At 58.9% G+C, this 42,097-nt stretch carries 65 protein-coding genes; 25 read left to right on the top strand and 40 right to left on the bottom strand.

The genetic code is table 11. The annotated features are described in order from the left end of the window. Positions 1-13 precede the first annotated feature (13 nt). The 40 genes from GX466_09030 to GX466_08835 all read right to left on the bottom strand — a co-directional run bounded on the left by GX466_09030 (position 14) and on the right by GX466_08835 (position 21,769). Positions 14-436 (bottom strand): DUF3310 domain-containing protein, encoded by a 423-nt coding sequence (locus GX466_09030; protein NLH94338.1) that lies wholly within the window; start codon positions 434-436, stop codon positions 14-16. Then, positions 433-657 (bottom strand): hypothetical protein, encoded by a 225-nt coding sequence (locus tag GX466_09025; GenBank protein NLH94337.1) that lies wholly within the window; start codon positions 655-657, stop codon positions 433-435. Before GX466_09025 ends, GX466_09030 begins: the two co-directional genes overlap by 4 nt. A 124-nt stretch (positions 658-781) precedes the next feature. Then, positions 782-1,297 carry a DUF2815 family protein gene (locus tag GX466_09020; protein ID NLH94336.1) on the bottom strand — a complete coding sequence of 172 codons (516 nt, stop codon included), beginning with the start codon at positions 1,295-1,297 and terminating at the stop codon, positions 782-784. Between the two features lie 74 nt (positions 1,298-1,371). Further along, the gene (locus GX466_09015; protein ID NLH94335.1) at positions 1,372-2,511 is read right to left on the bottom strand and encodes a DUF2800 domain-containing protein; all 1,140 of its coding nucleotides are present in this window, start codon (positions 2,509-2,511) and stop codon (positions 1,372-1,374) included. After that, positions 2,511-3,077 (bottom strand): hypothetical protein, encoded by a 567-nt coding sequence (locus tag GX466_09010; GenBank protein NLH94334.1) that lies wholly within the window; start codon positions 3,075-3,077, stop codon positions 2,511-2,513. The genes GX466_09015 and GX466_09010 overlap by 1 nt, the downstream gene beginning before the upstream one ends. Then, entirely contained in the window at positions 3,074-3,751 is a 678-nt protein-coding gene (locus GX466_09005; GenBank protein ID NLH94333.1) for a hypothetical protein, read from the bottom strand. The genes GX466_09010 and GX466_09005 overlap by 4 nt, the downstream gene beginning before the upstream one ends. Before the next feature lie 63 nt (positions 3,752-3,814). Next, positions 3,815-4,060 (bottom strand): hypothetical protein, encoded by a 246-nt coding sequence (locus GX466_09000; protein NLH94332.1) that lies wholly within the window; start codon positions 4,058-4,060, stop codon positions 3,815-3,817. Next, positions 4,057-4,389: a hypothetical protein gene (locus GX466_08995; protein ID NLH94331.1), complete on the bottom strand. Its 333-nt coding sequence runs from the start codon at positions 4,387-4,389 to the stop codon at positions 4,057-4,059. Before GX466_08995 ends, GX466_09000 begins: the two co-directional genes overlap by 4 nt. After that, positions 4,386-4,811 (bottom strand): hypothetical protein, encoded by a 426-nt coding sequence (locus GX466_08990; protein ID NLH94330.1) that lies wholly within the window; start codon positions 4,809-4,811, stop codon positions 4,386-4,388. The genes GX466_08995 and GX466_08990 overlap by 4 nt, the downstream gene beginning before the upstream one ends. 74 nt (positions 4,812-4,885) lie before the next feature. After that, positions 4,886-4,996 carry an HTH domain-containing protein gene (locus GX466_08985; protein ID NLH94329.1) on the bottom strand — a complete coding sequence of 37 codons (111 nt, stop codon included), beginning with the start codon at positions 4,994-4,996 and terminating at the stop codon, positions 4,886-4,888. A gap of 658 nt (positions 4,997-5,654) precedes the next feature. After that, a complete protein-coding gene (locus GX466_08980; protein ID NLH94328.1) occupies positions 5,655-7,238 on the bottom strand; it encodes a DEAD/DEAH box helicase in 1,584 nt (527 codons plus the stop codon). Then, positions 7,225-7,728: an HNH endonuclease gene (locus GX466_08975; GenBank protein ID NLH94327.1), complete on the bottom strand. Its 504-nt coding sequence runs from the start codon at positions 7,726-7,728 to the stop codon at positions 7,225-7,227. The genes GX466_08980 and GX466_08975 overlap by 14 nt, the downstream gene beginning before the upstream one ends. Beyond that, positions 7,725-8,060 (bottom strand): hypothetical protein, encoded by a 336-nt coding sequence (locus tag GX466_08970; protein NLH94326.1) that lies wholly within the window; start codon positions 8,058-8,060, stop codon positions 7,725-7,727. The genes GX466_08975 and GX466_08970 overlap by 4 nt, the downstream gene beginning before the upstream one ends. Further along, positions 8,057-8,242: a hypothetical protein gene (locus tag GX466_08965; GenBank protein NLH94325.1), complete on the bottom strand. Its 186-nt coding sequence runs from the start codon at positions 8,240-8,242 to the stop codon at positions 8,057-8,059. Before GX466_08965 ends, GX466_08970 begins: the two co-directional genes overlap by 4 nt. After that, a complete protein-coding gene (locus tag GX466_08960; protein ID NLH94324.1) occupies positions 8,239-8,586 on the bottom strand; it encodes a hypothetical protein in 348 nt (115 codons plus the stop codon). Before GX466_08960 ends, GX466_08965 begins: the two co-directional genes overlap by 4 nt. Further along, positions 8,583-8,762 carry a hypothetical protein gene (locus GX466_08955; GenBank protein ID NLH94323.1) on the bottom strand — a complete coding sequence of 60 codons (180 nt, stop codon included), beginning with the start codon at positions 8,760-8,762 and terminating at the stop codon, positions 8,583-8,585. Before GX466_08955 ends, GX466_08960 begins: the two co-directional genes overlap by 4 nt. Beyond that, a complete protein-coding gene (locus GX466_08950) occupies positions 8,759-8,947 on the bottom strand; it encodes a hypothetical protein (GenBank protein NLH94322.1) in 189 nt (62 codons plus the stop codon). The genes GX466_08955 and GX466_08950 overlap by 4 nt, the downstream gene beginning before the upstream one ends. A gap of 1 nt (position 8,948) precedes the next feature. Continuing rightward, positions 8,949-9,269, bottom strand: a complete 321-nt coding sequence (locus GX466_08945; GenBank protein ID NLH94321.1) for a hypothetical protein — start codon at positions 9,267-9,269, stop codon at positions 8,949-8,951. Next, on the bottom strand, positions 9,266-9,475 hold the full coding sequence (locus GX466_08940; protein NLH94320.1) for a hypothetical protein: 210 nt from the start codon (positions 9,473-9,475) through the stop codon (positions 9,266-9,268). Before GX466_08940 ends, GX466_08945 begins: the two co-directional genes overlap by 4 nt. Then, positions 9,472-9,702, bottom strand: a complete 231-nt coding sequence (locus tag GX466_08935) for a hypothetical protein (GenBank protein ID NLH94319.1) — start codon at positions 9,700-9,702, stop codon at positions 9,472-9,474. Before GX466_08935 ends, GX466_08940 begins: the two co-directional genes overlap by 4 nt. Next, on the bottom strand, positions 9,699-9,872 hold the full coding sequence (locus GX466_08930) for a hypothetical protein (GenBank protein NLH94318.1): 174 nt from the start codon (positions 9,870-9,872) through the stop codon (positions 9,699-9,701). Before GX466_08930 ends, GX466_08935 begins: the two co-directional genes overlap by 4 nt. Next, positions 9,872-10,084, bottom strand: coding sequence for a hypothetical protein (locus GX466_08925; GenBank protein ID NLH94317.1), 213 nt, complete (start codon positions 10,082-10,084; stop codon positions 9,872-9,874). Before GX466_08925 ends, GX466_08930 begins: the two co-directional genes overlap by 1 nt. Before the next feature lie 47 nt (positions 10,085-10,131). After that, complete coding sequence (locus tag GX466_08920; GenBank protein NLH94316.1) at positions 10,132-10,665, bottom strand: hypothetical protein; 534 nt, start codon at positions 10,663-10,665, stop codon at positions 10,132-10,134. Further along, complete coding sequence (locus GX466_08915) at positions 10,658-13,339, bottom strand: hypothetical protein (protein ID NLH94315.1); 2,682 nt, start codon at positions 13,337-13,339, stop codon at positions 10,658-10,660. The genes GX466_08920 and GX466_08915 overlap by 8 nt, the downstream gene beginning before the upstream one ends. A gap of 133 nt (positions 13,340-13,472) precedes the next feature. Beyond that, positions 13,473-13,904, bottom strand: a complete 432-nt coding sequence (locus GX466_08910) for a hypothetical protein (protein ID NLH94314.1) — start codon at positions 13,902-13,904, stop codon at positions 13,473-13,475. Further along, complete coding sequence (locus tag GX466_08905) at positions 13,897-14,493, bottom strand: hypothetical protein (GenBank protein ID NLH94313.1); 597 nt, start codon at positions 14,491-14,493, stop codon at positions 13,897-13,899. The genes GX466_08910 and GX466_08905 overlap by 8 nt, the downstream gene beginning before the upstream one ends. A 666-nt stretch (positions 14,494-15,159) precedes the next feature. Then, a complete protein-coding gene (locus GX466_08900) occupies positions 15,160-15,714 on the bottom strand; it encodes a hypothetical protein (protein ID NLH94312.1) in 555 nt (184 codons plus the stop codon). An 88-nt stretch (positions 15,715-15,802) separates the two neighbouring features. Next, a complete protein-coding gene (locus tag GX466_08895) occupies positions 15,803-16,594 on the bottom strand; it encodes a hypothetical protein (protein NLH94311.1) in 792 nt (263 codons plus the stop codon). Between the two features lie 56 nt (positions 16,595-16,650). After that, positions 16,651-17,022 carry a hypothetical protein gene (locus GX466_08890; GenBank protein NLH94310.1) on the bottom strand — a complete coding sequence of 124 codons (372 nt, stop codon included), beginning with the start codon at positions 17,020-17,022 and terminating at the stop codon, positions 16,651-16,653. Positions 17,023-17,091: 69 nt separating this feature from the next. Then, positions 17,092-17,490 carry a hypothetical protein gene (locus GX466_08885; protein ID NLH94309.1) on the bottom strand — a complete coding sequence of 133 codons (399 nt, stop codon included), beginning with the start codon at positions 17,488-17,490 and terminating at the stop codon, positions 17,092-17,094. Positions 17,491-17,496: 6 nt separating this feature from the next. After that, entirely contained in the window at positions 17,497-18,003 is a 507-nt protein-coding gene (locus tag GX466_08880; GenBank protein NLH94308.1) for a hypothetical protein, read from the bottom strand. A 13-nt stretch (positions 18,004-18,016) separates the two neighbouring features. Then, complete coding sequence (locus GX466_08875; GenBank protein ID NLH94307.1) at positions 18,017-18,931, bottom strand: hypothetical protein; 915 nt, start codon at positions 18,929-18,931, stop codon at positions 18,017-18,019. Then, a complete protein-coding gene (locus tag GX466_08870; GenBank protein ID NLH94306.1) occupies positions 18,924-19,088 on the bottom strand; it encodes a hypothetical protein in 165 nt (54 codons plus the stop codon). Before GX466_08870 ends, GX466_08875 begins: the two co-directional genes overlap by 8 nt. 2 nt (positions 19,089-19,090) lie before the next feature. Beyond that, a complete protein-coding gene (locus GX466_08865) occupies positions 19,091-19,504 on the bottom strand; it encodes a hypothetical protein (protein ID NLH94305.1) in 414 nt (137 codons plus the stop codon). 2 nt (positions 19,505-19,506) lie between these two features. Further along, the gene (locus tag GX466_08860) at positions 19,507-19,818 is read right to left on the bottom strand and encodes a hypothetical protein (GenBank protein ID NLH94304.1); all 312 of its coding nucleotides are present in this window, start codon (positions 19,816-19,818) and stop codon (positions 19,507-19,509) included. Positions 19,819-20,026: 208 nt separating this feature from the next. Then, positions 20,027-20,245, bottom strand: a complete 219-nt coding sequence (locus GX466_08855) for a hypothetical protein (protein NLH94303.1) — start codon at positions 20,243-20,245, stop codon at positions 20,027-20,029. Positions 20,246-20,257: 12 nt separating this feature from the next. After that, positions 20,258-20,551 carry a hypothetical protein gene (locus GX466_08850; protein NLH94302.1) on the bottom strand — a complete coding sequence of 98 codons (294 nt, stop codon included), beginning with the start codon at positions 20,549-20,551 and terminating at the stop codon, positions 20,258-20,260. A 75-nt stretch (positions 20,552-20,626) separates the two neighbouring features. Continuing rightward, positions 20,627-21,256, bottom strand: coding sequence for a hypothetical protein (locus tag GX466_08845; protein ID NLH94301.1), 630 nt, complete (start codon positions 21,254-21,256; stop codon positions 20,627-20,629). 10 nt (positions 21,257-21,266) lie between these two features. After that, complete coding sequence (locus GX466_08840; GenBank protein NLH94300.1) at positions 21,267-21,440, bottom strand: hypothetical protein; 174 nt, start codon at positions 21,438-21,440, stop codon at positions 21,267-21,269. 68 nt (positions 21,441-21,508) lie between these two features. Then, the gene (locus tag GX466_08835) at positions 21,509-21,769 is read right to left on the bottom strand and encodes a hypothetical protein (GenBank protein ID NLH94299.1); all 261 of its coding nucleotides are present in this window, start codon (positions 21,767-21,769) and stop codon (positions 21,509-21,511) included. Positions 21,770-22,618: 849 nt separating this feature from the next. On the opposite strand from GX466_08835, the gene GX466_08830 reads away from it, so the two are divergent. The 25 genes from GX466_08830 to GX466_08710 all read left to right on the top strand — a co-directional run. Further along, entirely contained in the window at positions 22,619-23,311 is a 693-nt protein-coding gene (locus tag GX466_08830) for a hypothetical protein (GenBank protein ID NLH94298.1), read from the top strand. A gap of 53 nt (positions 23,312-23,364) precedes the next feature. Further along, positions 23,365-24,213 (top strand): hypothetical protein, encoded by an 849-nt coding sequence (locus tag GX466_08825; GenBank protein ID NLH94297.1) that lies wholly within the window; start codon positions 23,365-23,367, stop codon positions 24,211-24,213. A gap of 9 nt (positions 24,214-24,222) precedes the next feature. Beyond that, entirely contained in the window at positions 24,223-24,561 is a 339-nt protein-coding gene (locus GX466_08820) for a hypothetical protein (protein ID NLH94296.1), read from the top strand. Further along, the gene (locus GX466_08815; protein NLH94295.1) at positions 24,554-25,459 is read left to right on the top strand and encodes a GIY-YIG nuclease family protein; all 906 of its coding nucleotides are present in this window, start codon (positions 24,554-24,556) and stop codon (positions 25,457-25,459) included. The genes GX466_08820 and GX466_08815 overlap by 8 nt, the downstream gene beginning before the upstream one ends. Next, entirely contained in the window at positions 25,456-27,006 is a 1,551-nt protein-coding gene (locus GX466_08810) for a hypothetical protein (GenBank protein ID NLH94294.1), read from the top strand. The genes GX466_08815 and GX466_08810 overlap by 4 nt, the downstream gene beginning before the upstream one ends. A 545-nt stretch (positions 27,007-27,551) precedes the next feature. After that, the gene (locus tag GX466_08805; protein ID NLH94293.1) at positions 27,552-27,932 is read left to right on the top strand and encodes a hypothetical protein; all 381 of its coding nucleotides are present in this window, start codon (positions 27,552-27,554) and stop codon (positions 27,930-27,932) included. Between the two features lie 39 nt (positions 27,933-27,971). Continuing rightward, positions 27,972-29,081, top strand: coding sequence for a hypothetical protein (locus GX466_08800; protein ID NLH94292.1), 1,110 nt, complete (start codon positions 27,972-27,974; stop codon positions 29,079-29,081). After that, the gene (locus GX466_08795; protein NLH94291.1) at positions 29,078-31,507 is read left to right on the top strand and encodes a hypothetical protein; all 2,430 of its coding nucleotides are present in this window, start codon (positions 29,078-29,080) and stop codon (positions 31,505-31,507) included. The genes GX466_08800 and GX466_08795 overlap by 4 nt, the downstream gene beginning before the upstream one ends. Before the next feature lie 32 nt (positions 31,508-31,539). Then, the gene (locus GX466_08790) at positions 31,540-31,950 is read left to right on the top strand and encodes a VRR-NUC domain-containing protein (GenBank protein NLH94290.1); all 411 of its coding nucleotides are present in this window, start codon (positions 31,540-31,542) and stop codon (positions 31,948-31,950) included. After that, positions 31,938-32,270: a hypothetical protein gene (locus tag GX466_08785; protein ID NLH94289.1), complete on the top strand. Its 333-nt coding sequence runs from the start codon at positions 31,938-31,940 to the stop codon at positions 32,268-32,270. The genes GX466_08790 and GX466_08785 overlap by 13 nt, the downstream gene beginning before the upstream one ends. After that, entirely contained in the window at positions 32,267-32,470 is a 204-nt protein-coding gene (locus GX466_08780) for a hypothetical protein (GenBank protein NLH94288.1), read from the top strand. Before GX466_08785 ends, GX466_08780 begins: the two co-directional genes overlap by 4 nt. Beyond that, positions 32,463-33,395, top strand: a complete 933-nt coding sequence (locus GX466_08775; protein ID NLH94287.1) for a hypothetical protein — start codon at positions 32,463-32,465, stop codon at positions 33,393-33,395. The genes GX466_08780 and GX466_08775 overlap by 8 nt, the downstream gene beginning before the upstream one ends. 80 nt (positions 33,396-33,475) lie before the next feature. Next, entirely contained in the window at positions 33,476-34,231 is a 756-nt protein-coding gene (locus GX466_08770; protein NLH94286.1) for a hypothetical protein, read from the top strand. Positions 34,232-34,424: 193 nt separating this feature from the next. After that, positions 34,425-35,519 carry a N4-gp56 family major capsid protein gene (locus GX466_08765; protein NLH94285.1) on the top strand — a complete coding sequence of 365 codons (1,095 nt, stop codon included), beginning with the start codon at positions 34,425-34,427 and terminating at the stop codon, positions 35,517-35,519. A gap of 68 nt (positions 35,520-35,587) precedes the next feature. Further along, complete coding sequence (locus GX466_08760) at positions 35,588-35,890, top strand: hypothetical protein (GenBank protein ID NLH94284.1); 303 nt, start codon at positions 35,588-35,590, stop codon at positions 35,888-35,890. Positions 35,891-36,031: 141 nt separating this feature from the next. Continuing rightward, positions 36,032-36,763 carry a hypothetical protein gene (locus GX466_08755; GenBank protein ID NLH94283.1) on the top strand — a complete coding sequence of 244 codons (732 nt, stop codon included), beginning with the start codon at positions 36,032-36,034 and terminating at the stop codon, positions 36,761-36,763. A gap of 82 nt (positions 36,764-36,845) precedes the next feature. Beyond that, complete coding sequence (locus GX466_08750) at positions 36,846-37,628, top strand: hypothetical protein (GenBank protein ID NLH94282.1); 783 nt, start codon at positions 36,846-36,848, stop codon at positions 37,626-37,628. Positions 37,629-37,648: 20 nt separating this feature from the next. Next, a complete protein-coding gene (locus GX466_08745; protein NLH94281.1) occupies positions 37,649-38,092 on the top strand; it encodes a M15 family metallopeptidase in 444 nt (147 codons plus the stop codon). 120 nt (positions 38,093-38,212) lie between these two features. Next, positions 38,213-38,629 (top strand): hypothetical protein, encoded by a 417-nt coding sequence (locus GX466_08740; protein ID NLH94280.1) that lies wholly within the window; start codon positions 38,213-38,215, stop codon positions 38,627-38,629. Positions 38,630-38,652: 23 nt separating this feature from the next. Continuing rightward, complete coding sequence (locus GX466_08735; GenBank protein ID NLH94279.1) at positions 38,653-38,910, top strand: hypothetical protein; 258 nt, start codon at positions 38,653-38,655, stop codon at positions 38,908-38,910. Next, complete coding sequence (locus GX466_08730) at positions 38,910-39,227, top strand: hypothetical protein (protein ID NLH94278.1); 318 nt, start codon at positions 38,910-38,912, stop codon at positions 39,225-39,227. Before GX466_08735 ends, GX466_08730 begins: the two co-directional genes overlap by 1 nt. Positions 39,228-39,279: 52 nt before the next feature. After that, complete coding sequence (locus GX466_08725) at positions 39,280-39,765, top strand: hypothetical protein (GenBank protein NLH94277.1); 486 nt, start codon at positions 39,280-39,282, stop codon at positions 39,763-39,765. An 81-nt stretch (positions 39,766-39,846) separates the two neighbouring features. Continuing rightward, entirely contained in the window at positions 39,847-40,569 is a 723-nt protein-coding gene (locus GX466_08720; protein ID NLH94276.1) for an HNH endonuclease, read from the top strand. Next, the gene (locus tag GX466_08715) at positions 40,566-41,240 is read left to right on the top strand and encodes a hypothetical protein (protein NLH94275.1); all 675 of its coding nucleotides are present in this window, start codon (positions 40,566-40,568) and stop codon (positions 41,238-41,240) included. The genes GX466_08720 and GX466_08715 overlap by 4 nt, the downstream gene beginning before the upstream one ends. Next, a partial coding sequence (locus tag GX466_08710; protein ID NLH94274.1) for a hypothetical protein occupies positions 41,234-42,097 on the top strand: 864 nt, incomplete at its 3' end. The genes GX466_08715 and GX466_08710, both read left to right, overlap by 7 nt.

Below are 42,097 nucleotides of genomic sequence, written 5' to 3'. Positions count from 1 at the left end.
TCCTTGGTGGTGATCAAGGCTTCTCCCCGTATCGCAGTTCAAGCAGCAGGGTGATCTCGTGGATCGCCTTGCGCAAGTCTTCGGCTTTGGCCTTGTTGCCGTGGCGGCACATGCGCTTGATGACCGACCCCTCCAAGAAGGGGATGCCGTTCTTCTCGATGAACTCGACTGGCTGGATGGCGAAGTTGCGGTAATGATTGCCTGCCACCTGAGTGTCGAGGGCGCTTCTGGCGCGGCGGTTGATTTCGTCTTGGGCGTCCTCATACAACCGCGCCCGCACGCCATCCTGAAGGATCGTGCGGCCGTACTCGGTCAGCGAGTAGTTGCCGAGCGCCGTGTCGTTGAACAGCACGTTGCAAGCGACGGCCGCGCTGATGTCTTCCGCGCTCAGGCTCTTGCCTTGGGCGAAAGCGGTAGCCAGTTCGATGTGTCTCATTTGTTCCTCATGGCGACAAGACGCACGATGGCATCTGCCTGTGTGGTGATGGTGGCGCGCAACATAACAATCTGCTTGGTTACGCATTGGTAATCGACAAGCGGGACAGTTTGACCAGTCTCGTATTGCTTGAGCTTGGCTTCGAGATCGGCAATGCGCCATGCCTTAGACGCGGCACCAGCTTTGAAGCCAGCGTCCCAATGGTCATTGTTGGGGTCCATCACTTTCTCCTGTTGATGAATTGGTGCTGATTTCTTTCCCACCAGCAAAGTCACCGCAGAGGCTTCGGTTCTCGCCAATCCATCACAGGATGCCGGCGTGTTTCCCGGCATCACGGGTCAGGATTCAAAACCCGCCGAATGCCGTGGCAGCATCCCGGCGCCCGCCGAGGCTTTCGCCACGTTCGAGCAACTGGACGTTGTTCAGGCCGGCGGCCACACCGCGATTGCCCGCGGTGTCAAAGCCGTAGAAATTCACATCGACGCGGCCGTAGTCACCCGACTTGATGGGTTCCAGCAGCGGCTGAAGGTTCTCATCCACCACGCCCGGACGGTCTCCCGTGCTGGCGGTGAAGACCCAGCAGCCCTTGCATTCCGGGCCGAAGGCTTCGCCGGCGGGACGCAGGCCGTCACCGTCGTGGATCACGCTCTTGATGGCGCTGTAGAAGGTGGCAGGCTTGCCCGGGAACTTCTTGTGGGCAGCTTCCTTTTCCGCTTCACGGATGGCCTTGATGGTGGCCGTGTCCGACTTGGGCAGCAGGACGGTGACCGAGAACTTGTCCTCGTCGCGATCGTTCTTGCGGGGCTTGGCGAGGAAGGCGAAAGAAAACCTCACTTTACCGGTGACAATCTGAGTGCTCATACTGATTTCTCCTTAGAGAGTTGGACTGATTTACTGATTAAGAGATCGCACTATACCACAATGCGACAGGATTGTCAAGAGGCGAATGCCTCTTTTGCACCAGCGACAGGATCGTAAGCCTGCCGCTTGTCTTCTTCGGCAACGAGTATCGGCGGTGACACCCGCATTTTGACGAACGGTTTCAGAAAGTCATCGAACTTCCAACCGACGAGCCTGAGTTGCTTCGTGATCTCGCCCACGCCGAGCAGCTTCGCGGGGGCGTAGGCGTCGATGCCGAGTTCGGCAAGCGCCTTGGCAGCGCCGGCCTCATCCACGATGGTGCGGGTTGCCCGTCCTTCTACAAATTTCAGGCCCGGAAGAGCGTGACCGCGCTCGTGCGACTGGTCGGCAACCCAAGTCTCGATGTCCTTGAGGTATTGCTCGATCAGCGGGATGTGCTTGAACACCTGTACGATGACCGCCTCGTTCATGGTATCCACTTCAGGCTTGCATCCGTCGGCGAAGACCATTGCGGCGCTCGACTGAATGAACTCGCGGCGCTCGGCGCAGGTGGCGCGCACCCGACACCAGCGGCAGTGCTCGCCCGGGACCGCCGGGGCGCCGCCGGCATAGGCCGCCTCGACCTTCGGCCGGACTTCGGCAACCCACGCCTTCAGTTCATCGACGGTGAAGGTCTTGCTGACGATGCTGTCGCGCCGGGGCTGGACGATGATGACCTCGACGAACTCGACCGGACAACTCGCCAGCCATTCCAAGGTGTCATAGCCACCCCACCCGTAGAGGTTAAGCTGCGAGTTGCCATCGGCATCCACGAGAATGCCGAGACCGAACTTGAGGTCGATGATCCGCATCGTGTGGCCTTCAACGATGACCGCATCGGCCGTGCCCCATACCCCGTGCAACGGGAAAATCTGCAACGTCTGCTCCACGAACAGGTGCGAGTTCCCGTTCATCTTCGAGCGGACGAACTTGAGGTATGTCTCGACATGCGCGCGGAAGTCGGCGGTGTCCCAGCGCATCCAGTCAGGGTGCGAAGGAGCATCGACCGCGCTGATCTCGTGGGTCAGGCAGTGCGCTGCCAAGGCGTGCGCGGCAGTGCCCTCGGCAGCCGCATCGCTGGCGCGGTCAGGGACGGTAGCCTCACGTTCGGGGGCGGCGCCGCAGACCAGCCAGCGATCGCTGGCGGACGGGGAAAGGCGGGCGTGCTCGCTCATCACCGTGCTCCCTGCGGACCAACGTCGCCGCTGTACTTGCCGGACTTAGCATCGTAGCCGTGCTCTTCGGCCAACGGTTTGATGCGGTGGAAGCGAAGCTGGACGATGCAGTCGCCGGCACGCAGGTTGATGGCGTGATAGCGCAGGACGTTGCGCAGTTCGAGCGTCAAGTGGCCGCTATATTTTGGATCACCCCACCCTGCCAGCAGGTGTTGGATGCCCATGCGGGCCGCCGACGAGCGCAGCATCACGTCGCAGCAGATGTCGTTCGGCAGGTTCAGCTTTTCCTTGATGCTGGCGAGGCAGAAGGCGCCGGGATCGAGGACGATCCCACCACGGAACTCGTTGAACTGCGGCGTCATGCCGTGCTCGTTGCGCCGGCTGAAGTCGCAGATGTGATGGAAGCCCGCGTGATTGTGCGGGTGACGCATCTCCGCGAGGAAGGTGTCGGACAGCGTGACGTTGAGGCTGGCGGGGTTGATGTTGATGTATTCCCCGCCCTCCACAACACCAGCATCCAACAGCCCCGCGATCTCCGCGTGGCCAAGGATGCCGGTATCGCTCATTGCTGGTCCAGCCAGTCGTTGAACGCAACCAGCGCGTCCGGACTCAGGGTGGAAATCAGCGTGCCGCCTAACTCGCGGATGTGATCGCGGATTTTCTCCGGCCCGATCTTCTTGGCGACGGCGGCGGCCTTGGTGTTCAACTCGGCCGGCGTCGGCACGCTAGAAGGGGATTCCGATGCAGGCTCGGTGGATGCAGTCTCCGACGGGGGCGTATCCTGCGGCTCGACAGGCGGGGTAGGTGCAGGCTGGTCTTTTCCCACTTCCGGCTCGGGATCGGGTTGGTTGCGAGCATGATCGTAGGCGTGTTGGCCGCGCTCTTCCGCTTCAGCAGCAGCAGCAGCGGCAGCAGCAGCAGCAGCATGGGCTTCAGCCTCAGCAGCATGGGCGGCAGCGTCAGCGGCAGCGTCGATCTCGGCCTTGGTCCGCCGGCGGCGCTTGGGTTCCGGCTTGCCGGTGAGGATGTTGATTTCCCCGGTGGCGGCCGACTTGGTGAAGTCGATATGTGCGGTCTCAGTGTCGATCACGGTGACTTCCGGCTCATCCAGTTCGGCCGGGTCGGCAGGCGCAGAGACAACGTAGGCGCCACGGTTCAGACCGAGGGCGGTGAAGAAGTTTCCGAGATGGATCAGTTCGGAATTGGTGGTGCTCTCATTGACAACGAGCTTGAGTTTCATGGGGTATTTCTCCTGTTGAATGAATTGGTCCGGGTGATTGAGTACGCTCACCCGGGAAGCGTCTTAGGCGCGGGCGGCTTCCTTCAGTTCGCCGGCCTTGATGCTGGCGGCACTGTAGTCCTTGAAGCGTGTCGCATCCTTACGATCACTCACCAGTTGCAGGCCGCCGGGGATGATGCTGACGAACTTGCGGGCCGCGGCATGGACGATGATGGCCTCGCCGGTACGAGTGAGTGGATCAGCACCGTAGCCCTCAGCAGGCTCGGTGGAAAGCGGGTACAGCGTGTCTTGCTGGAAATGGCCGTTCATTGCAGTTGCTCCTTGGGGATTGTGAATTCAGGTTCGACAACCGCTTCGCCGCTTGATTCCTTCTGCGCAGCGACCGCGGCCGCCGCACGCTCGGAAATATCCGCGAGGTCACGGAAGAACTCCGGGAGGGTCGGCGGCTTGCCGGTCAGGGCGTCACGCAGATTGCCGCGGATGAAGTTGGCGATGCCGACGACAACCTGCACGGTGAATTCCACGTCGTTGCTGTGACGAATCTCGACAATGCCGGACTCATCAGCATAGGCGTAGAACTCCTTCTTCGGCTTCGCCTGCTCGACGCCGTGCTCGTTGGTTTCGATGACTTCGCTCATTCTTGTTTCGCCTGTGCGGCCACAGTCTGAGCAAGCTCTTCGGCTTTCTTGGCATCGAACGCCTGAATCGCCAGCTTGACCGCGCTAAAGTGGCGCGGCTCGATGTGGTTGTCGCAGGCTTCGATAACGACGCCGACATTCAAATTGCCCGGGACAGGCTTCGTGTTGTAGATGCGGATCACGGCGACCGGGTTGCCGAACTCGTTCTCCGGATCATCCGGAACCAGATGCGGGATTTCATCATCCGACTCTTCGGTCGATGCCATCATTGCGGCCATCAGCTTCTCGAAATCGCTGGGCTCCGGCTTGATGCTCGGATTTTCGGCGAGGATCGCTGCGATGGCATCGAGGGTCAGACGCGGATCGCGCACGTCTTGGGTGCGGACGATCTCTTCGATGCGCTTGGCTTGGCTACGGGTCATACGATTTCTCCTGTTGAGAGTGGGGACTGATCACTGATTTAGAAAGCACACTATACCACAGTTAATGAGCTTTGTCAAGAACTTTTTACTTTGGTCTGAATACAACTCCTGCTCACGTTGAATTTATCGGCAAGTTGTTGTTGTGTCCAACCTTCGATTTTATACAAACGAACGATCTCAGCCACTTGAACTTCACTGAGTTTAGTGAGGCGGTCTTTAAGAGCTTGGCGCCTAGCATTTGCTAACGGGTTATTTTTCCAATATCCGCTTGTGTTTTCACGATGCTTCTCAACAACCTCCGGACGATTGTGTGCCAGTTTGGAAACAGCCGATCGCGCTGCCCTAAATTCACTATCACTCGTTGCGTTCTTCAGAATAACGCTATGGTTTTTTCTGTTATCCGGGTTGGACCAATGGTCGCGCATACGTTTTCCATTCGCCACCCTTCTTTCTTGGCTTTCCCAAGACTTGTAGATTGAATCCATACGAAGACGCCGCGTGTCAGGGTTTGACCACACTCGTCTTAGTTGCTCCGAAACCTTAGCTCGCAACCAATTTGGTGATACGCCGCTTCGTCCGACGTACATCATGTTTGCTGCAAAAATAAGGCCAAGGTGGCCCGGATGCAGTTTGGTTAAAAGTTTGTGCGCAAGGCGATGCTCTTTTGGCGTTAGCTTGACGATATTTGAGGTACTGTCGTCGCCGCCCAAACACCTTGGCACTACATGATGACGCTCATAAAAGACAGACGTGTGGGTGTGTCGAACCCTAGCTCTTTTGATGAGGTTGTTGTGGATGTTTTCATAGTTCATGTTTTCATAATACCACATCAACAAGGCTTTGTCAAGTCGGTTTTGCTGGACCAAATCTCACGGGATACGCCGATCCGGGTTGAACAGTGACTGTGCTCGGCACCTTCAGCGCGCCGAAGTTGGCCCGCATCAACGCCTCATTGACGTTCGTTGGCACGCCGCCGGGAAGGGTGAGCCGGCGTAACCATGTGGCGGCGTCTTTACTAACCACGCTCTGCTTGCGATGCCATAAGTTAAAATAAGAAGACGCCACCGGGTTCGGGCGGTTCGGCGCATAGTAGTCGGCAACCAGCGCATTGTCGCCGGCCCGGGTGACTGCCGTGCGGTACTCGACACGCTCGACCGGATAGGTCCGCGAGCCGTCATCGCCGATGATCACTCCGGAGATAACGATCTGCCCGGTGCGCGGGTCATATACCCGTTCGCCCGGAACGGGTGGCGGGAACTCCTGTCCGCAGTTGGGGCATTTGCGCACGCCAACCAAGCAGATGTGGAAACAAGCCTCGCAAAACTTGGTCGGTGCGTCGCCGCCACCAACGCGAGGCGGATGACCAACCACTTCATCGACAGGGCCATGCTCTTCAACCGCCCCCACAAAGTCACACAACAAGGCATCAGCTTTGGTCGGGTGAGTGCGCATAACGCGGCCGATCGCCTGCACGTAGATGAGCGGGGATTTCGTCGGACGGCATAACGCAAGCCCGTCGGCACGGGGCGCGTTAAATCCCACCAGCAAAGTATCGACCGCCACCAACCAGCGAATCTTTCCGGCACGGAACTGTTCAACGATTGTGTCGCGCTCGACCTTTGGTGTTGTGCCGACGATAACCTTGCTGCTGGGCAGCAAGGCCGCCAGATGTTGCGCGTGCTCAACCCCGGACGCGAACACAAGCACGCTCTTGCGCTCGGCGAAGATGCGCAGGATGTCGGCGGCAACCTTCTGGTTTTGGTCTTCGGTATCGACCGCCGCTTGCAACTCGTTTTGCTTGTAGTCTCCGGTCTTCGAGTCAATCCCGACACCGCTTACATCCAAACGAGTTGGCGCTTGGTAGCTGACCACGTTGCACAGAAATCCGTCACGCAACAACTCACCCATCGACACTTCAGCGCAAACACCAGTAGTGATCGGTTCCCTGAGCATGTGCAAATGCACCCCGCGACCATCGAAAGGACTTGCTGTCATCCCCATCACCCGCATTGCAGGGGAGTGTTTGCGCACATTGTCGATGAACTCCTTGTAGGCAGCATTGCCCCAATGGATTTCGTCAATGATGAGGGTGTGGATGCGCGGCAGCTTGTGCCAGTGCTTGCGTACCGATTGTATGCCAGCCACGATGATCGGACCTTTGGTTTCCTTGCGCCCGATGCCGGCGCTGAACACCGACACGTTCAAATGGTGGGGCATTTCCTCGGCGGTCTGAGCGACCAACTCCTTGCGAAACGTGACAATCAGCACGTTGCCGACTTTGGCGTAATGAGTAGCCAGCGCCGCTGAGATCAGAGACTTGCCACCACCCGTCGGCACCACAATGGTTGGTGCCGAGTCCGGGTAGTTGTCGATATGAGAGAGCGCCAAGTCGATGACGCGCTGCTGGTATGACCTAAGTTTGAGCATCGCGTAGCCTCCTATGTGTCGGGTGAAGTTCGTCCTTGGCTTTTAGGTAAGCGGTGTTGGCCGCGGAAGGAGAACTAAACAAACCAAGGTACTTTGTTCTATGTCCATGACCTATTGTTGAATACCAACGACCGATGGAAGCATTCCAATATGCACCCAGCAAGCCGGATTTGTTGTTGCTATTTGGACCCCCGATGTTCTGTATATTTTCCTGACAGGTGGCGTCGCGCAGATTTGAAATTCGGTTGTCGCTACGATCACCGTTGATGTGGTCGATGGTGTTGTCCGGCCAATCACCGTGGGTCAAAGCCCAAGCAATGCGGTGCGCGTATCTCGGAACGCCCAAAATGTTAATGACCCGATAACCGTCCTTGCGAACGTAACCTACGGTGTTTTTTCTCCTGCCCTTGCCCGGAACAAGCCAAGTAAAACCGCCGGTGTCAGGGTTGTAGTCCAACAAGGTTTTCAATTTTTCAATCGTCAGCGTCATAGTCCCTCGAACTCACAGTATTGAACAGGCCGATCAATATCCACGTCGGACTCGACCGGCAGCAGATCAGCCTTGGCAACCGGGATGATCTTCTTCAGGCGGTTGCCGTAGATCGGATGGATGTCGATCTCAAGCCGCACCTGTCCGCCCTTCATGTTCTTGGGCAGCCACGTGTGGTGCATCATGGCGATCGTCAGGGCCGCGATCTGGCTGTTGAACATGCGTAGCCTCACGCGCTCGCCGCTGGGCAGCACAGTGGCGTGCAGGTAGCACCGCTCGCCCTCGATCTTGAGGCCGTGCAGCAGGGTGTGGTATTGGCCGGCGGCGATCATTCTTCTGGCCGCGTATGGTTGTGGGTGATGCCTGCCCAAACACTCCCAAGGAACAAGAAAGCGAGGCGCTGCATCGCATTCCAAGCAAACGGGTTTGTCTCATTGAGGACGAAGGCGAAGATCACCCACGTCCAGACGAAGGAGAACCAGACCGCCACCCAGCGCAGAAAGGTTTTGCTCATTTGCCCACCCACTTCCACAAAGCCTGCGGCCGACCGCCTCGGGGGCCAAGGACCGAGCCGTCACGTTCGATGAGTTGGTAATGGACCAGCTTGTTCATCATGCTACGGACCGACACCTTGCTGCGCTTGGTGTAGCGTGCGATCTGCGGCGTGGTGGCGGCGCCGCCAAGCTCGGCAAAGATCACCGACCAGTATTCGTCGGCCTTCCTCTTCCACGTGCCGGCCGCGGTTTCCTCTGCTTCTTCGGCAGGAGCCATCGACAGCACGGTCGAGATGCAGGTCGCGAGCACGCCGCGGGAGCGGTGCGCCTCGTTCCAGATTCTTTCTTCAAAGGCTTCCATCATGCCGACACCCCGAGCGCGACGAAGATACAGATCACCAGCACGGCTAGGCCGGCCAGCGCCACGGCACATCCGGGCCGGACGATCTCTTCCGCGAACGGCAGTTGCCGGTGCGGGTCGCGGCGAGCGTATTGCTGCGGGCGATAGTAAGGGCTGGTGCAGCCGATGCGGGTTTTCATTTCCCTTGCTCCGGAGGTAGGGTGGCAATCAACGTCGGGGTTCTGAGGCTTCTGATCATTGCCAGCCGGTCGATGTACGGCTGTGCGGCTTTGGCGTACTCGGCTTGCAGTTGCGCGATCATCTCGTGCAGGAGGCGTTCGTGCTCAGAGATGTCGTTGAAGTCGTAGCGCAGGTCGAGCGGCATTTCAGTTCTCCTTCGCCGGCCGCTGGTGTGCTGCCCAAGTGTCAAGCTGCTCCTGCGACATTTCCGACGGGCAGTATTCCAGCATCAGCGCATCGACCTCGGCTTGCTTGGCGGCGAGTTGCTGGCGCAGTTCATTTTCAGTATCACGCAGTGCCTTTGCATACGCACTACGAACGTCATCTGCCACTACTTGAAGGCGAAGATTTTCATCCAGTGCTTCAGTGAGTTGCTGGCGCAGTGCAGCAATCTCTGCTTCGCGGCTGGCGCGACCAGCGGAAAACGCGGCTTCGCACATTTCAGCGTGTTTTCTAGGGTCGATCACAGCATCGGGTTCCTGTAGATGGGGTAAGGGTTGGAAGCCGACCACGCCTCGGCATGGAGCGTGCCGTCGCTGTCGATGTAACCGGCCGGTTCCAACACGTCGAACAACCGAGCGATGAACGCCTTCGCCCGACCCATGTTTATTGGATCGAGAATCTGACCGGTCGCCCACTTGTGGATCGCGGTGATCTGTTCGTCAGTGATCATTTGGCCACCCACTTCCACATGACAGCCGGCCGACCGCGGCCACGATTGTCGATGTCCGAGTCGATGCCAGCCCGCTCGACAATGCCCCGTGCAAGGAACTGCCCGAGTTGGGCATGGACCGAGCGCGGCGTGCGGCCAGTGGCTTCAGCGATGGCCGTCGTGGTCATCACCCTGCCCTTCAGCACATCCCTGATCTTGGGGTAGGTCCAGTGCGCACCTTGGCTCATGGCAGCACCCTCGAAAGCCAAATCACCAGCGAAGCGGCGCAGAGAGCGGCGCCGATGAAGACGCCGGCTTGGGCCACACGGTCGGCCCAATTGAAGGCCCGGCCGGGGTTGCCCCACATGATCCCGAAGATCAGGGACAACAGTATCGAAGCAAATCCGATTGCGAACATCACGCTTCCTCCTTTTCCCAAGGCAGGGGCTTGACTTCGACGGGTATCTTGGCGACGACCGCGTCCCGAAACATGACGAACTCGGGGTGCCCTGTGACCCGCCAGCAACGGCCGTCGATGTAGAGCACGGAACCCTTGGGCGGGATCATCGACGTTGAGATGGTCTTGATGTGGGAGATACCTTCATTCCACAGTTCAATTGTGTCGCGCATTTCACTTCCTCCTGTTGAATTGAGAACACACTATACCACAAGTCTGTTCAATTGTCAAGCACTATTCCTTCAACCAGCTTCATCGGCGGCGCGGTCAGCAACTGGTTGGGGGCGAACGGCAACTGAATGACCAGTGTCCCGCCGGCGGCGACCTCGGCCTCCTTACTGAAACCCTCCATTCTGGTGAGTTGGGCGGCAGCAGCGATGCGGTCGGAGGTCTTGGTTTCGGGGTCAAGAGCGATGCTCTTCAAGGTCTGGATCAGTTCGACCCGCTCGATCGTGCCGAACTTGACGACCTCTTGCCGCAGCGCCTTGATCTTCTCGACCACATCGGCGACACGCAGAAGCCTGCCGGCTTGGTAGAGGGCGTGGTCGGGCTTCACCCACTCGTTTGTGTCTGCATCCTGCACGGCGAAGGCGATCTCGTAGGCGACGCTGGGCAGCTTCCCTAGCTGGACGATCTGGCGGCAGAACTCTTCGGCCTGCGGCGACAACAGCAGCATCTGCTCTTCACGCAACTCGCGGGCCTCCTTGGCGTCGAGGTCGGGTTGCAGGTATATGGCATCAAAAGATTCACTCATTGCCGTCATCCTCAGCAGTTGATTGCGGTGCGTGGTCGGGGTGGAACACGAACATGCCCTTCGTCTTGGGCTTGCTCATGACAGCGATACCGAGCAGATCGAGCGTGCGCTGGGCATCCTTGCGGACACCATCGGAGTTTGCCTTCAGGCCGCGCAGCACGGTGCGCAGGGGGCGGAACTCGGATTGCTCCATGATCTCGGTCATGGTCACCCCGCCCGGGGTGAGGTACAGCTTGCCGGTCTTGTCGAGCAGCTTCTTGATCGCCGGCACAATGTTTGTGTAGGAGCCGACGAAGACCACGCTGTCCTCGTGCGCAGCGATGCGGTTGAACCACGGTTCCTCGATCAGTTCAAGCAACTCGGCGGCATAGATCGTGTGCTCGTGGTTGAAATGCGTGGCGGTCGGGTTGTCGAACAGGGTCAGGTTCAGGGCGATGCGATAGGTGATCTCGCGCAGGCGCAGCATGAAGGATTCCAACTTGTCGGCGCTCTTCACGTAGCGATGCACCATGCGCCGGACGATGTTCGACACCGCCGTGTCGGTCTCGATGGTGGCAGTGATGATGCGCACATCCTCTTCGGCCATGTCAGCCCGGGCACGAGCGAAAGTCCTGAAGGAGAACGGCACAACCGCTTCGCCTTCGTTCATAAAGCCGTTGCCCGCAGTCGCTGTTGCCAGTGCAGGTCCGAGACCTTGGCGTTCCAGTTCCTTATCGTAGGCAAGCAGCATCCCTGCCGCCTCGTTGGTTTCGAGGTTGTTCAGGGTGGCGTCGGTGTTGCGGTACAGCCGGTCCTGTGCATCCACCCACGCATCCACGCGATTGTTCTTGCGCTCTTCAGGCAGGAAGCAGAGGGTGCGGGCCAGCGCGCCGTCGGAGTACATCTCTTCGGCGAGCAGGTTGATGTCGCTGGGCACGCCGACGAAGAAGCAACTGAAGTTCGGCTGGTTGATACGCATGGCTTCGGGGGGTTCCTGATTCGGCCGAGGGCGGTCGGCGGCCAGCGTCGGCGGCTCGAACCACTTGCCGTGACAGCTTGCCAGCCACAGTCCGAGATAACTGCTGTCGAGCGACACCTGATTGGCTTCCTTCTTGCCGATCCCCCCGGACAGCCACGTCTTGATCTCGTCGCCGGTGTAGAACATGACCGGGCCGACACTCACGAGCAGGTTGGCCATGCTCGATATGGAGAACACCTTGCTGCTAGATGTGGCGCGGGCGTAGCCAGCGCGTGTCAGGATGTTCTTCACGTAATCGACTGCCGCGCTCTTGCCGGCGCCAGAGGTCTCAAAGTACATGCCGTAGAGGTTGCCTGCCAGCGGCGGGAGTCCCCCATGCTTCGAGAAGGCGCGATGCGCCGTCACAATGTTGATGGTCTGGCAGGCGAGGATCACGGATGCCGCGGGGTTCATGCGCCACTCGCCGGCGCGGCTGTCACCCAAGGTGGCAATGATGTTGGCGAGGCGTTTGGCACGGCCATCGGGCATCCGCAGGATGGCGGTGTTGATGCGCTCACGGTAGCTGTCCTGCTCGGCCACGGTCTCGCGCACACGGACCTCGCCGGCGGCAGCAGCGACCGCTATCTCTTCTTCGCTGGGCAGCACCGGCTCTTCGGTATCCGGCAGGCCGTACCGTTGGCGGGCCTGCGTCAGCAACTCAGGGAAGTTGGCAGCAAGGTAGTCTTGGAACTCCGGGAAGTTGGTGCGCTTGACCACGCCCGTCAGGGTGATCATGTGGCTGCCGGAGATTGTCTTGCCGCCATACTGCATGACCATGCTGGGCACCCACTCGCCGTCGGCGTTGAGGCGAGTGGCCGTGCAGTGGTTGATGCCGCGACCGTTCTCCGGCTCACGATACTTGTTCTGCGAGCCTCTCGAAGAGAACGCTTCGAGGTCGGCGATGAGCGACCACTGGTCCGTGCTCAGTTGCTTGCCACGCAGAGCGGTCGGGGTGATGCCGAACATCCGCAGGCCGCACCCAAGCACGGACACCCACACCCGGCGATCGGAGTCGGCATCGATGTAGTTCAGCGCCAGCCTGAAGAGTTGTCGTGCCTCCGGGTCGGTCTCGATGAAGGCGAAGGCGTCATAGGTCTGGCGCTCGGCGCTCGCGGCGTCCAGTTCGTCAGGAATGATGCGTGCCGGGGCGAACTGCCATGCCTCACCCTCGGGCAGGTAGATCAGCGGCTTGGCGCCGGCTCGCGGCGAGATGAAGCGGGCCTGCGACGAGACCAGCGATTCAGGCGCAAAAGTGCCATGACCGTTGAGTCCCGGCTTGATGTATTTCTCGATGGCCGCGGCGTGCTTCTCCGGCGGGCATGGCTCTGACCACGGCACGAAGGTGGCGAAGCGGGGATGGTCTTCGGTGTGCGAGAAGGATGTGCGGGTCAGGAACTCAAGGCCGTTGCCTTCAAGCTCGGTGCTTGCATCCTCGGGCGTCACGTCGCCCTTGTCGAAGTCGAGGATGGCGCCGGTGGTGTAAAGCAGATTGTCGATGGTGCGCGCGGTGGCCGCGACGGGGTAATTCTTGAAGACGCCGGGGACGATGATCGCCGAGTCCATCTTGTCCGATACAGCCGGTTGGGCGGCGAGCCAGCAGGACATGGCCTGAAGGTCCGCGAACTCAAGGAGTTTCAGAGGGGAGTTCAGACTTTCAGCGTAACTGATCTTGATCACACGTAGCCTCCGAGGCAACTCCGACGAAGAGGAAGGGGTGCTGCCGCCATCGGGAGATCAGGCCCGATGGCGGCAGCGGCATTGAGTCGGAGGCCAATGCAGGGGCGGATGCTACCACAATCCGCCCCCTTTGTCAAGGCTTCTTCTTCCTGCTGGTGCCCGGGACGTGGCGTGCGCTGGTCCGTTTGATCTGGATACGCGCTTCGACCTGATTGCTGTTGTCCGGGGCGTGTTCCTTCGGCGTGTTGCGAAGCAGTTTCATGGCGCGGCGCAACTTCTGGTCGGCGTTGCTCATGTAGGCTTCGACCTGCCCGATGTTTTCGGACGGCAGAAGGATGCGATAGCCCTCGGTCGCGGCACGCAGATACTTGCCTTCGTTCAGCAAGTGGTTCCGCACGTAGTCGATCCCTGACAACTCGGCCAAGGCCAGCTTGTCGAATTCGGCCTTGGTCCCGACCTCCGGAAAGGTAATCTGCAATGCGTCACGCACCACCTGTCCCGGGATATGGGCGCCGAACACAGTCAGTTCGAGGGCCACCAGCGTTTCGAGCAGCGCCTTAGACACTGGTGACCTCGGCGGTTGCGCGGCCGAACGTCGGGCGGAAGTCGCCGAAGCCGACATACATCGCGCTGCGCTTGATGATGGCGGTGAGGCCGGCCAGATCGACTACGGTGTCATCGAATTCCAGCACGGTCGAGAACGACCAGTCGCGGAAGATCGGGAAGTCCTTGGCGATGCGGATGTCCTTCTGCGGCAGGATCATGCGGTGGCGGAAATCCGGGTTATTGATGACATCCGCGATGGCCTTGACCTTGCCGATCCCGGCGTAGATCAGCTTCGCCTTGTCCTCGGTGGCGAACACCCCGCCACGCATCTTGGCCTTGCCGACCTTGATGGTGCCGAAGGCGCTGGTCACAACCTGTTCGGTCAGCCAGCGGGTCGGGACATAAACCCCGATCTCAGGATCGAAGTAAAGTTTCGACTCGGTGTCGATGTTGCCAAGTTCGATGAGGTCTTCGTCGGTCTTCTTCATCTTGCTGGTCAGCGGCTTCTTGAGGCGGCTGAAGTGATTGAATGGATCAACCGTTTGCGGATTGTTCTGAAGCAGACTACCGATGCCGGTGATGGCGACGAGTGCTTGCTGGATTGACATTGCGTTGGCTCCTGTTGATTGAAAAGTGTTGCCCTTACGGGCGCTTTGAAATGCGATGCGCTTCGCTGCAACGCTATACCTTGCGGTACTGTGCTCTGCAATTGAGTCTTCGACTCGGCCAGCCGCCTCGTGAGAAGCGGCTGGCCGCGTTGAAGTGCAATGCCTTGCCGTGAGGTTCGATGCCTTGTATTGCGTTGCCTTTGAGTCTTCGACTCGGACAACCGCCTCGTGAGAAGCGGCTGGCCGCGTTGAATTGCCCTGCGCTGCAATGACGTGCATTACGGAACGGTGCTTTGAAATGCAATGCCCTGCTGTCGAGCCTTTCGACTCGGACAACCGCCTCGTGAGAAGCGGCTGGCCGCGTTGTCTTGCTTTTCTATGCGGTGCAATGCCCTGCGCTGAAATGCAGTGCTCTGCTATTGAGTCTTCGACTCGGACAGCCGCCTCGTGAGAAGTGGCTGGCCGCGTTGAAGTGCCTTGCTGTACTTTGCCTTGCCTTGAAGTGCGGTGCGCTGCGCTGCTGTGCCCGGGACCGAAGCCCCGGGCGGTGAGAATTACTGAACGCCAGTACCCGCGTCGAGGTAGGCGATCAGCGGCAGGCCGCGGTTCCACGCGCCGGGGATGTTGGCGCGGCGCCCGTTGTCGCGGGGCTTGATGGCCTCAAAATTATTGGCGGACATACTTCAGAACCATTTCCAGTTCATCAGGCGTGGCGTCACCTTTGATCTTATTTGCACGCCAAGATATAACACTTACATTACCTTTTACGTAGCCGAGTTCGGGGATGATCCTGTCGAGCGACGGTGAGTTGTCCTGCATCCTGCCAACCGCCGTTTCAATCGCTATCCCAAGGACCGGGCAGGTGGAAGGAACGACAATATCATCCTCACAGATGTTGAATGGTAAGCCGGCGTCCTTCGCTCTTTTTTTAGCGGCAGCCAGCATAAATTTTTGAGGGTGGATTTTTCTCCGAATGGCGTTGGATTTTTTAGCATATTCCACCACTCGCTGCCTGTTCTCAGGCCGCTTGGCCCAAGCGGCGGCAGCGCGGCTGGAACCGGCCTTTTCCTTTGCCAGTTGTTCAGGCGAGCACCACTGTTCATATACCTTTTCACCTTCAAACCGATAGCAGTTGAAGGTTTTCCCATCGGCACGCACATCACCACGGCAATGCTCACGCAAAAAGGCTGATCTTGTTTGTACTTTGTTGATATTTTTCATTTATTTATTATGCCGCAAAAGAAAGGTCCAAACAGGTGTTGATACCCAAAAACCCGGCGCTCGGCCGGGTTGGTGGGGTGGGGGTGGATCAGTGGAACATGGCCAGACCGACACCCTCATCGAACAGCGCGGTCAGAGGCAGGGTGCGCTCCCACAGGGGCAGGACGTTGGGCTTGCCGCTCGGCTGCTTGAGCGCCTCGGTCACGCTGTTGTAGAGCGTGAAGGCGGTGCGCTGGCCGCGCTCAAGGTGCTCGGCGTGCTCGGGTGCATCCCAATATTCCAGCGCCTTGCCGATCTGGCTCGGGTTCAGGATGCCGCGACGAACGCATTCGATGAGCAGGGCGTCACCGCTGCGCTGCTGCATCGGGCGACCCTTGTAGGCGTCGAAGCGAGCGATCTGGTGCTCGGCGAAGGCCGGGATGCGGGCAACGGCATCGGCCAGCAGTTGCGGCAGGCGGTTGGCGCAGTTCGTGGTCTGCTTCGTGCCGACGACGATCTCCGAAGAGAAGGCCATGTTGTCGCAGCAGAACACGGTGTTGCCGACGCAAATGGCTCGGGTCATGGTCTGAGCGTAGCTGCCACGGACGCCGATTTGCAGGCTGAAGTCGGCCGTGCCAGCCGGGATGTACTCACCCTCACGTGCCGGAGCCACGGTCAGCACGCCGAAGAAGTCGGCCGGCATGTCGTTCTTGTCGTTGCGCACACCGAACGCCTCGTCGGCGATGATGTAACCCTCGTTGCGGAGGAAGCCGTCGATCAGTTCCACATCTTCAATGAAGGGCCGGATTGCGTGTCTTTTGCCGAGCGGAGCCGGCAGCGGGAGAGCGGCGAGTGCATCGCGGTTGATGGCCTTGGCGCCAGCGTGGAGGCAGAGGGACATGATATTGCTCCTTTCGTCAGTGTGAGATTGCATATTACCACAAGTCGTGGTGTTTGTCAAGTGGTTTTTGCATCTAAGCTAATCAGCCTGCCACAGTAGGAACAGAACCTGCCGACCTCGTTGGGGAGCGGCGCAGGACTGAAGCCGACTTCCATCGGGGTGCCGCAATAAACATCGTGGCCGCAAGCGGTTTTCCATTCTGTGCCGAAGCCGTCGGCCTTGCCCTTCTTGTAGGTGCAGGTGGGGCCAAAGGCGTCGGCCGGACTGCGCTTGCAGTGGTGGGGATGGCCCTCGGCATCGACGAGGCGCCAGCCCTGCGGGTGAGGCCGCCACTCAAGGTCGGTCTTCCCGCAGCGATTGCAGGTGACGCTGGCATCATGCTCGTCATCATCCCACGGTCCCGGTTCAGCATAGTCGCGCCAACTCATTTGCATTTCCTCCTGTTGATAGCCAAAAACCCAGCACGCGGCTGGGTTGGGGTGATGCGGCGGGTCGGGTCAGTAACGGCGGCGGCGCGTCGCGAGGGTGTTGGCGTCGATGCTGTCGATCAGTTCCTGATGCCGCGCTTCGGCACGCTGGCGCTCGAAACCCGCTTCGAGGTCGCGGACAGATTCTTGCACGCGGCGGGATGTCTCGGCCGACCAGCGGTCGGTGTCGCGCCGGCTTTCCTCGCGTTGGCGTTCTTGATCACACGAGTAGCGATCCCAGCAGTCGGCGGCCGAGGCCGGTGTGCAGTATGCCAGCAGGCCGAGGCAGACCATGAGGATGATGACTGCGGCAACGAACTTGTCGAGCAGGCGCAGTTCGCGCTCGTCCTTGAAAGGGTCGCCGTTCCAAAGGTCGAACTCTGCGGACGGCGGGGCGGTGACGCGGCGGCGGGCGGGTTTGATGTTCATGGCTAGTTACTCCTTGTGGTTGTGGATGGATTGAAAAACTTGCTCATCTACTTCTAGGGACAATTCAGGATAAGTCGCGGCGATGAGGCGCAGCACGCTCACCTTGAAGTTGAGGATGCGCTCGGCGACATCGACGCCTTTGCGCTCGATCTTGTTGATGATGTTGTCGTAGCTGTTCGTGTAGCCCGTCGGGATGTGCGCCTGCTTCTCGCTTGAGCGGTTGAGGCAGGTGTGCCGCAGGAAATTCACGGTCTCGCGTGGCATGGCGGGATAGCGCAGTCCCCTCCGGTTATCCAGCGGATTGCGCAGGTGCTCCTTGCTGGCGGCATCCACACGGGCGGCGACGACCAGCCGTTCGAGAACATTGACCGGGAACTTAACCATCGTCAGATGGTAGTTCAACGGGCCGGACATTGCCTTTTCGGTGTCGGGCAGGAAATAAGGCATAAGCACACCCGCTTCGGCTTGGGCCTTGGCGCTGCGCTGGCGCATTGGGATATGGGTCTCGGTCATGTTCATTCTCCTTTCAGACAGATTGGCGGATGATGGTAATGGCGGAATCCAGAGAAGCAGGCGACAGCGCGCGGAACTCCGTGCAGCCGTCGAAGCCGGTATAGCCCGGATTTTCGCCAAGGATGTGCAGCTTGGCTTCAAGGTCGGTCGCCTTGCACTGCACGGGTTCGCAGCAGATCAGATCAACTTCAAAGCCGGCGGCACGGCCGACTTTTTCAATGCGTGCCGTGCCAAGGCGTGCGCTTGTCACGCCAATTTTATAGACCGGATGGCCGTTGAAGTATTCGCCGACAGCGCGCCAGATGTAGATTGCGTCATTGTCACTAGGCGCGTTTTCTTCGGGCCAGTCGATCAAGTCAAGCAGATTGCGTTGCCAAGCGACTTGATAAGCACTACCGCTTTCACGCTTGAACTCTGCGCGGCTTACATACTTACACCCTTCAGCGAGCACGGAAGCGTCATCCGACCAGTCAGCGCGCAAGCTCGGATACAGTTGGTCAAGCAGGTTGCGCTTTCGAGCGGCATCATAGGCGCCATTGTTGCCGCGATAAAACTCTTTGCGACTGGAATACTTGCGCCCTTCGGCGAGCACGTTGGCGTCATCCGACCAGTCGGCGCGCAAGGCGTTTTTGCTAGGATACAGTTGGTCAAGCAGCTTGCGTTGGCGAGCGACTCCATAGGCGGTTGCGCTTTCACGCTTGAACTCTGCGCGGCTCACATACTTGCGCCCTTCGGCGAGCACGTTGGCGTTATCAGACCAGTCAGCGCGTAAGCTCGGATACAGTTGGTCAAGCAGGTTGCGTCGGCAAGCGACTTTATAGGCTTGGCTGTTACCGCGATAAAACTCCTTGCGGCTTGCATACTTGCGCCCTTCGGCGAGCACGTTGGCGTCATCGTCCCAATATCCGGCCGGTTTTCTTTCAGACATTGGGATACCTCGTCCCGCCGATGATGTAGGCGACTCCCGGCTTGAGATGGTTCAGCCGGTCGAAGCTGGCGATGTAGTGGCTCGGTTCCTGCTGATGCGGGATGGCGAGGCGCGGCCGGGGCTTGGCTGGGGTGTAGCAATAGGGTGTGACACGCATGGTCATTCTCCTTCGATCAGGTTGCGCAGGTTGTTCCAGTAACCACCTTCGCTGGCATAGCGGCGATAGGCGGTGACGTGCTCCGGAAAGCCCTTGGCGAGGGCGTCGAGGTTGGCCGAGTCGGCCGTGCTGATGCACTGCCAAAGCGGCGCCTCGAAGCCCGAGGTCTGGCGATACTGCCAGCGATACAGGGAACGCTCGCCTTCGGTGATTGCTGGCGGCGCGGCAACGACCGGGGCGCGCTTCCAGCGGTACGGATGCACCCATTCTTGCCGGCCGTCCGGGAATTCAACCTTCATGGTGTGGCGACCGTCTTCGACCACGACCGTGCAGACCACGCCTTGCGGCGCGGAGGTATTGAAGTCTTCGGGCGTAACCTTGTCGCCGGTGCGGAAACCGCCATCTATTGTGGGCATTGTCATTCTCCTTTCAGGAAGAGAAATTTCATTTGAAGATCGGCGCCAGCATCCAGCCAAGCGGCGCGGGTCACGGCATCCACGATGTTGCCTACATCGCCGGCGCCGCCAGAGGCTTCGGCACGGGCGTTGCGCGCATTGGCGACGCAGGCGGCGAGGAATTTCTCATAGGTCGCGCCATCCGATACAGCTTGTTGTGCAATGGCCAGCACGTGCTCGCGCAGGATGCACTCAAGGTCGCGGACGGCGGCGCCCAGCTTGATCCGCGCGATGGACAGCGCGGCGGTGGTTTCGTTGGCAGTCAGGTGAGGCATGGTCATTCCCCTTTCAGTTGCGGCAATGGCAGCCATTGACCGGGACATGCTCGCCGGTGGCGATCTTGCGGGCATACTCGTCGGCCCATTCTTGCGGCACGTCGCATTGCTTGTTGAATTTCCAGTGCGGGATGGTGGGGGTGGTCATATTCAGAATCCTTTTAAGCAGATGAAACAAGGCGGATACTACCACATCCGCCGTCTATTGTCAAGTGTGCATCAAGGCCGTGACCTTGCGGCCGTGCCAGTCAAGCAGTGCTTCCGCCTTGCTGCGGCGCCATGCTCCGGTTTGATGCGTGTCCGGATGGACCCAACGGAAGGCAAAAAGCCCTTGGGTTTCGATCAGAGGGCAGTGCAGCATGGTGGCGATTCGCTCGGGCGTGAAACCTTGGCCCCGCAGGAATTCAGCGTAAGTGGCATTGCTCATTGCGATGTCCTCTCAGTTGGAAAAGGTGTAGCCAAGCGCGACGGCTCCGGCCCGATTGATTGCGGCGAAATCAGTTGCGTCGCCTTGATGACCGCGACGAATTGCGGCCGTGAGATTGTGCCACCTAACGTTGGGAACATGCGCAAACAGCACGGTGGCGATTGCGTTGCGGCCGTCAGCGAGCAGGCGTTGATCGTGGCGCTTGGCGGTGGTCGGGAGCGGCCGTGCGGAACGATAGCCGTCCGGATTGTCGCGGATGGTTTCGAGTGCGTTGTTAATGTGCGCTGGGGTGATGATGACGGGCATTTCATTTTCCTTTCAATGGCAGGTTAGGGTACATCCCCAAAGGGCTTGGATGGCCAAGCCCTTTGAAGCTGGAACCTATGCGCCAGTGAGAAGGCCGACGGCCGCAGCACGCACGGCGTCATGCTTGGCCCCGGTGATGACATGATGGCCATGCGCCAGTGCTTCCCAAAGCCTACGGCCGCGCGCTTCATGGCAGATCATTACGAGGCCGTGGCGGGCATAGTACGGATCGGCAGAATGTGCCTGCACACCCGACCCCGGCAGATGTCCGCCAGTGGCGCGGCAAGGCACGCCAGCGAAACGCTCGAAATACTCCGGATTGAAGGTGCCCCAGCTTGCGGCGAAGGTGCCGATAAGCTCGCCGTCAAGCTCGCCAGCACGGTAGCGCGCGGCGTGCTCAACGGGGTCACAGTGCAGCACGGCGATGGCATCCTGACAGGTATGATCGGCGACAATCTCAACGAGGTCGCGCAAACCGAACGGCCCGTAGGTTTCGACCTTCAACTTGACGGCCAAGGTCGGCTCGGTAGTGCTCAGGAATTGCTTGTATTCCAGCGTGACAATCCGGAAATCAAGCACGCGGCAAGCGCGGCCGATAGTGGCAAGGATGACGTCGGCCGTGATTGTCGCCGGTGCATCCGGGAAGTTGGCAGAAGGTGCAAGGCCGATGTTCAGTTCGCAGGCAAAGGTTTTGATAGTGGTCATGATAGTTGTCCTAGTGGTTGGAGAAAGAGAAGAAGCGGCCGCCGTCTGTTTCAGTGGAAAGCAGGCCGGCATTGCGGCAATGCCGGATGATGTCCTCGTCGCTGGCAACTTCCCAGCGACGTTCGTCAAGGTCAAGGTCAAGCAAGGGAATAATGCGTTGCTGCTGGTTTTGCTGCGGGGTCATGGTAGGTCTCCGGTTGGGTGGTAGAGATTGCATAATAGCCCATTGCAAGGATTTGTCAAGTATTATTTTCAGAAGCGTAGTGAATGGATTTTCCAGCCCTTGACGCCGGGAGTGCGCAGGATGGCGAAACCATTGACTTTAAGCAAGGCATCGACTAACGCAGTCTCGCCGGGGCGCTTGCGCCGCGCCAGCAAACTGCCAAGCTCGCTGAATTCGCGGCTTTCTATGGCGCAGGTGATAGTAACTGATCCGCCATGCTTGTGCAGGTTGTGGTGCATCCTATCGACCGCAAGGTTGAAGTTGTGCGCTACGGTTTTGAAGTGTGACATGCGATTGACTCCACAGGTTGATGAACACGCATTATAACACTGATGGTGTCCGGGCGCAAGGGAAACCGAGAACCTCAGACCCAAACCGAGACCCAAACCGAGGTCGGTCTGGTTTGGGTATTGCTTTAGAATCAAAGACTTACCCTACCCAAATCACCCATTTACCCAAACCGAGGGTATGGCACCCGCACGCGGGCTTGACCTATCACGGATGACCCCGTCGATATATATATAAATATAATACCATTATTATTTAATGTGTTACGTGCGCACGAGGGAAACCGTGCCACCCTTAACTTGCCTCATTACGGCGATTTACGGCAACTTGGGTATCCTCGACCCTAGTTTGCCTCCCCTCAACCTCGGTTTGCCTTCTGAGGTCGGGGCGCAGCCCATTCAATCCCTGCCTGACAGCGGCGCAGCCCATTCAATCCCTGCCTGACGCTCGACGCTCGACGCTCGACGCTCGACAGCGGCGCAGCCTGACGCTCGACGCTCGACGCTCGACAGCGGCGCAGCCGCAATGCCTGAAACAGTATGCACGCCACCCGCAATGCCGGCCTGACCCAGCCATGCCCAGCCTCTATTACTATGTGTTGTGCTGATTGTGCACCTTGCCTTGTGGTCTTATGTGTTGTGATGTGTGCTGGTTAGGTTGCTCGGTTCGGACCCGCTGGGCTTTTTGCTTGACGCGGTTCGGGACTGCCATACACCCCGCGTGCGGTCGGCCTAATATTTCATGGGCATACTCACATGGACCTGAACTGGTTTTAGGATATGGGCACGCTTGACAGAAAAATTCAAAAGTGATACATTAAATTTTTTCAAAACCGATTTAGGAAAAGTGGTATGAAAAACTTTCACGACAAGGTGGATCGCTCAGGCGGACCCGACGCCTGTTGGCCGTGGCTAGGGTATAAGTGCAGCAGGGGGTATGGTCGCTTCAATCACGAGAACAAGGCGCGCAGCGCGCACAGGGTTGCGGCGTTCCTTGCCGGGATGATCCCACGAATTCACCCGGCCGATCCGGACAAATGGGTGCTCCACTATTGTGACAATCCGGCGTGCTGTAACCCGGCCCACTTGTTCGTCGGAGATGCCCGTATGAACATGCAGGATGCTGCGATGAAAGGGCGCATTGCGCGTTCGAGCATGGTGCTAAGCGATCAGGACGTATCGGACATCCTCTACGCTCAGTCACTTGGTGTTAAGGTTAAAACCCTGACGGAGCATTATGGGGTTTCCCGCACCTTGATATGGGCACAAAAACAGTTGAAGCGGCGCATTAAGCCTGAGCCGCGCGAACCGTGGGAACTCGGTTTGGAAATGCCGGCGCCGCCAAAACCAAAAGAGAAGAAGCCGCGCAAACCATACACTCCCCGCTACATTCACACCGAAGAGGGTCGGGCCGCCAACCTTGCTGCTGCCGAGCAGGACATTCTCAGCGGCAAATACCAGTTTTGGTGGGAGTTTCATGGCGACTATCGTCTGAGGATAACCTCGGACGCTCGTTGGAAATTGTGGAAAAAACACCATCCTTGACAGTGGGTTGAAGTTGTGTTATTATCACTCATCAACTCAAGGAGACCTTCACCGTGATCACCACCAACCTGAACATCTACTACCACCCCGAGCAGTGCTTCGATCCGAAGAGCTACAGCAAAAGCCCGGTGAAGCCGAGCTATCTGTTCGAGCGCCTGAAGAACGAACCAATCCCGAATACCGAAGTGGTCACGCCAGAGGCCGTCTTGCCCGGGGTGTTGAGCATGATCCATGACCCGCTGTATGTGATGGATGTCCTGAACGGCGTCACCCCGAACGGCTTCGGCAAGCACAGCACACCCGAGCAGGCCCGGGCGCTGCTGCTCACCGCGGGCAACTTTCTGGATGCCGCGGATGATGCGCTGGCGAGGGAGGCCATCACCGTCAGCCTGACATCCGGGGCGCACCATGCGTGCTATGCCCACGGCGGCGGGTTCTGCACGTTCAACTTCCTGATGTTGGCGCCAGCCCTCAATCCCGAAATGCGGTATCTGATTGTCGATGGGGATGCGCACACCGGCAACGGATGTCTGGACATCATGGACCGGAAGCCCGACCTGATGAAGAACGTCCGGTATTTCCAGCGGCACGTCCTGCCGGTGTGGAAGTTCGGCGAACTGTTGCAGGCCGAAGTGTTCGATTTCGACCCGCACGTGATCATCTATCAGGCCGGCGCCGATGCTTGGGAGCATGACCCCCTCGGGATGGGGCCATACACCAAGGAGCAGTTGATGGAGCGGGATCGGGCGGTGCTCAACCTCGGGGTGCCGACGGTCATCACTCTGGCGGGCGGATATGCCGAGGACTACAACGATACCCTCGAAATCCATATGAGCACTTTGCGCATAGCAGCCGAAATGTGGTACGATCGGCAGAGTGGAAATTATGGACCCGAAGGGTGAGGCAACACCATGACAACGATCAGTGACCAAAGTGTGATTGAAATCCGCGAGGCTTACGCCTCCGGTGTCACGCAGGCCGAGCTTGCGAAGCTGTACCAATGCAGGCAGACCAACATCAGCAAGATCATCCGCGGCGATACCCGGGCCAACGTGGCCGGGCCGCTGTCGCAACCCGGGCGGGCATCGGGCGAGAGGCATGGGTTATCCAAGCTGACCACCGCGCAGGTGATCGAGATCAGGGGACTGCGCGAGTTGGGCGTCAAGTTCAAGGACATTGCCGCGATGTTCAGCATCAGCCAGACGCAGGCGAGGCAGGTGGCGCTGGGTCTCGCGAGGCGCAATGGCTGAGTCCCTTGCATCGAAAGCAAAGCGGTTGGGTAGCGCAGAGTGGGATGGCTGTTTGGTTGCGGCTGAGATAATGCACAACAACCCGTCAGCTATGCTACGGATGGTGGTCTATCAACTCACGCTCGCCAACGGCAAACGCTACATCGGATCGACCCGGCGCCCGTTGGTTGCCCGGTTAGCCGAACACTTGTCGGCGGCCATGCACCCTCACCGCAACCGCAACCACGCATCCTTGATCTATCCCGCTTTACGCAAGCATGGATGGGCGGGGATGCGAGTTGAAGTGTTGGTCGAACGTGTCACGGTGGAAGAGTTGGTTTCGGCAGAAGGTGCTTTTATTGCGATCGCCGAGCCTGAGTACAATATGAGAATCCCGGCCGGTGCGGGAGGGGCAAACTCACGCTACGACGACTTGGCGAAGAAGGAAATGTTGGAGATGTTCAATGCCGGCCACCGCCTGCAAGCAATAGCCAGACATTTTGGTTGTCACCCAACCGTGGTCGGCGACCATCTCGGGGCGCTGGGAGTCACCAAAGAGGAACGCATGAGTGCGGGCGCAAAGTCTCGACGTGTTCTCACCGACGATCAAGAGGCGACCGTCCTGAGCCTTGTTCGCTCGGGGATGACGGTATCAGCCGCAGCAGTATGCGCCGGGGTTTCCTATGTTGCCGCGAAAGGTGCGACGAAGCGCGCGCAGGTATCAACAAAAGACGCTGCTAACGAGGCGCGGCGGGCGAGGTTTGATGTTGATCTGGCCATCGCACTTTGGCGTTCCGGCTTGAGTCTGAAAGAAGTTGGTGACAAATTTGGCGTCAGCAGTGCAACAGTAAATCGCTACATCAGAAAAGGTGGCGTTGGCGCTGAAGAGATTGCGAACAGGAAGGGGTGCAAGCTGTGAGCGCGCAGGAAGCACTCAAATATACCTATCAGCCGCGCGATGTGATGGTTCCGTTCCACAACAGAAAAGAGCGGTGGGCCGTGATCATCGCGCACCGGAGGCTGGGTAAATCGACAGCGCTTCTGAACGAGTTGATCATCCGGGCGCTGCATCCAAGGCCCGACGGGTTACGCCAGCAGTTTGCAATTATGTGCCCATTCCAAGTGCAGGCCAGATCGGTTCTTTGGCAAATGGCCAAAGACTACACGAACTTTCTGAGCAAGTGTCCGGGGTACAAGATCAGCGAGCAGAATCTGACGGTTACCCTACCTGATCCGAAGAACGTGAATCGGACGGGCAGCACGATCATGCTGCTTGGTGCGGAAAACGCCGAGAAGCTGCGTGGCCTGTTCCTTGACGGGGTTGTGCTCGATGAATTTCAGGACATCGCACCATACGTTTGGGACGCAATCATCCGTCCGGCATTGGCCGACAGGCAGGGTTTTGCGGTCTTCTCAGGTACAGTCAAAAGTTTCGACAATCCGCTGTGGGAGTTGCACCAGAAGGCATCCGTGCCGGGCAGCGGTTGGTTCAGCGAACTTCTCCCCGTAGATAAGACGGGCATCCTGCCGCCTGAAGAATTGGAAGACCTGAAGCGCGGCATGACTGAAGAAGCCTACGCGGCTGAATTTTTGTGTGACCCTAACGCCACGGTCACCGGCCGCATCCTGCTGCCCTACCTTGTCCAGAAGCAGATCACGAAAGTGCCGTGGCAACCCGACGGCGGCCCGGTCATCACGGCTTGGGACTTGGGGATGTCGGACACCACGAGCATCTGGACGGCGCAGACCGTGGGGAAAGAAGTGCATTTGCTCGACGCCTACGAAGAGTCGGGCCAACCCTTGAGCCACTTTGTCGATTGGCTCAGGAAGCTGGACTACGCGAAATACTTCGGCCCGCACCTGATGCCGCACGACACGAATGTGCGGGAGTTGGGCACCGGGGTCAGCCGGCTGCAAACCCTCAGATCATTGGGGATGCGGAACATCAAGATCGTGCCCAAGCTCGCCAAGTCGGATCAGATCGACGCCGCCCGGATGCTGCTGGCGAGATGCTGGTTCGACAACGAGAAGTGCGCCGAGGGCTTGCGCGCGCTGCGGGGGTATCAGTTCGTCTATGACAAGAAGCGCCAGTGCTTCAGCCTGACACCCCTGCACGACAAGAACTGTTTGGTGGCCGGGACGATGGTCAAACTCACACATGCCACGGTCCCGATCGAGCAAGTGCGTGAGGGGGATTGGGTTGTAACCCCGGCCGGGCGCGCGCTGGTGAGTTTTGCCGGACCTGTGAAACGCGCGACCGAACTGATCACGGTAACCCTTGGCGACGGGCGCACATTGACTGGCACACCGGAGCACAAAGTATTCACACTTGACGGACTCATTGAGTTGCATAGCCTGAAGATTGGTGATACCATCCTTGAAGGTAAATCACCAATTTGGAGGTTGTTCAGAAATGGCGCAAAGCAAATCTTTCTACGCTTACACGCACTCGCGGCCGGACGGTAGCGTGTTCTATGTGGGTAAGGGTCGGGGACGGCGCGCGTGGAACTTCACCCACGGTCGCAACCCGCATCATCGCTCGATCATCAAGAAGCATGGTCCGGAGAACATCATCGTGACGACCCATCCTTGTGAAGACGAGGACGCGGCGTTCGCGCTTGAACAGAAGATGATCGCTGACCATCCTGAGCTTGCCAACATGACGGCCGGCGGTGAGGGATCAAGCGGGCGCCCGATCACTGAGAAGACGCGGGTCGCGTTCGATGAGTATCGGAACAAGAAGCTCCCGGTCTCGGAAGAGCGGCGCAGAATTGCTGCCGAGACCATGCGCAAGAATTGGGAAACGAATCCGGCAATGATGGAGAACGTAGCTCGGATGACCGAGCTACGTCGCGGTGTGAAGCGCCCGCCCCACGTCGGTGCGGCTTTAAGCCTTGCTCACAAAGGCAAGAAGCAAACAGGCGAACGACTCGAACAAACCCACGCGGCCCTACAGGTCGCACGAGAAGCCGCGAAGGCTTGGCATTCATCCGAGGAAGGAAGGAAGTGGCATGAGCAGAATGGAAGAGCGGTTTGGGCAAATCTTGAATGGGTTGAAGTTATATGCCAAGAGTGTGGGCGCCCGTTTCGTACTCCTTTCCCTACGAGAAAGAAAACATGCGACGACAGTTGCAAGCGTGCGGCGCTTCGACGCAAGCAAGGAAAGCCCGTTGGTGTTCGACCTGACCGTAGAAAACCATCATTGCTATCTGGCAAACGGGCTGTTGGTGAGTAACTCCAACTTCAGCGACGCCTTTCAGGGACTCGCTGTCGGGATGAAGAAGGCGCAGTCCAGCGGCGGCGCGATGGCCGACCTCACCTTCGGAAACATGGATGCCGGTGACGACGAAATCCTTGTGGCGCCGTGGGAAGCAGATGGCGAAATTTTCTGATACCATGCCGGGAATCCATCCCTTCGGGTAGCCAGACCAATGCCGCGCCGCTCAATCATCCAGCAGTACCTCGAAGAAAACGAGAAGAAAGTCAGCAAGTACGGTCAGGCGATCGACGCCTACAATGCCAAGAACAAAGCCAACATCGATGCCTATAACGCCAAGGCGGCTGACTTCAATGCGTTCATGGAGCGGGTCAAAGCCGGGCAGGAGTACGCTGTCGCCGACATTGGATTGGGCAATATGTTCGGCGGATACGATCCGAATGAAAACGCCAAAGCCGAAGACATGATTGTCAATGGGCAAATCCAGAAGCCGTTCAGTGAGGAAGACCGGAAGCTCGAATTAGACTACCACAGGTATGTGATGCAGCAACAGCAGCAACTCAACACGGAGTATCTGCAAAGCGGTGGAACTGACTTATCCTTGGCACCGCAGTATGTGGTCCCCCCGCAGGAAATCATCAACGTCGGCGGGGTCGAGATACCAAAACCGGCCGATCCGAACATTAGCTTGGCCGAAGTGAATTCCAGCAACGACCCCGATGCGCCGCCGCGTCCAACGCCAAGCTATGTTGCCGCGGACAGCGAAGAAGGCAAGCAGCTACTGGCCGATTGGAAAAAACCGGTCGGGCAGTTTGCCATGATCACCGGCCAGAACAATGAAGCGGGTGACCTGAAGTACGTCAATACCGATGATCGCGGGTTCGCCAAGGATGCTGGTTTTTTACTAAGCGGACTCCCGACCCCGAGGCCGCCAATAGCTGGATTCGCTAATGGAACGCAATCTTATTGGTTACGCAACAACGACGGTACAGCCACTCGTTATGAAAGCAAGGGTGGTGGGGCGTGGGCGGCGGTTTCTCAACCGATGCGGATCGCCGAATGGAATGAAAAACCACCCGCCGCGGAAGCAATGCCGGAACAGCCGAAGTTCAACACGCTGTCCTTGCGCGAAGAAGACGAACTCAAGAGTCCGACACTCGACCAGCCCGGCGCCAATCTGGCGGCGGCGCACAACATGCCGGCCAAGACAGGTCTGGTCAATCAGCTATCCTCAGGCACCAGTGTTTTTGCCGAGCGGGATCAACAGAAAAACATTTCAGAATCGGGCATCCTCGCCCGGGTATTGAGCGGGCAGATAAAATGAACGAAGACATCATGGACATGATCGGTGGCGAAAGCCTGACTGAAGAGCAGGCGGACGCGGTTGCCGCACTTGCCGACGAAGTAGCCAAGGTCGAGCAGAAGAACTTCGAGTTGCGCGAAAAGCTGGGTCAGGTGCTGGTCAAGCGCCGCGACGATGCGGTCAAGTTCCGGGTCGCATCCGGGATCGAGCGCCAATGGGCCGAAGACCAAGCCTACTACGAAGGCGAGGACGAGACCGGGCGCAGCCTCTACTACAAGGGCTTGACGATGGACTCGCCCATGATCGCCAAGCCGGACAAGTCCAGCGCCTTCAAGTCCAAGGTCTTCCTGAACATCACGCGCCCCTATGTCGAGACCGCCGCATCCAAGGTGATCGAGGTTCTGTCCCCGCTCGACGACCGGGCCTTCAGCGTGAAGCCCCGCCCCATCCCGTTCGCCATGCTCCAAGGTGAAGTGATCGAAGGCATGGCCATCCCGCCGCTACCGGTTGCACCGATGGCCGGCGAGGCGGCGCAGCCCCAGCCGCCCGGGATGCTTCAGGAAGCTGGCGCCCCGGCGATGCCGGAACAAGGCGCCACCATGATCAATCAGGCGGGCCAGCCTGCCACCCCGGGCGAGGTCGGCACCGAGAACGACTACGAAGCCAAGATGGAACTGGTCCGTCAGGCGGCCAAGGGTGCCGAGACATGGATCGACAACTCGTTGCAGCAGTGCGGCTACAACTCCGAACTGCGCGGTCTGGTGGATCAGTCTGCCCGGCTGGGCACCGGCATCATGCGCGGCCCGCTGCCGGTCGTTCTCACGTCCCGCAGGACGAGCGAGGACGGCTACATTGTTGTCGAAGAGATTCTCCCCCAATCCAAGAGCATCAGCGTGTGGGGCGCCTATCCGGACCCGGCCTGCGGCGACGACATCCACAACGGTCAGTTCTTCATCGAACACGACATGATGGTCGAGAAGCAGGTGCGTGACCTGACCTTGCTGCCGGGCTACGTGCCGGAAGCGATCGAGAAGGTCATCGCCGAAGGTCCGTCGCGCTCGACCGCGATCATGGGCCTCATGCCACCCCATCTGTCACTCGACACCAGCGCCAAACGCTTCGATGTCTGGTACTACTACGGCATCCTGTCCGCCGACGACGTGGTGGCAATGGGCTGCGAATGCGGCGAGATCGAGGGCGGTGTGCCCGCGGTCGTCACCATGATCAACGACACCCCGGTCAAGGCCCACCTGAACCCGATGAGTTCCGGCCGCTTCCCCTACGACTTCATGTGCTGGCAGCGCACCGCCGGCTCGCCGTGGGGTATCGGCATCGCCCGTCAGATTCGCGCCTGCCAAGCCATCCTGAACGCCACCGTGCGTTCGATGATGGAGAACGCCGGCCTGTCCAGCGGCCCGCAGATCATCCTTGGTCGCGGCGCCATCATGCCGGCCGACGGGAAATGGGAGATCACCCCGCGGAAGATTTGGGTGCTCAAGCCCGACGCCGACATCCCGGATGTCAATAAGGCGTTCAATGCCGTCCTGATCCCGAGCAACCAGCAGGAACTGCTGATGGCTGTCGAGTTCGCGCTGAAGATGGCCGAGAACGTCACCGGGCTGCCGATCCTGCTGCAAGGTCAGCAAGGCCCGTCCGGTGTTCCGGAGACCGTCGGCGGGATGCAGATTCTCGTGGCCAACGCTTCGAGCCTGCTGCGCCGCATGGCCCGCATCTTCGATGACTCGATCACCAAGCCGCACGTCACCGCCTACTACCGGTGGATGATGGAGTTCGGCGAGGACGAGTCGATCAAGGGCGATTTCGAGATCATCCCGCGCGGCGCCAGCGCACTGGTGGCCAAGGACATGCGCGCCACCTTCCTGATGTCGGCCGTGCCGCAGTTCCTCGCGAACCCCGGATTCGGTATCGACCCGACCCGTTACTTCCAAGAGCTTGCCAAGCTCAACGGTCTCGACGCTGCCGACATCCAGTTCAGCAAGGCCGAGATGGCCGCCCTCATGGCGCAAGGCCAGCCGCCCGAACCCCGCGTTCAGGTTGCTCAGATCAACGCCGAGGCCCGCCTCGAAGCCGAGAAGATTCAGGCGCGCACCGATCTGGCACGGATCGAACGGGATACCGACCGCGACACCGCCTACGTCATGGCCGAGAACGAGCGCACGCAGGTTACGTCCAGCACCAAGATGGCCGAACTCGCACTGCGCCGCGAACTGGCCATGCTCGAATTCGCCAACAAGCACCAACTCACGATCGAACAGATCAAGGCCAAGCTGGCCATCGACGGCGCGAAGATGGACCTGCAACGCGAACTCTCGGTCATGGGTCGCATCACTCCCGAGGATGTGGAGCAACCGGCACAGGGTCAGGTTCTCACCCCGACGGTTGAGCCTCCCGGAAAAGCACCCGATGGAAAACAGTTTGTGGCATAATCAGGGTATCAACAACAGGAGACCTTGAAACCATGATACCTATTCCGGAAGACTACGAGCTTCAGGCGCTGGACACCATCCCGATCAAGAAGCCCGAGGCGAAACAGCAAGCCCGCCTTGTGGCTGCCTTGCGCCGCACGTGGGGCTTTCTGCATCCGCTTGACCGGCCGATCGTGTTTCACGTCCCCAACGGGGGTGGGCGTGACCCTAAAGAAGCCTGTAATCTCCGCACCCAAGGCGTACTGGCCGGGATGCCCGACCTGATCATCCTCGCCCCCGGACCATTCACGGTGTTCATCGAGATGAAAGCCGAAGGCGGTCGGGTGTCTCCGGAGCAGAGGGTCATCCACCCCCACATCGCCGGTCTCGGGTATGTTATGCTCGTGGCCTTCAGTGCCGAAGAGGCGCTCGCCCAACTGAGGAAACTCGAATGGAAGAACTGATCGACCTGCTGCTTGAGATTGCCGACACGGCCCACCGGCAGCATCTGGCAACCCGCAGCTACGCCAAGCACATGGCGCTGGGCGACTTCTACGACTCGTTGCGCGACAACACGGACACGCTGGCCGAAGCCCTCATCGGCATGGGCAACGATGTCGAAGAACCCGAGCCGGATATTTCTGCCTACCTCAAGGAACGCTACGCCGAGGTCGTCGCCATGCGGCCGATCTGCGACGGCGACACCGCGGCCGAGAACCTCTTCGACAACGTGGCCGCCGGGTTCCTGAGTACGATCTACAAACTTGACCGTTTGACGACATGAAGCTGACCCCGGAACAAATTCACAGCGCCGGCTGGGTGGTGGTCAAAGCCCATGCGGCCGAACGCCTTCTCATTCTTCGTGCCCGCCTCGAAAGTGAGCTTTCGCACGACGACACCCTCAAGACGCGGGCATCCATCCGCGAACTGAAACAATTGCTGGACCTCGAAACCCAAGAACAGGAGTTGGAAACCAATGGCTGATGAACTCGATCTTGACCTGACCGTCAAGCAGACCCCGCAAGAAGTCGCCGCTGAAGAAGCGGACTTTGCTGCCGCTTTCCACAGTGAGCGCGGCACTTCTGCCGAAGAGCCGGCCGCCGTTGTCGAAGAAGAGCAGGCGCCGGCGCCCGCCGCTGAACCGGCGCCAGCCGCCGCTGCCACCACGGACCCCAAGGCGGTGCTGACCGCGGACACCAAGCCGGTACTGGCCGGCCTGACCGAAGAGCAGGTTGCCGCCGCGCTGGCCCGCTCGTCACAGCAGCAGGCCACCATCGACAAGCTGGGCGGTCGCATCGGCCACTTGATCCAGCAGATCGAGCAACTGAAGAGCGTGTCCCGCACACCGGCTGACCAGCGTTCGCTCAACGTCAAGCTGACCAGACTCAGCGAAGCCTTCCCCGAGTTGGCCGAACTTTTGCAGGAAGACCTGAAGGGCATCGGCTCCGGCGAACCTGCCGCGCTGGTTGCCGCCGCCCCCAGCTTCACCGCCGAAGACGTGGATCGCATCGTCACCGAGAAGCTGACCAGCTTCCAGCAGCAGCAGGAACGCGGCATGGAAGTGCGTGCGCTCGGCTCGGTCCATCCCGATTGGGAGCAGGTCATCCGCACCCCACAGTTCGCGTTGTGGCGCGACAACGTGATCCAAGACGGTCAGGCGCTGATGGAATCCGAAAGCGCGCAGTTCATTTCGCGCAAGCTGACCGAGTTCAAGGATTGGGTCAAGGCAACCACCGTTGCCCCGGCTCAGGCCGCCGCCGCCGCCCCGGCGCCGCGTCAATCCGCCCAGCAGCGCCTGCGTGCGGCCGTTCTGCCGACCACGCCGACACCGCCCCCGACCGGTGCGGTGAGCGAGGAAGATGCGTTTGCCGCAGGTTTTGCGGCAGAGCGCAACAAAACCGGTTATTAACGCTTGCTTTTTTTCTTCCGATGTGTTATCATCGGTTTGCAGTTGATTCAACAACCTCTCATCACACAGGAGCATCACCAATGAAACGCACCCTTTTCTCCGCTCTCGCCATCCTCGCGCTGGCCACTTCGCAAGCCTTCGCCATCGGTTTAGGCAACGACAATCCGCCGAGCGGCGGCGGCACCAACATCAACACCAACGCCCCGCGGCAGGATCAGGGTCAGGCTCAGGGCCAAGCTCAAGGTCAAGCCCAGCTTCAGGGTCAGGCTCAGGGCCAAGGTCAAGCGCAGTTGTCGTCCAACCGTAACTCCAACCGCAACACGGCCGGCGCTGCCGCAGGCGCCTTCTCGGGTTCGGCATCCGGTGCTCAGGCGAACAACAGCCAAGGCAACACCCAAGTCATCACGGTCAATGAGGCCGCAATCCCGGTGGCGACCTATCAGGAAATTCGCCAGAACGACTACACCGTGCGTATGCCTGCTGCTATCGTTGCTCCGAACACCTATCCGACGGCTCCCTGTCTCGGTAGTTGGTCACTCGGCATCTCGGGCGTCCTCGGCAATCTGGCAGGCGCGGCCGGTGGCGGTACTGTTCAGGACGACGACTGCGGCTATCGCGAGACCGCCCGCAGCTTCACGGCGCTGAACCTCTATGGTGACGCTGTAGCCGCCCTGTGCGAAAGCAAGTACGCCAAGACCACGCCTAGCTGCAAGAAGCTGGCCGCCGGCGGCACGGTTGAAGTCCTGCCCGCCACTCCGGCTGCCGCTCCGGCACCCAAGGCTTGCAAGACCGAGATCGACGGTCGCGGCATCCGCACCACGGTCTGCCCCAACTAACGCGCACCATTCGGTGATAACCAGCCCCGGCCATGAGCCGGGGTTTTTTTTGTCGCTTGCTTGACAACTCGATAGTGATTGACTATCGTTCGTGCATTGGCGCCCGAGTGACGCCAGCAAAAACATCCGACCTTGATGGCCGAGTGACTAACCAAACAAACCTCGTAGCAAAACCATCAAGGAGCAATACGCCATGTCAGGCCAACTTTACGCAACGCAAGCACCCCGGATCGGCAAATGGAAAGGTGAAATCCTTGCCCGTGCCATCCCCTGCGAAGTGCTTCAACTCGCCGGTGATCACAAGATGATGCCGCGCAATGTTTCGGATACGGTCATCTACCGTCGCTGGGTGCCCTACAACGCCATCGTCCAGAACCCGAACATCTTTTTCCCGGCTGCCGGCGCCACGGTCGAAACCGAAGCGTCGAACAGCGTCAGCACGATCGTCACGAACAACCTGATCGCCGAAGGCGTCACCCCGACTCCCGACTCGCTGGTTGCTCAGGACATTCCGGTCGTCCTGAAGCAGTATGGCTGCCTGTACAGCTTCACCGATGTGGTCGATGACCTGTACGAAGACGACATCAGCGACGCGCTGAAGACGCAAGTCGCCGAGCGCATGGCCTTCGTCCGTGAAATGGAGTTGTACTCCAAGCTCCGCGCCTCGACCAACCGCTTCTTCGGCGGCACCGGCACCACGATCGCGACGGTCAATGGCAAGATTACGGCCAAGATGTTGCGGAAGGTCGCCCGTTCGCTGATGGCCAACCACGGCCGCAAGCCGACGAGCATTCTGGCTCCGACCCCGAACATCGGCACCAAGCCGATCGAAGCCGCGTTCCTCGTCTTCCTCTCGACCGACCTCGACGCCGACCTCCGTGACGTGACCGCCTTCCCGGGCTACACCCCGGTGGCTTCCTACGGCTCGCGTCGTCCGATCCACGAGAACGAGTTGGGTTCCTTCGAGAACTTCCGCTTCGTCGGTTCTCCGGAACTGGTTGCCTTCGCCAACGGTGGCGCGGCTGTCGGCTCGACTGGCTGCCTGAGCACCGGCGGCACGGCGATCGACGTGTATCCGATCATCATGACCGCCCAAAGCGGTTACGGTACGGTCGCCCTGCGTGGCTCCAAGTCCTTCGACTTGGGCGTGATCCCCGTCGGCAACCGTGACTCCGCTGACCCCCTTGCCCAGCGGGGCTACGTCGGCGCCAAGTTCTACGCTGCCTCCGTCCTGCTGAACCAGCAGTGGATGGCTGTTGCCTTTGTCGGCGCAGGTGATCTGGCCTAAGCCGCAAGGCAGGTGTATGATCAAGGGGGTGAGTTCAACTCACCCCCTTTTTTCTTAGGAGAAACACCGTGGCAAAAATTTACATCACCGAGTTAGCCAACAAAGGTGCAGCAGAATCAGGGGCCGGTATTGAGGTGGCAGCCGTGCCGCCGCTGGCTGAACAGACGGTGAGTGTTGCAGGTGCTTCCGCACAATCAGCAGCCTTCAACGCGAGCACCAGGTTCGTTCGCATCGCTACCGACACCCCGGTCAATCTCGCCTTCGGAGCAAATCCAACAGCGACGGTGAGCACGCTCTATATGCCAAGCGGTTCGGTTGAATATTTCGCCGTCACCGGTGGCATGAAGGTCGCTGCAATCCAGGGTGCCTAACCCATGTTTTGCCTGAACTCGTTTGGAAAGATCGGGGCTGCTGTTCGTAGCGCGTTTGCTACTGGCCTGGTCCAAGTCGATCTTACACTACCCGCAGGGGGAACAATAGGCGCTGCAAACTCCATAAATAGTTCAGGTGTGATGGGTGGATATGTAACGGTTACAGGTATCTATCAGCCATGCAAATGGTCCGCCGATGGAACACCAACCGTCCTTGCCCTGCCCGCAGGAGGAACAGAAGGTTCGCTACAGGCCATAAATAGTTCAGGTGTGATGGCTGGATACGCAAAGGTTACCGACGTCTATCAGCCGTGCAAGTGGTCTGTCGATGGAACACCAACCGTCCTTGCCCTGCCCGCAGAAGCAACAGAAGGCGCTGCAACCTCCATAAATAGTTCAGGTGTGATGGCTGGATACGCAAAGGTTACCGACGTCAATCAGCCGTGCAAGTGGTCCGCTGATGGAACACCAACTTTTCTTGATTTACCCGTAGGAGGAACAGAAGGAGCAATAAACGGCATAAATAGTTCAGGTGTGGTGGCTGGATATGTAGATGTTGCCGGTGCCTATCAACCCTGTAAGTGGTCCGCTGATGGAACACCAACTTTTCTTGATTTACCCGTAGGAGGAACAGAAGGAGCAATAAACGGCATAAATAGTTCAGGTGTGGTGGTTGGATATGTAACGGTTGCCGGTGTAGATCATGCGGCAATTTGGTTAGCTGACGGAACCGCCATAGACGCAGGGACATTCGGTCTTGATTCGGCGTATTTTTATGGTATCAATGATCTTGGTGTGGTGGTCGGAGAGAAAGGTAATAATGATTGGTCAGTTGAGCTTCCAATCATGGCCGTACCTGCAACATATAATTAGCCTCACGTGAAATCTGGGGTATTTGGATGGTCTAAGGTATGATGCAGGCCACCACAACCTTTTTTTTCTTAGGAGTCAAGCGATGAACTTCGGCGAACTGGACGCAGGGCTGAATGCCCTGGATGTGGTCAGAATTGAACGTGCCAGCAACGGCACCCCAACCAATCTGATCGTTGATGGTACTCCGCTGGAAATTTCTGATGCCGCGATCGTTGTGCGTGACGAGGTTGGGAAAGTCACCAGCCTGACTCAAGGTGGGGAAACCATTGAGATTGTTCGCTACGCGCTCGACGGGTCTTCTCAGATCGCCGGTTTCGCCACCAAGGATTCGGTGGATACTCCTTACCTTGGGTGGGACGACCTGCGTTTTCCGGCCCAAGGAATCAATCCGGCTGGTGCGACAGATGCACCGACCGTCGATAAGAGCGTTGTTCCAGGAACGCTTCTCTTTTCCGGCAGTGCGGTCAATCTGATCGCGGGTATTGCACAAATGCCTCACGCTTGGTTTGCCGGTTCAGCAATCAGACCCCACCTCCATTGGGCCAAGACAACTTCGGCTGCCGGCGGCGTGGAGTGGGAGTGGTGCTATGCCATAGCTGGTGCTGGTGAGGTCCTTCCTGCTTATTCTGCCTGGCTTCCTGCAACGGAGGGTGTGCCGAATTCTGACACGGCGGGAAAACACGCCATCTCCAAGTTCCCCGAACTCACGATGACCGGCAAAAAGGAATCAACGATTATTGCCTGGCAGGTTCGGCGCAATCCGGCGGCAGTCGCCGACACCTATGCGACAAACGCCCGCTTCTTCGAGTTCGACATCCATTACCAGATGTCGAAGTTCGGCACCATTGCTGAATTTCCGACCTGATCTTGACCTGAGAGATACGCATGGCGTCCAGAAGCCTGCTTGACCTGAACCCGGAAACCCGCAAGCGCGCGGAGATGTTCGTCGCCAAGTGTGCGACGTTCGGCATCGAGGTTCTGATCTATTGCACCTATCGCTCCGAGAAGGAGCAGGAGGTTCTTTACGCGCAGGGGCGCACGACGACTGGCCCAAATCCACGTCGGTCGAAGCCGATGGGCGACATCGTGACCAATGCCCGCGGCGGCCAGAGTTGGCACAATTTCCGGGCGGCGTTTGACTTCGTACCCCTTGTTGGCGGAAAAGCTGCGTGGAGTGACAAGGGTCTCTATGAAACCTGTGGTAAGATTGCGGAATCGCTCGATCTTGAATGGGCCGGGCGCTGGACAGGAAGTCTTCGGGAGACAGCCCATTGCCAGTTTCGCGAAGGTCTGAGTCTGGCTCAAGCGGTTGCAAAGTGGAGGGTGTGAGGTGCGCTGGCTGGTTGCTGTAATCTTCGTCGTGATCTTCTCTGTCGCGATTTACGGCTGGGTCACAACTCTCGGCCCCTGGTTGAACGAACATGAAGTGGAAGATAGGAGGTGCGGTCAATGTTGATCAAGGATTTCTTTCAGGCTTTCAGCGCTGGTAAGGAGTTGGCAAATGCTGCCACTTGGAAAAACACCCAACTCGTCGGCTCAAAGCTCGCAATATTGCTCGGCGCACTGCTTGCAATCGCCAACGCCTTCGGATACTTCCCACAAGTCACCACGCAAGATGCGCTCACTGTTGCTGGCGGTATCGCTGTCCTTGTCGGGATGCTCAATGGCACCGCAACAGTTGTCTCAACAACAAAAATTGGTATGCGCGGTCTTCCCCCTGTTGGGACTGACACAGGAAGGGGAAAGCCTGTTGCTGAACCAACCTCTGCCGACTTACCCATCCCTGTTGAAAGAGCAAGTGCTCCCCAGCCTGTCGATCCAAAACCTATCGAACCAGACCTATTTCACAACCGGAGTCTCGGCTAGTTGCCGATTTTAGGAGAAACCTAATGCAGTATCTCATCATCATCCGCGCCGTGTTGGCCCTTCTCCCGGCCGTCGTCGAAGCCGTAAAGGTGTTGGAAGGCGCATTCCCCGTCGCCGGCCAAGGTGCAGCCAAACTGGCGGCTCTCCGCTCAATTATCGAGGCTGCCTACAACACGGTGGCCGACGCCACGTTGTCGTTCGAGAAGCTGTGGCCCGCTCTTCAATCCGCTATCGGTGCCGTGGTCTCTCTGGCAAACTCGACCGGGCTGTTCAAGAAATAATGCCAGAAAAAGACCCAACATCATGGCACCTTGCCACATGGGCGCTCGCCTTGGCTATGGCTATGGGTGGTGGCTTTGTCAATTGGTACGCCAAGGTGAAGGTTTCTCACACGAGAGCCTTCAACCTCTTGGAGTTAATCGGTGAGATGGTCACTTCCGGATTCGTCGGTATCGGTGTTTTTATGACGCTCGACGGATTCGGACAACCTCCCAGCCTGTGTGCCGCCGGCGCCGGCATCGGTGGTCACATGGCCGCCCGACTGCTATTCATTCTCGAACGCCTCATTGAACAGAAGCTGAAGAAGGTTGCATCTTGACAACCAATTGATGTAGGCTATCGTCTCACCGACTTTTCAACAGGAGCACCTGATGGTCACCAAGAAAACCTTCGACGCGAGTGAAGTCGAAATCCAGCAACCGAAAAGCAGCGACTTCGAGGAAGAGTTCCTCAAGGGCGCCCCGGCCGTCGAAATTGATGTCATGCCTGCGCCCTCCACCGGTGCCGGCGACAAGCAATATCTCGAAGAACTGAGGTTCAACGAGCAGATGGTCGAAGTGATGGTGCATGAAAGCACCGATGAAAAGGCCGAGAATCCGGTCTTCACCGCTTGCAACGGGGTCACCCAATACTTCCTGCGCGGCCAGCCGCAGAAGGTTCGCCGCAAGTTTGTCGCCATCCTTGCCTCGTGCAAGGAGCACGCGATCAAGACGGTCGAATACACCCAGCCCGACGGTGCCCGCGCCATGCGCATCGAACGCAGTTCGTCACTGAAGTATCCCTTCAGCGTCATCCACGACCCGGCAGGCAAGAAGGGTGCCGACTGGCTCCGCAGCCTGCTGCAATCCTCAACCTAATAAAGCAGGGGCTTCCTCCTGTTTCCCTTGCTTTCCCGGCCGCCTTGTGCGGCCGGTTTTCATTCAGGTACAATAGCGCGCATGAATTACTCAGAGCACTACTCCCGTTTGATCAATCACGCTCGTAATCGGGAGGTCTCTGGTTACAGCGAGAAGCACCACGTTCTCCCGCGTTGCATGGGTGGCACAGATGACCGTGAGAACTTGGTTCGCCTTACGGCACGCGAGCATTTTGTTGCTCATCAACTTCTGGTCAAGATGTATCCGGGGGTTGGGAATCTGATCTTTGCCGTCATGGCAATGTGTCGTGATCCGCACGGTAAGCGTGTGACGAATCGTTTGTACAGTTGGTTGCGTGAGGCGCACAGCGTCCATTGCAATTCACCGGAGATTCTTGCGAAACGGAGAGCCGCTTTTCTCACCCGCCACGCAGCAGGCGATCCGTGTTTTAAGGTGGCTCTCGAAAAACTCAAGTCACCAGAGGTAATAGCAAAGAGGGTGGCCAGTCGTAAGATCACCGCTTCAACACCCGAGTTCAAAGCAAAAGAAAGTTCGAGAGCAAGAAAGCGTTGGGAAACTCGCGACAAGACCGCGGTGCGTGAGCACATGACTAAAATGAACAAGGAAAGAAGTGGCAGAACAAAAGGTAGCGCGCGAGTGGTTGTCGAAGTCCTGCCAAATGGTTTTATAGTCAATGAGCATCTCGATATAAAAGCCTTGGCTTTGAATCGCGGTGTAACATACAAGGCGCTTTATCAACAGCTTCGCGCCGGCCATCCAACAATGGAGATTGCACCTAGATGAATTTCTTGCAAATTTGTCAAGCCGTCGTGCGGGAGGGCGGTATTTCTGGTGAGATTACCTCGACGCAGAACCAGACTGGCGAGGCGTTAAGGGTGGTTGAGTGGTCGAAATCCGCCTACCGTGAAATCCTGAACAGCGACCAATTCACTTTCGGTTTCATCCGCAAGGAAGTCCATGTCCAACTGACGCCGAACCAAGGCACCTACAGCGCCGCCGATCTGGCGCTCGACGATCTTGTCCAGTGGGACGTGGATAGTATGCGGGTCTCGATCAACGAGGACCGCAGCGACGAGACCTTCCTGATCAACATGCGCTGGCCCGCCTTCCGGGATTACTGGCGCTTCAGCACCCGGCGCACAACCGCATCCCGGCCGCTGAATTGCAGCGTCAATCAGGATACCAATCTGGAAATCGGCCCCGTGCCCGCTGTTCCCTACTGGCTGACCATGCAGTACATCGCCGCCCCGCCGGACCTGCTGAACGACACCGATGTCCCGGTCATCCCGTTACGCTGGCAGATGGTGATCGTGTGGCGCGCGCTGCGTCACTACGGCATGTTCGAGTCCGCTCCCGAAGTGGTCATGCGTGCAAACGACGCCTACAACGAGATCGTGCTGCGCATGACCCTCGACCAATCCCCGCAGATCGTCGGTGGCGCACCGTTATGCTGAACGTCCAAGGGCTTCCGCCAGTACAGTACGAAGTCACCCCGCTTCAGGGTGGCTTCGACCAGATCACGTCAGCCTACAATCTGGCGCCGGGAGCCTTGCGGGATTGCGTCAATTTCGCCTGCCGTTCGCAGGGCGGCTACTACCGCATCCCGGGCTACGAGCGCCTCGACGGTCGGCCGGCGCCGAGTCGGGCCAGCTTCGTTGCCATCGACGTGACGATGAACCCGGGCGAACCCATCCCGCCAATCGGTTCGGCGGGCAGTTTCGGCAACATCCAAGGCACGGTTTGCTACGTTGATCCCTTCGGCAAATATGTCGCGCTGACCAAGACTACCACCACGTTCAACAGCGCGTTCGTTCCGGGTCCGATCGACATCGGCGGCGGCACGATCGGGCAGGCGACGGCGATCCACAGCCAACTGTCGATCAGGGACAACGCGATCATCAAGGCATACGCGGCCAACATCTACCGGGCCGACATCCAGCCGGTCCCCGGGTCAGGCCCGATCCGCGGCGTGCTCTACTTCAAGGATCAGGCGTTCGGCTTCCGGGACAACGCCGCCGGCACGGCCGGAGAAATCTACCGGAGCACCCCGGCCGGATGGGTCAAGGTCGATCTTGGCAGCAAGATCGACTTCACCGATCTGAAGGCCAACATCAACGAGGGCGACACGCTCACCCAAGGGGCGGTCACCGCCATTGTCGAACGCTGGATACTCACGTCAGGCGATGTGACCTCCGGCACCAACACGGGCTATTTCGTCCTGAGCAACGTGCTCGGCGGCAGCTTCACGGCAGCGGCGGCAACGGTCGGCACGGCGGCCGTCACGCTCGGCGGTGCGCAAACTCCGATCACC

The sequence above is a fragment of the Candidatus Cloacimonadota bacterium genome (genome assembly GCA_012516855.1).
Classification (GTDB): domain Bacteria; phylum Cloacimonadota; class Cloacimonadia; order Cloacimonadales; family Cloacimonadaceae; genus Syntrophosphaera.
The sequence above is the reverse complement of the archived record's forward strand: the minus strand, read 5'-3'. Positions and strand labels throughout refer to the sequence as shown.

What these genes read in the sequence shown, in the direction of transcription:
- GX466_09030 (NLH94338.1), bottom strand. Translation starts at nt 436, where the DNA reads ATGAGACACATCGAACTGGCTACCGCTTTCGCCCAAGGCAAGAGCCTG.
- GX466_09025 (NLH94337.1), bottom strand. Translation starts at nt 657, where the DNA reads ATGGACCCCAACAATGACCATTGGGACGCTGGCTTCAAAGCTGGTGCC.
- GX466_09020 (NLH94336.1), bottom strand. Translation starts at nt 1,297, where the DNA reads ATGAGCACTCAGATTGTCACCGGTAAAGTGAGGTTTTCTTTCGCCTTC.
- GX466_09015 (NLH94335.1), bottom strand. Translation starts at nt 2,511, where the DNA reads ATGAGCGAGCACGCCCGCCTTTCCCCGTCCGCCAGCGATCGCTGGCTG.
- GX466_09010 (NLH94334.1), bottom strand. Translation starts at nt 3,077, where the DNA reads ATGAGCGATACCGGCATCCTTGGCCACGCGGAGATCGCGGGGCTGTTG.
- GX466_09005 (NLH94333.1), bottom strand. Translation starts at nt 3,751, where the DNA reads ATGAAACTCAAGCTCGTTGTCAATGAGAGCACCACCAATTCCGAACTG.
- GX466_09000 (NLH94332.1), bottom strand. Translation starts at nt 4,060, where the DNA reads ATGAACGGCCATTTCCAGCAAGACACGCTGTACCCGCTTTCCACCGAG.
- GX466_08995 (NLH94331.1), bottom strand. Translation starts at nt 4,389, where the DNA reads ATGAGCGAAGTCATCGAAACCAACGAGCACGGCGTCGAGCAGGCGAAG.
- GX466_08990 (NLH94330.1), bottom strand. Translation starts at nt 4,811, where the DNA reads ATGACCCGTAGCCAAGCCAAGCGCATCGAAGAGATCGTCCGCACCCAA.
- GX466_08980 (NLH94328.1), bottom strand. Translation starts at nt 7,238, where the DNA reads ATGCTCAAACTTAGGTCATACCAGCAGCGCGTCATCGACTTGGCGCTC.
- GX466_08975 (NLH94327.1), bottom strand. Translation starts at nt 7,728, where the DNA reads ATGACGCTGACGATTGAAAAATTGAAAACCTTGTTGGACTACAACCCT.
- GX466_08970 (NLH94326.1), bottom strand. Translation starts at nt 8,060, where the DNA reads ATGATCGCCGCCGGCCAATACCACACCCTGCTGCACGGCCTCAAGATC.
- GX466_08965 (NLH94325.1), bottom strand. Translation starts at nt 8,242, where the DNA reads ATGAGCAAAACCTTTCTGCGCTGGGTGGCGGTCTGGTTCTCCTTCGTC.
- GX466_08960 (NLH94324.1), bottom strand. Translation starts at nt 8,586, where the DNA reads ATGATGGAAGCCTTTGAAGAAAGAATCTGGAACGAGGCGCACCGCTCC.
- GX466_08955 (NLH94323.1), bottom strand. Translation starts at nt 8,762, where the DNA reads ATGAAAACCCGCATCGGCTGCACCAGCCCTTACTATCGCCCGCAGCAA.
- GX466_08950 (NLH94322.1), bottom strand. Translation starts at nt 8,947, where the DNA reads ATGCCGCTCGACCTGCGCTACGACTTCAACGACATCTCTGAGCACGAA.
- GX466_08940 (NLH94320.1), bottom strand. Translation starts at nt 9,475, where the DNA reads ATGATCACTGACGAACAGATCACCGCGATCCACAAGTGGGCGACCGGT.
- GX466_08935 (NLH94319.1), bottom strand. Translation starts at nt 9,702, where the DNA reads ATGAGCCAAGGTGCGCACTGGACCTACCCCAAGATCAGGGATGTGCTG.
- GX466_08930 (NLH94318.1), bottom strand. Translation starts at nt 9,872, where the DNA reads ATGTTCGCAATCGGATTTGCTTCGATACTGTTGTCCCTGATCTTCGGG.
- GX466_08925 (NLH94317.1), bottom strand. Translation starts at nt 10,084, where the DNA reads ATGCGCGACACAATTGAACTGTGGAATGAAGGTATCTCCCACATCAAG.
- GX466_08920 (NLH94316.1), bottom strand. Translation starts at nt 10,665, where the DNA reads ATGAGTGAATCTTTTGATGCCATATACCTGCAACCCGACCTCGACGCC.
- GX466_08905 (NLH94313.1), bottom strand. Translation starts at nt 14,493, where the DNA reads ATGTCAATCCAGCAAGCACTCGTCGCCATCACCGGCATCGGTAGTCTG.
- GX466_08900 (NLH94312.1), bottom strand. Translation starts at nt 15,714, where the DNA reads ATGAAAAATATCAACAAAGTACAAACAAGATCAGCCTTTTTGCGTGAG.
- GX466_08895 (NLH94311.1), bottom strand. Translation starts at nt 16,594, where the DNA reads ATGTCCCTCTGCCTCCACGCTGGCGCCAAGGCCATCAACCGCGATGCA.
- GX466_08890 (NLH94310.1), bottom strand. Translation starts at nt 17,022, where the DNA reads ATGAGTTGGCGCGACTATGCTGAACCGGGACCGTGGGATGATGACGAG.
- GX466_08885 (NLH94309.1), bottom strand. Translation starts at nt 17,490, where the DNA reads ATGAACATCAAACCCGCCCGCCGCCGCGTCACCGCCCCGCCGTCCGCA.
- GX466_08880 (NLH94308.1), bottom strand. Translation starts at nt 18,003, where the DNA reads ATGACCGAGACCCATATCCCAATGCGCCAGCGCAGCGCCAAGGCCCAA.
- GX466_08875 (NLH94307.1), bottom strand. Translation starts at nt 18,931, where the DNA reads ATGTCTGAAAGAAAACCGGCCGGATATTGGGACGATGACGCCAACGTG.
- GX466_08870 (NLH94306.1), bottom strand. Translation starts at nt 19,088, where the DNA reads ATGCGTGTCACACCCTATTGCTACACCCCAGCCAAGCCCCGGCCGCGC.
- GX466_08865 (NLH94305.1), bottom strand. Translation starts at nt 19,504, where the DNA reads ATGCCCACAATAGATGGCGGTTTCCGCACCGGCGACAAGGTTACGCCC.
- GX466_08860 (NLH94304.1), bottom strand. Translation starts at nt 19,818, where the DNA reads ATGCCTCACCTGACTGCCAACGAAACCACCGCCGCGCTGTCCATCGCG.
- GX466_08855 (NLH94303.1), bottom strand. Translation starts at nt 20,245, where the DNA reads ATGAGCAATGCCACTTACGCTGAATTCCTGCGGGGCCAAGGTTTCACG.
- GX466_08850 (NLH94302.1), bottom strand. Translation starts at nt 20,551, where the DNA reads ATGCCCGTCATCATCACCCCAGCGCACATTAACAACGCACTCGAAACC.
- GX466_08845 (NLH94301.1), bottom strand. Translation starts at nt 21,256, where the DNA reads ATGACCACTATCAAAACCTTTGCCTGCGAACTGAACATCGGCCTTGCA.
- GX466_08840 (NLH94300.1), bottom strand. Translation starts at nt 21,440, where the DNA reads ATGACCCCGCAGCAAAACCAGCAGCAACGCATTATTCCCTTGCTTGAC.
- GX466_08835 (NLH94299.1), bottom strand. Translation starts at nt 21,769, where the DNA reads ATGTCACACTTCAAAACCGTAGCGCACAACTTCAACCTTGCGGTCGAT.
- GX466_08830 (NLH94298.1), top strand. Translation starts at nt 22,619, where the DNA reads ATGAAAAACTTTCACGACAAGGTGGATCGCTCAGGCGGACCCGACGCC.
- GX466_08820 (NLH94296.1), top strand. Translation starts at nt 24,223, where the DNA reads ATGACAACGATCAGTGACCAAAGTGTGATTGAAATCCGCGAGGCTTAC.
- GX466_08815 (NLH94295.1), top strand. Translation starts at nt 24,554, where the DNA reads ATGGCTGAGTCCCTTGCATCGAAAGCAAAGCGGTTGGGTAGCGCAGAG.
- GX466_08805 (NLH94293.1), top strand. Translation starts at nt 27,552, where the DNA reads ATGAGCAGAATGGAAGAGCGGTTTGGGCAAATCTTGAATGGGTTGAAG.
- GX466_08800 (NLH94292.1), top strand. Translation starts at nt 27,972, where the DNA reads ATGCCGCGCCGCTCAATCATCCAGCAGTACCTCGAAGAAAACGAGAAG.
- GX466_08795 (NLH94291.1), top strand. Translation starts at nt 29,078, where the DNA reads ATGAACGAAGACATCATGGACATGATCGGTGGCGAAAGCCTGACTGAA.
- GX466_08790 (NLH94290.1), top strand. Translation starts at nt 31,540, where the DNA reads ATGATACCTATTCCGGAAGACTACGAGCTTCAGGCGCTGGACACCATC.
- GX466_08785 (NLH94289.1), top strand. Translation starts at nt 31,938, where the DNA reads ATGGAAGAACTGATCGACCTGCTGCTTGAGATTGCCGACACGGCCCAC.
- GX466_08780 (NLH94288.1), top strand. Translation starts at nt 32,267, where the DNA reads ATGAAGCTGACCCCGGAACAAATTCACAGCGCCGGCTGGGTGGTGGTC.
- GX466_08775 (NLH94287.1), top strand. Translation starts at nt 32,463, where the DNA reads ATGGCTGATGAACTCGATCTTGACCTGACCGTCAAGCAGACCCCGCAA.
- GX466_08770 (NLH94286.1), top strand. Translation starts at nt 33,476, where the DNA reads ATGAAACGCACCCTTTTCTCCGCTCTCGCCATCCTCGCGCTGGCCACT.
- GX466_08765 (NLH94285.1), top strand. Translation starts at nt 34,425, where the DNA reads ATGTCAGGCCAACTTTACGCAACGCAAGCACCCCGGATCGGCAAATGG.
- GX466_08755 (NLH94283.1), top strand. Translation starts at nt 36,032, where the DNA reads ATGGGTGGATATGTAACGGTTACAGGTATCTATCAGCCATGCAAATGG.
- GX466_08750 (NLH94282.1), top strand. Translation starts at nt 36,846, where the DNA reads ATGAACTTCGGCGAACTGGACGCAGGGCTGAATGCCCTGGATGTGGTC.
- GX466_08745 (NLH94281.1), top strand. Translation starts at nt 37,649, where the DNA reads ATGGCGTCCAGAAGCCTGCTTGACCTGAACCCGGAAACCCGCAAGCGC.
- GX466_08740 (NLH94280.1), top strand. Translation starts at nt 38,213, where the DNA reads ATGTTGATCAAGGATTTCTTTCAGGCTTTCAGCGCTGGTAAGGAGTTG.
- GX466_08735 (NLH94279.1), top strand. Translation starts at nt 38,653, where the DNA reads ATGCAGTATCTCATCATCATCCGCGCCGTGTTGGCCCTTCTCCCGGCC.
- GX466_08730 (NLH94278.1), top strand. Translation starts at nt 38,910, where the DNA reads ATGCCAGAAAAAGACCCAACATCATGGCACCTTGCCACATGGGCGCTC.
- GX466_08725 (NLH94277.1), top strand. Translation starts at nt 39,280, where the DNA reads ATGGTCACCAAGAAAACCTTCGACGCGAGTGAAGTCGAAATCCAGCAA.
- GX466_08720 (NLH94276.1), top strand. Translation starts at nt 39,847, where the DNA reads ATGAATTACTCAGAGCACTACTCCCGTTTGATCAATCACGCTCGTAAT.
- GX466_08715 (NLH94275.1), top strand. Translation starts at nt 40,566, where the DNA reads ATGAATTTCTTGCAAATTTGTCAAGCCGTCGTGCGGGAGGGCGGTATT.